The following is a 52,307-nucleotide window of genomic DNA, read 5'->3' on the forward strand; positions in this document are numbered from 1 at the left end:
CCACCCTCACCGGCCTCCACGTCTACGCAACCGCGCACGGCATCGCTCTCACGACAGAGACAAAACCACCGTGTTGATTCTTTACGAGCCCTTAGTGGCAGTCCTGCCCCGTTGTCAGGCGCTCTGGCCCGGCTCCGGTGCCGGTACGGATACGGACACGGGTACCAGCGGGGACGTCTGCGACGGGCGTCGCATCAGGTACGCCGCCCCCGCGCCCGCCCCGAACAGCGCCACCAGCGAGATGCCCGAGGCCAGCCACGTCGCGCCCAGCCACTGGCCGCCGAAGTAGCCGAGGGCCACGCTGTACGCGGCCCACGCGAGGCCCGCGAGGATCGACCACGGCAGGAACTCGCGTACGCGCCGGTGTGCGGCCCCCGCGCCCAGCGAGACCAGTGAGCGGCCCGCGGGGGCGAAGCGGGCGAGCACGACCAGCGTGCCGCCGCCGCGCGCGAGGGCCGCGCCGAGACGTTCCTGCGCCGCGCTCAGGCGCCGCGAGCGGGCGATGGCGCGGTCCAGTCGTGCGCCGCCGCGCCAGGCCAGCCGGTACGCCACCAGGTCGCCGAGGACCGACGCGGTCGCGGCGGAGAGAATCAGGGAGAGGATGTCCGGCACGTGCTGGACCGCCGCCCCGGTGCCCGCCGCGGCAGCCGTCGCCGCCGTGATGACCAGCACGCCGCTCGGCAGCACCGGCAGAAAGACGTCGAACAGGACCGACAGCGCCACCACGGCATAGATCCATTGGCTGTAGATCCAAGGGGTGCCGGACAGCGACCCCACACTCTCAAGCACCGAAACTCCCCTGTGTCTCCCCCGTAGGCCCGAACCGTGCCGTGTGCCGCGGTGTCGCGGGGGAGCGGCAGGAGCGGCCTGTGACAGCCATACAGCGTACGCCTCGGGTGGGGCAGGAGATCCACAGGGGGCTCGTGTGTTCGCCACACCATGTTCACCCGGCTGCCACACCCCCGGGGCGGACGGCCCGCACGTCCCGTACCAACGGAAAGGGGCCACCGAGCGACTGAGGAGCGGAACCGACGATGACGTCAGGCATAGAAACCGCAGTGGGTGCAGAGAGCGCAGAGAGAGCAGAGGGCATGGAAGGTGCCGCGGGTGCGGAGCGCGCGGACCGCATGGGTGGCGTCGCGGGCGCCGTCGTGCGGAAGGCCGTCGTGGTCCTCGCCGGAGCCCTCGCCTCCGTCGCGCTCGCCACCGGTACCTCGGACGCCACCGGTACCTCGGACGCCACCGGTACCTCGGACGCCACCGGTCCCGCAGACTCCGATTCCGCGCCCGGCTACCGGATGCGTACGGACGCCCGCTTCGCGCCGCCCGGCGCCTTCGTCCCGTCGGCGGCGGTCACGTACGACGGCACCGGACTCGTACCGCCCGCCGCGTGGATCGAGGTGAGCCAGCGCAGCGAGGAACGCGGGCCTACGACGGTGGCGTTGCGCGTCACGGGGCTGAAGGCGGGGCACGCGTACGGGGTTCATGTGCACCGGGAGCCGTGCGGCGCCGAGCCGGCCGCGGCGGGCGGGCACTATCAGCACCGGCCGTCCACGGACCCTGCCGCGGCCGACCCCGAGAACGAGGTCTGGCTCGACTTCACCGCGGACGACCGCGGCGAGGGCGGGGCGAGTGCGCGTCACGACTGGAACTTCCGGCGCGGCGAGGCCGCCTCCGTCGTGCTGCACGCCGAGCCGGGCGGTGCGGGCGCCCGGCTGGCGTGCTTCACCGTGCCCTTCGGGTGGGGCGGCTGACGTCATGCCCTGTGGGCAGGCCGAACCGACGTCGTGAAGGGCACGGTGAGGCCTGCGTGTCAGGCCGCGACGGGCTCCGAGGGACGGTTCTCCCCGGTCGTCGTGGACGAACGGCCGGGGAGCAGCCGGTCCAGGCCGAACGCGCCCGAGCCGGTGAAGACGAGCAGGAGCATCGACCAGCAGTACATGGCCGCGCCCTCACCGCTGTTCTCGATCGGCCACAGTGCCTCGGGCTGGTGGACCTTGAAGTACGCGTAGGCCATCGCGCCCGAGGCGATGAACGCGGCGATGCGGGTGCCGAGGCCGAGCAGGACCAGGGTGCCGCCGACGAGTTCGATGACGGCCGCGTACCAGTTGGGCCAGGCGCCGGTCTCGACGGTGGCGCCCTTGCCGTCCAGGCCGCCGAGCACGCCGAGCAGCGAGACCGCTCCGTGGCAGGCGAAGAGCAGGCCGACGACCATGCGGAACAGGCCGATCGCGTATGGCTGGGCGCTGTTGAGGCGTCCGGTCATGTGGGATGACTCCTTCGGTGTCTGTACGGCCCATGGAGGACCGGTGGGGGACGTAACCGAGTGAGTGCTCTACGTTAGGTCTGCCTATTCAATGCTTGCAAGTTCAACTTTGGGCCATGGTTTTTCCGTCGATACGGGTGTCGATTCGGGCTCTGTTTCCGCCCCCGTGCCCCGTCCGACCTCGGCGGCAGCCGTGCGCAGGACGGCCCGCGCCACCGCGTCGGCGTCCGACAGCGTGACCGAGTCCACCCCTGGACGGACCCCGGCCGCGGTCACCCAGTGCACCCCCTCCGTGGGCACCCCGAACGCGAACCGCCGCGCGTGCGGCCGACCTTGACGATCTATCAGGTGATACGGGCGCTGTGTCACGTCCAGCCCACCGGTCTCGTAGCCGTCCACCGTGTGCGGGCGGCACTGGCCCGTCTTCAGCAGCCGGGCGAGCAGCGCGTCGGCGGTGCGCCGCAGGTCGGGCTCCGGCAGCCGGGCCTCGACGAGCGTGGTCGCCGACAGGGTCGAGCCGGGTACGTCGGGGGAGTGCGCCACCCACGCCCCGTCCTCGGCCCGCACCTCCAGGCGCGGGCCGATCACCACCAGTACGCCCGCCTCGATGAGAGCCGCCATCTCCTCGATACGGCGCCGGGGCGGGCCGATGGACAGGAACGCGTTGAGCGGGGTGTACCAGCGGTCCAGGTGCTCCCGGCGCGAGGAACCCGCGAGGCCGCCGTGATCGACGATCTGCCGCAGCTCGTTGCGCAGGTCGCGCAGCACGTCCAGAGCCGCCTTGAGCGGGCCGTCGACATTGCCGAGCGCGGCCTGTTCGGCGTCCTCGCGCAGATGGGCCAGCAGCCAGCACCGGAAGTCGGCGGGGCCGGTGAAGACCCGTCCGCCGTGCGGGCGTGAGACGCGGTCCCAGGACCAGCGGTCGGCGGCGGCAACCCCGAACTCGTCGAGCACCAGAACCTCTTGAGGGTCCCGGTGCGGGACGGCGAGGAAGCGCTCACGGAAGCCGCGTACCGCCGGTGTCCCCGGGAGGTCGGCGGCGCCGCGGGCCAACAGGGTCTCGTAGTAGACCGTTTCGACCTCCTTCGCCACCAACGGCCATATCTCCGTGAGGAAGTCGGGCGCGTCGCCCGAGTCCGCGCGCTTGCGGAAGCCGGAGACGGCCTCCGGGGTGAGCACGAGCGGGAGATGACGGCCGTACGGGCCCTTCGCGTTGTCGCCGCGCGCCTGGTACGGGATGCCGCGGCGGGAGCCGGCCACCAGACGCGGCTCGCGGCCCGAGGGGAGATAGCGCGTACCGGCCGGGGTGCGCGCGAAACGGCCGCCGCGGCCCGTCGTCAACAGGGCCATGTGGTCGAAGAAGTTGAGGCCGAGGCCGCGCAGCAGGACGGTCTCGCCGGGGAGTACGGAGGAGAGGTCGAGGTCCGCCGGGTTGGCGGGCGGAACGTGGCGCAGCCCGTGCCGCTCGGCGTGCGCGGACAGCCGCTCCTGTGCCTGGTCCGCCACGGCCGGCAGATGGCCCTGGGCGAGCACCACGGCCGCCAGGCCCGTCAGGACACGGCCGTTGTCGAGCACGAGGGTCTGGAGGCCGCCGGCCGAGTTGTCGAGGCGGGTCGCGCGCGCCCGGTGCGTCTCGATCCGCAGCGCGGGCGGCGCCCCGCGGACCACCTCGCCGAAGACCCACTCCAGGTACTGGCCGTACTGGGCCCGCGTCGGATAGTCGTCCGGTCCCAGCGGGCCGACCGCCTGTCCGTCCGGCTGTCCTGCGGCCTGTCCGCCCGGTTGTCCTTCGGCCTGTCCGTCCGCCCAGGCGTGCAGGCCCGGTCCGGGGCGTATCGGGCCCGAGCAGTCCACGCTGTCGTCGGTGAAGAGGGTGACCTGGGAGGCCACGGTGTTCATCAGCAGCTCGGCGGGCTGCGCGGTGCGCCAGACGCGGCCGGGGCCCGGCGGGGAGGGATCGACGACGTGGACCGTCAGACGCGTACCGGGCGTGAGGAGTTCGGGCGCGGAGGCGCACAGGCGTTCCAGCACGCTGGTGCCGCGCGGTCCGGCGCCGACCAGGGCCACGGAGAGGCGGTCTGTTGGTTCCGACAAGGGGGTGACTCCCGGACAGGTGGGGCATGCGCGGCTCACCGCCCCGGCGGAAGCGGACGGTCCGCATCATCATGCCGTCGCACACCACGGGAACCGACCCCTGAAGCGGATCAACGGTGCTGGTTGTGGCATGCCTCACGGGACGCTCGGGACTCAAGCGCACCAAGCACCAACATCACGGGCAACACGTGCAATAGACGTACGAGACCTCGTCGGCGACAGCGTCCGGTCGGCGACAGCGTCCGGTCAGGGGCGGCGCCCGGCGAGAGGCGCGGGAAGGCGAGAGGCGCGGGGAGGCGAGGGGTGCGGGGAACTGCCCGCCCGGCCCCCCCCGCCGGGCCGGCAGCCGACCACCCGCCCCCAGGGGCACGCTCAGCTCAGGACGGACTCCGCGATCGTCCGCAACCGCGCCCCACCCCCGCGCTCCTCACGCGCGTGATCGAGTCGCAGCCGGGCCGAACGCCCGCTCAGGGTCAGCGTCATCAGCTGGTTGCCGAACCAGGGCCCGCCGGTCTTCCGCCAGTCCACCGGCGGAGCCGAAACCCTGCCGTGCCGGGTGAAACGACGGCCGAGCGCCCGCCCCACCCCGCTCCAGCCGAAGCGGAAGCCGACCCTTATGTACGGCGGGATGGAGTTGTGGACGGGTGAGCAGGTCAGCTGGACCACCCGGGCGTCGGGGCCCGCGAGGCCCTCCCGCCAGACCGGCTCGGCGACGTACGCGTGATGCACGTCCCCGGACAGCACGCAGACCGTCGCGGGCGCGTGCGGCCCCGAACCTGCCTCGGCGATCAGCTCCGCCAGCTGGTCGAAGGACGACGGGAACGCGGCCCAGTGCTCCAGGTCGGCCGCCCGCCGCAGTTTCTCCCCCCGCCGCGCCCAGCGCTCGCCCCGCTCGCCCCGGCACATCGCGGCGTTCCACGCCTCCGCGTCGTGCACGAGGTTCGGGAGCAGCCAGGGCAGGGAGGTGCCGATGAGGAGGTGGTCGTAGGCGCCGGCGCCGTCGGGGGCCTGCTCGTCGAGGACGCGGCCGTCCTGTATCTGCTCGCGCAGCCACTCCCATTCCGCCGGGTCGAGCATCGAGCGGTTCTGCTCGTCGAGGACGCGGGCGGCGCGGCTGTCGACCATCATCAGGCGGGTACGGCCGAAGTCGCGGCGGTAGCTCCAGCGGACCGAGGCCGGGTCGGCGTCGGCCCGGGCGGCGAACGCGCGCAGGGCGTCGGTGCCGTCGGGCGTGGCGCGGACCTCCTCATACAGGGGGTCCTCGGCGAGGCGGTCGGGGGAGAGGTTGCCGAGGTGCTGGTGGACCCAGTACGACATCAGGCCGCTGAGCACGCGCTCGCGCCACCAGGGGGTGTCCCGCATGTCGGAGACCCAGGCCTCGCTGGTGTTCCAGTCGTCGATGACGTCGTGGTCGTCGAAGATCATGCAGCTGGGCACGGTGGAGAGCAGCCAGCGGACCTCGGGGTCGAGCCACGATTCGTAGTAGAGGTGCGTGTACTCCTCGTAGTCCGCGACCTCGGCGCCGGGCGGCTGGTCCAGGCCGCGGCGGGCCTGCAGCCAGTGGCGGGTGGCCTTGGACACCTCGTCCGCGTACACCTGGTCGCCCAGCAGCAGGAGGACGTCCGGGCGCTCGCCCTGCGGGTCCGCGGCGATCCGGGCCGCGAGGGTGTCCAGCGCGTCCGGGCCGACCGGGTCCTTCTCGCCCTCGGGCGGTGAGGCCCATCGGCAGGAGCCGAAGGCGACGCGGACGGTCTCGTGGTCGTCCACGGGGGCGTGGATGGCCGAGGGCGGGAAGGGGGAGCCGGGGAGGGGCCAGACGCGCTCCCCGTCGAACAGCACCTCGTACGAGGTGGTCGTGCCCGGTGTCAGTCCGGTGACCGGGATCAGGGCGTAGTGGTGGCCCGACACCTGGAAGGTACGGGACTCACCGCCGGAGCCGTCCGCGCAGCGCACCTCGGCGGTGGCCGGACGGCCCGCCTCGACCCACACGGTCGCGGACGAGCCGTCGACATACCTCAGCAATGGACCCAGGCGCAGGCTCGCCACGTGATCACCCTCCTCCGTCGCCCCGTACGGTACGGAACGACGGAGGCCGGTGGGGAGGTTCCGGCGAGAGATCGCGTGAGATGGCGGGAGATCGCGAGCAGTCCGGGTCCGATCCGGGTCCGATACGGGTTACGGGCCGGGTCAGCAGCCGCTGAGGACCGAGGTGAGCTTGCTCTTCTCCGCGGAGTCGACGGAGAGGTCGTAGTAGTACTTCACCTGGACCCAGGCGCGTACGTACGTGCAGGCGTAGGCCGTGCGGGACGGCATCCACTCGGCCGGGTCCTGGTCGCTCTTCGACTGGTTCACGTTGTCCGTGACGGCGATGAGTTGGGGGCGGGTCAGGTCGTTGGCGAAGGCCTGGCGCCGCGCGGTGGTCCAGCTGTCGGCGCCGGAGTCCCAGGCCTCGGCCAGCGGCACGAGGTGGTCGATGTCGAGGTCGGAGGCGGCGGTCCAGGTGGCGCCGTCGTAGACGGAGTACCAGGAGCCGCTGGTGGCCGCGCAGGCGGAGCTGGTGACGACGTTCGTACCGTCACGCTTCAGCACGGTCTCGCGGGTGTTGCAGGTGCCGCTGATCGTGATCCAGTGCGGGAAGAGGTCGCGGTCGTACCCGGTACGGTCCTCGGTCGCCACGGTCAGCGAGGCGAGGTAGGTGCGGGCGGTGGCGGCGCTGACCGGGGTGGGCAGCGCGGCGGAGGCGGCCGGGCCGTTGAAAAGCCCGACCATGGCTATCAAACCGGCGAAGGCGGCCACTAGACTCAGCCGTCGACGCGCGTAGACCTTCGGCATGCGAACTCCCTAGGGGTGGGGGGAAGTTGACCTGCGAGCGACTGAATGCTCGCGGGGGCCGGTTTCCGGGAGATGTGCGTCAGGTGAGAAGTTAATGACGTGGGCATGACACGACAAGGTGTTCGGCGGGATTCCTGGAGCGGGCTGCCTGCTTTGTCATGTCCTCGTGCGGAATGGGAGGAGACCCCCGGGTAGCGGGATCACTCGTTTGTTTTGTACCGTGGAGAAACAAAGTGGTCCCCGCTCGCACTCCCTGACCGGCGGGCGGGGCCACCTTGTTCCCCCGGAGGTGTGCGGGGTCCTCCTCGCGCCCTGGTCCACGCTTCGACGCGCGTTCCGATCCACGCTTCGATCCCACGCCCTTTTCGATCCCACGCTTTTTGGAGCATGCCGATGACGGCCTCGACCGTGCTGACCGCCCGCGCCCTGCTGCTGGACATGGACGGCACCCTCGTCAACTCGGACGCCGTCGTCGAGCGCGTCTGGCGCCGCTGGGCCGACCGGCACGGGCTCGACGGGGACGAGGTCATGAAGGTCGTCCACGGGCGGCAGGGGTACGCGTCCATGGCCGTGCTGCTGCCGAACCGGCCCATGGAGCAGAACTACGCCGACAACGCGCGCATGCTCGCCGAGGAGACCGCCGACATGGACGGGGTCGTGGCGATCGAGGGGGCGGGGGAGTTCCTCGCGTCCCTGCGGGAGCTGGGGGTGCCGCACGCGCTCGTCACGTCGGCGGACGTCGGGCTGTCCGCCGCGCGGATGGGGGCGGCGGGGCTCGCGCTGCCCGACCTGCGGATCACCGCGGAGTCCGTGGGGGCGAGCAAGCCGGACCCCGAGGGGTTCTTGAAGGGGGCGGCGGAGTTGGGGGTCGCGCCCGAGGAGTGTGTGGTGTTCGAGGACTCGGGGGCGGGGATCTCGGCGGGGCGCTCCGCGGGGATGCGGGTGGTGGGGGTGGGGGCTCGGGCCGGGTTTCATCGGCCTGATGCGGTTGTCCGGGATCTTCGGGGGGTTCGGGTCGAGGGGTTGGAGGGTGGGGGAGTTCGGTTGCGGGTGGTGTGACGGGCCCTGTCGGGGTGGGGTGTCGTGGGGTGGAGGTTGGCTGGGGTTGTGGGTCGGGTGCGGGTCCGGTGGGGGCTGGTCGCGCAGTTCCCCGCGCCCCTAAAAGCCAAAGATTGCGCCGTTCCCCGCGCCCCTAAAAGCAACAAGACTGCGCCGTTCCCCGCGCCCCTGACCGGCGAAGGCTGCGTCGTTCCTCGCGCCCCTAAGGGTGGGGCGGGGTCAGGGTTCTGTTGTTTCTGATTCCAGGCGGGTGCGGGTTTCTTCGGTGTAGACGCCCTGTTCTTCGTCCAGGCCCCGGGTGAACTGGTAGTTGCGTACCGCGTTCTCCGTGCGGTTGTCGTAGTCGCCGTCCGCGTCGCCCACGTAGAGGGCCAACTGCTTGAGGCGCAGCTGCAGTTCGGTGACCTCGGGACCCTCGTCGCCGCGGCGCAGCACCGCCGGGCCCGCCTTGTCCGTCGGGGCGGCGGACGACGGCTCGGCGCTGACCGAGTTCTCGGGCGACGGCGCACGCGTCGTCGCGGTCGTCCTGGACGGGGTGGCCGACGCGCTCGGCGACTCCGAGGCCGACGGCGTCGGGCTCTCGCTCGCCGACGCGGACGCCGATTCCGACGCCGACTCCGACGGTGACCCGGAGTCCGACGGGGACGGCTCGTCCACCGCCGTGTCCGGCACGCTCGCGCGTATGTCGTCCGGGGCCGCGCCGTCGCGCGACGGCGACTCGTACGAGAACAGTCCGCTCGCGAACCCGGCCGCCGCGACCACGACCGCCGTGGCGCCTGCTCCCACGAGCACGAAACGACGCCGGCGGCCCGTGTTCCCGGGCGCGTCCGAGGAGTCCGCGGGGCCGTCGTAACCGTCGTCGGCGGCGGCGTGGGTGTGCGGGAAGTCGTCGGGCGGGGTGCGCTGGAGGGGGATCGCGACCGTCGCCCGGTCGTCCGGCCCGTGACCGGCCTCCGGCGCCGGAGACGCCTGCGGGCCGCTACCGGCGCCCGCCGCGGCGCCCTCCGCGTGTACTTCCAGGTCCACGTAGGGGCGGATGCGCAGCGGATCGAAGTCCTCCGCGGCCGCCGTCTCGGCGGACCGGGTCTCCAGGAGTTCGTCCGCCGCTCTGCGGGCGCAGCCGCATGTGGGGGAGCCCCCCGACTCCCTCGGTGCCCCGCATTCCGGGCATATATGACCGCTCCGGTCGCTCACGTCGTGCATCCTTCCCCGTACGAACTCCAGCGATTATGCAGACCCCCTCCACACAATCTCCCGGTTACCCCCGGAATCCCGAACTCCTGGCCGAATTCAACAGGCCATAACCGGTCACACCGACCAGGATGGAAGAGGAACGGGATTCTCGTGGCCGGGAGGTCTTCATGGCCGAGGATGCGCACGACAGCGGTGGCAGCAGGGGTGGCGGAAGGGGTGAGGGGGGCGTGCCCGACGCTCCCCCTGACGGTCTTCAGGCCCGTCATCCACGGGATCACTCGCGCGGCGCCACCGCCGTTCCTCCGCACATGCAGGGCGGGGTCCTCGTGTCGATCGGGGCGCTGCTCCTGGGGCTGCTGCTCGCCGCGCTCGACCAGACCATCGTGTCGACCGCACTGCCGACCATCGTCAGCGATCTCGGCGGGCTCGACCATCTGTCGTGGGTCGTCACGGCGTATCTGCTGGCCTCCACGGCCGCCACCCCGCTCTGGGGCAAGCTCGGCGACCAGTACGGCCGCAAGAAGCTGTTCCAGGTCGCCGTCGTGATCTTCCTGATCGGTTCGGCGCTGTGCGGCATGGCGCAGAACATGCCCCAGCTGATCGCCTTCCGCGCGCTCCAGGGCCTCGGCGGCGGCGGGCTCATCGTGCTGTCGATGGCGATCGTCGGCGACATCGTCCCGCCCCGGGAGAGGGGCAAGTACCAGGGGCTGTTCGGCGCGGTCTTCGGCGCGACCAGTGTCCTCGGGCCGCTGCTCGGAGGGCTGTTCACCGAGCATCTGAGCTGGCGCTGGGTCTTCTACATCAACCTCCCCGTCGGGATCGTCGCGCTCGCCGTCATCGCCACGGTCCTGCACATCCCGGTCCGCTCCCGGAAGCACACGATCGACTACCTCGGTACGTTCCTGATCGCGGCCGTCGCCACCTGCCTGGTCCTCGTCGCCTCGCTCGGCGGCAACACCTGGGGCTGGGGCTCGCCGCAGATCATCGGCCTCGCGGTCCTCGGCGTCGTCCTCGCCGTGGCGTTCGTGGCCGTCGAGCGCCGCGCCGCCGAGCCCGTGCTCCCGCTGAAACTGTTCGGCATCCGCACCTTCACCCTCGCCGCGGTGATCAGCTTCGTCGTCGGCTTCGCGATGTTCGGCGCGATGACGTACCTGCCGACGTTCCTGCAGGTCGTCCAGGGTGTGTCGCCCACCATGTCGGGTGTGCACATGCTGCCGATGGTGGCCGGGCTGCTGGTCTCCTCGACGGTCTCCGGCCAGATCGTCAGCCGTACGGGCCGCTGGAAGGTGTTCCCCATCGCGGGCACCGCCGTCACCGCCCTCGGGCTGCTGCTCCTGCACCGGCTCGACGTGGACAGCTCCACGGCCGAGATGAGCCTGTACTTCCTCGTCTTCGGCCTCGGACTGGGGCTGGTGATGCAGGTCCTCGTCCTGATCGTGCAGAACGCCGTCTCGTACGAGGATCTGGGCGTCGCGACCTCCGGCGCCACCTTCTTCCGGTCCATCGGTGCCTCGTTCGGCGTGGCCATCTTCGGCTCGGTCTTCACCAGCCGCCTGAGCAGCGAACTCGCCGACGTGCTCCGCGGGCAGACCCTCCCGCCCGGTGTGGGCGCCGACGCGCTCAAATCCGACCCGAAGATCATCGTCGAACTGCCGGCCGCGCTCCGGCCACCCGTCGTCGAGGCGTACGCCGTCTCCATCACGGACGTCTTCCTGTACGCGGCCCCGGTCGCCGCCGTCGGCTTCGTGCTCGCCTGGTTCCTGCGCGAGGACAGACTGCGGGGCTCGGTGACGGCGCCCGACGCCACCCAGACGCTCGCCAGCAACCCCGTGGAGCGCTCCTCGTACGACGAGGTGTGCCGTGCGCTGTCCGTGCTGGGCACCAGGGAGGGGCGGCGGCAGATCTACGAGAAGATCACCGCCCGCGCCGGGTACGACCTGCTGCCCGCCGCGAGCTGGCTGCTCCTGCGCATCAGACGCTACGGCTGGGCCGAGCCCGCCGCCCTCGCCGAACACAGCGGGGTGCCCCTGCAGATCGTCATCGCGGCCGCACGCCAGGTGGAGGAGCGGCGTCTGGGCGTACGGGAGGGACTGGACCTCGTTCTCACCGAACAGGGGCGGCAGGTGGCCGGGAGGCTGGCCGCGGCCCGGGAGGAGTCCCTCGCCGAACTCCTCGGCGACTGGTGGGGCCCGGACCGGCCCACCGACCTCGCCCAGCTCGTGACGGAACTCAACTCCGAGCTGTGCGGTTCTGACTCGGAACGGCCCTACGCGGACTCGGCGCCGAAGCCGGCCGGGCGGGCGTGGCTCGCCAAGTGAGGTGATCCAAAGCCCACTTGGGGTTCTCGTGACGTGGATCCGGCCAGGGGCCGTTTGGCAGCCGAAGTCCGGGCAACCAGACGGAAGAAGCGGCCCGCTGGGCCCAGAACCCGGAAGGCAATCCATGTCCACAGGCGTGATCATCGTTCTGATCGTGATCGTGGTGGCCGTCGTCGCCGCCGTGATCGCTCGGCTCGTGATGGCCCGCGGGGCGGGCGGAGGGCAGAGCCTGAAGCGGCGCTTCGGGCCCGAGTACGACCGGGCGCTCGCCCGGCACGACGGCGACTCGCAGGCCGCCGAGCGCGAGCTCGAGGAGCGCGTGCAGCGGCACGGTTCGCTGCAGCAGCAGCCGCTGGAGCCCGCGGCGCTCGACCGTTACACGGTCCGCTGGACCGCGATCCAGGAGCAGTTCGTCGACTCGCCGCGCGACGCCGTCGTCGAGGCGGACCGGCTGCTCGCCGAGGTGGCGGGCGCGCGAGGCTTCCCGGCGGGCGACCGCTACGAGGAGCAGCTCTCCGCGCTCTCCGTGCACCACGCGCACCACGTGAACGGCTACCGCCGTGTCCACCTGGCCGCGCACCCGAACGGCGCCGGCGCCGACCGGGCCGACACGGAGGAGCTGCGTGAGTCCCTGGTCGAGGCCCGTGCGCTCTTCGAGGCCCTGACCACCTCAGCGACCACCTCCGCGCGCGCCGACAGGGCGCAGCTGCGGAAGGCCGACGGGGACGGCGGCGAGGAAACGGCCGAGACCACTCGAACCGACAGCTCCCGCGGCCGATCGCACGCGCCGTGGGCGCTCAACAGGCGCCATGTGAAGGGGAGTTGAGACGCATGCCGGACAACAGCACGGCAGGACCTTTCAAGGATCGGCGGGACGAGCGCGATGAGCGGGGCGAGGTGACCAGGACGCCGGGTACGGGCGGCGCGGCGGGGCCCGAGGCCGGGACACGCGCCCCCGGGACGGGATCCGGCACGCGTGACGGCGCGCTGGGCGGCCGGGACACGGCGTCCCAGGAGCGCGTCCGGGACGGCCAGGACACCGTGGTCGGCGGGCGCGTTCCGGCCGGCCCGCGCACGCCGGAGCAGGACCGTTCGCCGGGGCGCGAGGGCGTCAAGGGGAAGGGTGCCGCCACTGCCGCCAGGACCACAGGTGCCACGGTCCCTGCCCCTGCCCCTGCCGCAGCCCCCGACACCGGGAGGGTCACGGGCGGCCGGAGCGGCGCGTCCCGCGAGGGCATTCTCGGCGCCGAGGCGCGGGTGAACGCGGGGACCAGGGCCGGGTCGGACTCCGGCGGGCGGCTCATGCCGCACGACGAGGGCGACAAGTGGTCGCAGCAACTCCACCACGCGGTCGCCGGGTTCGTCGACGGGCCCCGCGGCTCGGTCGAGGAGGCGGACCGGGTCCTCCAGGAGGTCGCCGAACGGTTCACCGAGGCCGTCACCCAGCGGCGCCGCGCCCTGAGCACGTCCTGGCAGAGCGGCGACGACAAGGCCGACACGGAGCAGTTGCGGCTGGCCCTGAAGGACTACCGCGAACTGACGGAACGGCTGCTGAGGATCTGACCCCGGCCGCCTGACCGCCCGGCCACCCGACCGCATCATCCGCGCAACCGGCTTGCGCGGTGGGCCGGTTGAGCCGAACCGAGTTGATTGAGCAGAGAGGCCCTGCCCGGGTGACGCACCGGGCGGGGCCTCACTCGTGGGCGCGTACGTGACACGGACCGTCGGCCCGGTCGGACGTGGTCGTCCTGAGGTCAGGCCGCGTGGCGTTCCTGCCACGCGCGGACGATCTCCTCCACGTCGTACGGCTTGAGGCCGAGCGGCGGGCCCGGTGGCGGCTTGAACATCATGTCGCGGATCTTCGCGTTGATCTCCGTGACGATCCGCCGCACCACCCGCTCCGACGGCGCCGCGGCGGCCTGCTCCAGCGCGTCCTCCGCCTCCTTGCGCAGCGCCAGCGTCGGAGGCAGCACGGACATGCCCTCGCGGGCCATCTTCTGCTTGATCCACCACAGTTCGTCGTACGAGGTGTCGGGGCCGCTCGGCAACGGCTTGCCCGCACCGACGAGTTCGGTGAACTCGCCGCGTGCCTCCGCCTCGCGGATCTGCCGGTCGACCCAGGACTCGAAGCCGACCCCGGGAGGTTTGCGCTCGGTCATACGTCCATTGTGCCGGAAGCCGTTCCGGAAGCCGTTCTGGAAGCGCTGCCGGAGGCCGCGCGGGACCGGCGAGCGGTATGCGGCCGTGCCGCACGGTATGGACTGTGCGGAGCGGTATGCGACTGTGCCGGACGTCGAACGCGTCGGCGCTCTATCATTCGGCGGCGATACGTCGCCGGGCGTCGAACACGTCCCGGCGCGGGACAATCGGAACGTCGGAACGCGGAACGTCGGAATGCGGAACGCGCGGGAACGAAGGAGCGCACGTGCTCGAACTCACCATGGCCTCGGTGTCCGGGACGGACGCCGGCGCGACGGCCGGAATGCAGATGGCCGACGCGCCGAGCGAGCCGGGCGCCGTGCTGCGGGTGGGGCGCGACCGGGGCGCGTGCCGCCTCGCGACGCCCGACGACTGGCTGTTCGTCTCGCGGGTCCACCTGGAGTTCCTGTGTGGGCCCGAGGGGACCTGGCAGGTGACCTGGCTGCGGGGCACGCACGACGACCCGTCGTCCGAGGTGCGGTTCTCGCTGGTCGGCGGAGGCGGCGGAGTCCTGCAGCCGCTGCCGTACGGCGGGACGGCCAAGCTGCCCATGGGCGGATCGGGCGAACTGGTCATCCACGACCGTACGGGCCCGCGCAGCGTGAACGTGGGCTTCTACCACGAGGTCTGAGGCCCACGGGGCTTGAGGCCCACGAGGTCCGACGCCCCCGGGGTACGGGAGAGCGCTGAGCGCGCCGCCTACGGCAGTACGCGTGCCAGCGCGAACCCGTCGTACCCCTTCACTCCCACCGTCTGGATCGCCGTGGCGGTCACCTTGGGGTGCGCGGCGAAGAGGTCGAGCGCCTCGCGGGTGCCGCGCACACTCGGGTCGTCGGTGGTGGCGTCGGTGACGGCGCCCTCGCGGACGACGTTGTCGAGGATGATCAGGCTGCCCGGCCGGGTGAGCTTCAGCGCCCACTCCACATAGCGCGGATTGTTCACCTTGTCGGCGTCGATGAAGACCACGTCGAAGGGTGCGGGGTCCTCGTCGGCCAGCGTCTGCAGGCCGATCAGGGCAGGTCCCACCCGAACCTCGGTGATCTTGTCCAGACCGGCCCGTGCGAGGTTGTGCCGGGCCACCTCGGCGTGCTGTTCGCTGTACTCCAGGGTGATCAGCCGGCCGTCCGCGGGGAGGGCGCGGGCCAGCCAGATCGTGCTGTAGCCGCCGAGCGTGCCGATCTCCAGGATGCGGGTCGCGCCCTGGATCACGGCGAGGAGATGCAGCAGTTTGCCCTGGTTGGGGGCGACGTTGATCTGGGGAAGTCCGGCGGCGTCGCTGTCGCGCAGTGCTTCGGTCAGGGTGGCGTCCGGCGGGGCGAGGAGCCCGGTGAAGTAGTCGTCCACCTCGCGCCAGAGCTGCGGCTCGGTCATGCGGTAAACCTTTCGTCTGTCTAGTTAGACGTGCTAACTAGTTCCGTAGCCGAATATAGCCGGTTCCCGGCGGCTTGGGTGGTTGTATTCCCGTCACGGCCGCGCGTGGCGGCGTGACGGCGGCTCTCTTCGGCCTTACAACACCTCCATCGGGACAAAAGAATGGAGGACGTCAGGTGAAGAGGGGGTTGCCCGCGTCTCACATCGGAGGTGGTGCGAGCCTCTTAGAGTTCGAACAGGAAACAGACGCACGGGACCCCCGGGACTCTTGGGGCCCATGGGGCGTAGAGGACGAACGGGGCGGGAGGGCCGACGGCACGTGGCAAATGTGGAGCACGGCGGACGACCAGGTGATCCCTTCGGGGCGACGGCGCCCGAGGCGGCCAGAGCACGACTGGGCATGGTCCGCGTGGGCCTGTGGCTCATCGCCGCGGTCCTGGCCGTACGACAGGTCGCCGTCGTCCTGAGTACGCCCCGGGGCGAGCGCCTGACGGACCTGGAGACCTGGGTCGGACCCGACGGCGTGCTGCATGTGAACGGTTCGCTGTACGACTCGACGCGCTTCACCGGCACACCCTTCGGCGGACTCGTCCTCAAGCCTCTCACCAAGGCGGCCGAACAGGCCCTCGGCTGGGGCTGGACCTTCGGCACCCTGCTGCTGGTGGTCGCCCTCGGCATGGTCGCCGCCCGCGCCCTCCCGCAGCCGGTGAGCCGCCGTACGGCGTTGCTGGCCGCCCCCGTCGCCATCAGCCTGCTGATGCTGTCCCTGCCCGTGCGCAACACCCTCTACCTCGGCCAGACCAGCATCATCCCGGTCCTGCTCGTGCTCCTCGGCTGCTTCGCCGTGCGCGGGGAGCGGGCGAGCGGGGTGCTGATCGGCCTCGCCGCGGCCCTGCAGCCCACCGTCCTGCTGTTCGCGCCGCTCCTGTGGTTCACCGGCCGCCGCCGGGCCGCCGTCTCCTCCGGACTCACCTTCGCCGCGCTCACCGCGCTCGCGTGGGCCGCGATGCCGCACGACTCGTACACGTACTGGGTGCATCACCTGGCCGGGGTCGGGCTCGGGCGGCCCGCCGACGATCTCGCCAACCAGTCGCTGCACGGGGCGCTGCTGCGGCTCGGCATGGAGGGGCCGCTGGAGATCGGGCTCTTCCTGGTGCTCGGCACCGCCGTCGCCGTGCTCGGTCTGCGCCGCGCGGTGCGCTACGCCCGCGACGGGCAGCTGCTGCTCGCGGTCGCGGTCACCGGCTGCGTCGCCGTCGCCGTCGCGCCGACCACCTGGCAGCACCAGCTGCTGTGGGTGCTGCTCGCGCTGGTCGGCCGCGTCGGCAAGAAGGCGGGCGACCGGTACGTGTGGCCGGTCGCCGTCATCCTGGTGATGACCCTGCCGGCCAAGATGATGCTGCCGAACATGGAGTCGCTGTACCCGCTGCGCGACAACGTCGTGCTGCTCGCCGCCCTCGCCGCCGCGACCGTGGTTCCGTTTCTGTCCCGTACGTCGGAGTACTACCGCTCGCCCGTCCCGACCGAGTACGCGCGGCCGGTGCCCACCCGGTTCAGGCACGTCCCGCTGCTGCCCTTCCTGCGCCGGGTCCTCACCCGGCCGAACCTCCTGCTCGAACTGCTGCTGATCCGCGTCGGCTACTCCGCGTACCAGCAGGTCAGGCTCGCGGCGACCGGCGGCACCAACACCGGGGGCCGCGCCACCGCCGAACAGCACGGCGAGCAGATCCACTCGATCGAGAAGTTCCTCTTCATCGACATCGAGCACTGGGTCAACCACGCGGTCGTGAAGGTCGGGTGGCTGGAGGACTTCTTCAACTTCTACTACACGTCGTTCCACTTCGTGGTCCCGCTGACCGTGCTCGGCGTCCTGTACGCCCGTCGGCCCGCCGAGTACCGCTGGGCCCGCGCGGCACTCGGTTTCGCCACGCTGTTCGCGCTCGTCGGGTTCTGGCTCTATCCGCTGGCCCCGCCGCGGCTGATGCCCGGCCTCGGCTTCATCGACACCGTGCACGGTGTGCAGGACTTCTCCCAGCCGGACTACGGGACGCTGACCGCGCTCACCAACCAGTACGCGGCGATGCCCTCGCTGCACTTCGGCTGGTCGCTGTGGTGCGGGCTCGTCATCGCGATCATCGCCCCGAAGTGGTGGATGAAGGCCCTCGGGCTGCTGCACCCGCTGTTCACGGTCTCCGCGATCGTGGCGACCGGCAACCACTGGGTGCTGGACGCGGTGGGCGGCGCGGCCGTCGTCGGCGCCGGCTTCGGACTGACCTACCTGCTCCAGGGGCCCAGGCCCCGCCCGCACGCGCTCACGAAGACGGCGGAAGGAGCCTCCGGGGAGGCCGCAGTCGCGGAGAAGGGCGGGGAAGCCGCGGACGCGGAGGCGGTCAGCACCGCGGGGCCGGGCCCGGCGAAGGGCCGTACCCCGAGCTGATCCGGTACTCGCCCGGCTCGGTCACCGTCAGCCGCGTGAACTCGCCCTCCTTTTCGAGGCAGCCCCCCTCGGCGTACAGCCAGGGCGAGAACGCGACCCGTACGGTCACCGGGCCGGGGCGCGGGACCCGCACCACGACCGCCGCGCTGTCGGCCCGGACGACCGAGGCGGGCGCCGACACCAGCGGTACCGCCCCGCGCACCCGGTACACCCGCCAGTTCGGGTCGCGCCACACCGGCTCCAGCCACGGCGTGCCACCCCTGACCAGGCGCGCCTCGTCCTCCGCGAAGCCGTCCGGCTTGCCCTCGGGCAGCACCACGAAGCCGACGGCCCACCGGTCGAGCCATTCCCGGTACGTCTTCTCCGAGAACGTCCCGTCGTAGAAGAGCCGGCCCCGCTCCATGTCCAGCTGCCGGTTCCAGCCCCGCGCCAGGTTCACGTGCGGGGCCAGCGCGGTGGCCTCGCGGTGGTTGCGGGCCGGGACCACCTCGACGCGCGTACGGTCCGCGCCGAGCCGGCCCAGGGCCTCCACGACGCTGGTGGTGTCGTGGGCCCAGGCGGGCACCACGGTCGACACCGCCAGATCGTCGACGGTCTTCTTGGCGACCCAGCCCACGGAGAACACCAGCGCCATGGTCAGCGCGACGCGCCGCCTCCGCTGGGCGGGCCCCGAGCTCGGCACCGCGAGCAGCGCGGCCAGCAGCGCCGCCGGGGCGAACAGCTCCGCCAGCCGCTCCACGTTCGTGCCGACCGGCGAGGGCACCAGGTAGGTGAGGACCGTCCCCGCCGCGTACACGACCGCGCCCCAGCGCAGGACCCGCCAGCCGCGCGGGGCCAGCGTCAGCACGACGAGACCGATCAGGACCGGCGGCCAGATCCGGGCGGCGGGCATCAGCTGCTCGCCGGCGAACGGGAAGAGCAGGGTCGTCGCGCCGACCACCACGACCGGCGGTGCGATCAGCGCGGCGGCCCGCGCCCGGTCCCGTACGAGGGCGTAGCCGGCGCCCGCGACGACGAGGAACAGGCCGGCGACCGGGCTGGCCATGGTCGCGAGCGCCGCGTACGCCCACGCCAGCGGCAGGCGCCGCTCCCGGGTCAGCAGGACGCAGGCGGCGAGTCCGAGCGCGACGCCGAGCGCGAACGTCGTACGCCCCGACGCGACGTTGCACCACAGGGCCAGCGACGCGAGCAGCGCGGGGCCCAGGGGGCGGCGGATTCCCGTACGGACGATGAGGGCCGCGGCCAGCCAGGCGGCCAGCAGCCCGGCCGCCACGGTGACCGTGCGCACACCGAAGGCGGCCATCAGATAGGGCGAGATCAGGCTGTAGTTGGCGGTGTGCATCCCGCCGTACCAGAACAGGCTGTACGCCGAGCCGCCGTGCCGGGACGCGAAGTCGGCCCAGGCCTCCTGCGCGGCCAGATCGCCGCCGCCGGTGGCCAGGAACAGCCACCACACCACGTACAGCGGGACGGTCGGCAGGGTGGCGAGGAGCGGCACGCGGTGCCGTGTCCACACCGGCTCCCAAACCGGTCGGAGGCCCCGCTTCCGGGCGGTCCACACGCCCTCCTGTCGGACGGGGGACAGTTCGGCTGGGACCACGGCTCGGCGTTTCCGTTCGAAGTCTTCGAAGGTGTGGGTTGGCTGTGCCACCTGTGAAGACGCTCGGCGGATCGAAATCGTTCACCGAGTCCCGAAATGTTCGCCGATCGGGGGAGGATCCGGTCGGCCCGGCGGGATTCTTCGGCCGGCACGGTTCAGTCGACGCCGACCTGCAGTTCCTTCACGCCGTTGATCCAGGCCGAGCGCAGCCGGCGCGGGTCGCCGACCAGACGGACGCCGGGCATCGCGTCGGCGATCGCGTTGAAGATGAGGTCGATCTCCAGGGTGGCGAGGGATTTGCCGAGGCAGAAGTGCGGGCCGCCGCCCCCGAAGCCGAGGTGCGGGTTCGGGTCGCGGTGGACGTCGAAGACCTCCGGTGTGTCGAAGACCTCCGGGTCGTTGTTGGCGGACGAGTAGAAGAGGCCGACGCGGTCGCCCTTCCTGATCTGCTTGCCGCCCAGTTCGGTGTCCTGGGTCGCGGTGCGCTGGAAGGCGACGATGGGGGTGGCCCAGCGGACGATCTCCTCCGCGGCGGTCGCCGGGCGCTCCCGCTTGTAGAGGTCCCACTGGTCGGGGTGGGTGAGGAAGGCGTGCATGCCGTGCGTGATGGCGTTACGGGTCGTCTCGTTGCCCGCGACGGCCAGCATCAGGACGAAGAAGCCGAACTCGTCGGAGGCGAGGTTGCCCTCGTCCTCGGCGGCCACCAGCGTGGTGACGATGTCCTTGGCGGGGCACTGCTTGCGGTCGGCCGACATGTTCATCGCGTAGGCGAGGATCTCGGTGGCGGCCTCCTGGCCGATCTCCTCGGTGATCGCGTACTCCGGGTCGTCGTACGCGATCATCTTGTTGGACCAGTCGAAGATCTTGGCGCGGTCGTCCTGCGGGATGCCGATGAGTTCCGCGATCGCCTGGAGGGGCAGCTCGCTGGCGACCTCGGTGACGAAGTCGAAGGAGCCGCCGGGGCCGGCGTTCGTGAGTGCGGTCGCGACGATCCGGCTCGCGCGGTCGTGCAGGTTCTGCTCCAGGGCGCGGATGGCGCGCGGGGTGAAGCCGCGCTGGACGATCTGGCGGACCCGGGTGTGCTCGGGCGGGTCCATGTTGAGCAGGATCAGCCGCTGGGCGTCGATCGCGTCCCGCTCCATGTGCGGGCCGAAGCGGATGATCGCGGTGTTGAGGGTGGAGGAGAACAACTCCGGGTGCGTGGAGACGTACTTGACGTCCGCGTGCCGGGTCACGGCCCAGTAGCCCTCGTCCTGGAAGCCGGCGACGTTGGCCGGCTGCGGGATCCAGCGGACCGGTTCGGCCTGGCGCAGCTCGGCGAACTCCGGGAGGGGCACGCGGTGGTGCAGCACATCGGGGTCGGTGAAATCGAACCCGTCGGGCAGCGCTGGACAGGGCATGGGCAACTCCAGGTCGTGAAGTCCAGGTCGTACGACGGTCGGGTTCTGACGGTCCATCAGGCACCGGGAATTGCCGTGAAGGTAGTAACGGGTTCTACAAGAGGCAAGAGGCGCGGCACCCCGAATCTCGATGCGTGCCTCCTTTCCGCCTGGGGTCCACTTCTGTGCAAGCTCCGTGCAGATCGCGACTTCGGGAGCTGCACGACCCTTGCGGTGGCGGACGCCGGGTCAGCAGACTGCACACAGAACTAGAACGCGTACTAGTTCAGCGTGGCGGGTGGGCCGGGACGCCCGCGCCGCGCGGGTGACCCGAGGAGAGGAACTCCCCATGGCCGCGGAACCCGTGATCGTCGAAGCCGTACGCACCCCCATCGGCAAGCGCGGTGGCGCGCTCGCCAATCTGCATCCCGCCTATCTGCTGGGCGAGACCTACCGTGAACTCCTCGGCCGTACCGGCATCCACGCGGACTGCGTCGAGCAGATCGTCGGCGGCACGGTGACGCACGCCGGTGAGCAGTCCATGAACCCCGCCCGCACGGCCTGGCTCACGATGGGACTGCCGTACGAGACGGCGGCGACCACGGTCGACTGCCAGTGCGGTTCCTCGCAGCAGGCCTCGCACATGGTCGCCAACATGGTCGCGGCCGGCGTCATCGACGTCGGGATCTCGTGCGGCGTCGAGGCCATGTCGCGGGTGCCGCTGGGCTCCGGGTCCAAGCACGGGCCGGGCAAGCCGTTCCCCGACGAGTCGAACGTGGACCTGCCGAACCAGTTCGAGGCGGCGGAGCGGATCGCCCGCCACCGCGGGCTGACGCGCGAGAACGTGGACTCGCTCGGGCTCATCTCCCAGGAGCGCGCGGCCGTCGCCTGGTCCGAGGAACGCTTCAAGCGCGAGACGTTCGCCGTGCAGGTACCCACGACCGAGGACGAGCAGCGCGCCGGGCAGGGCATGTGGCGGCTCGTCGACCGCGACGAGGGCCTGCGCGACACGTCCATGGAGGCCCTGGCGAAACTCAAGCCGGTCATGCCCACGGCCGTCCACACGGCCGGCAACTCCTCCCAGATCTCCGACGGCGCCTGCGCGATCATGTGGGCGTCGAAACGGATGGCACGGGCGCTGAAGCTGCGCCCGCGCGCCCGGATCGTGGCCCAGGCGCTGGTCGGCTCCGACCCGCACTTCCACCTCGACGGACCGATCGACGCGACGAAGGCCGTCCTGGGCAAGGCCGGGATGACGCTGAAGGACATCGACATCGTCGAGATCAACGAGGCTTTCGCGTCGGTGGTGTTGAGCTGGACCCAGGTCTTCGGGCAGGACCTGGCGAAGGTGAACGTGAACGGCGGCGCGATCGCGCTCGGGCACCCGGTGGGCGCCACCGGAGCACGCCTCATCACCACGGCACTCCACGAACTGGAGCGCAGGGACAAGGAGTTCGCGCTGATCGTGATGTGCGCGGGCGGGGCGCTGTCGACGGGGACGATCATTCAGCGGCTCTGAGCGCAGGGAGCGTCGGTCGCTGGGACTAGGCCCTGTCGTCAAATTCCCGCCTGCCGGGCGACGCCTGGCACGCTCCCCCAGCCTCCGGCCGGGGGGACCCCCACTCGCCGCACCGGGCGAAAGCCCAAGTACGTCCAGTACGCGGGCTTCCGCCCGGCACACCGAGAGCACGCACCAGACGCCGCCCGGCCCGCCCTCCGGGCGGACGTCGGGAATTTGACGACAGGCCCTAGGACTCGCGCCTCATGCGGGCCGCGGCCCTGCTGGCTAGGTTCGACGACCATGCGGATGATGGGAACGGAGCCTCGGCCCACGCCGGAGCGCAGACGCGACACGCTGGAACGGCTCGACGCGGAGCGGGACGTCTGGGTGTCGACGTCCCATCCGGAGCACGGGCCGCACCAGGTGCCTCTGTGGTTCCGGTGGGACGGACGCGCGCTCTGGATGTGCACCGGCGCGACCTCCGTGACCGTACGGAACGTCCGTGCGGAGCCGCGGGTGCGCCTGGCGCTGCCGGACACCTTCGACGTGGTGCTTCTCCAGGGCGAGGCGGAATGCTTCCCCGACGACCGGGTGCACCCGGACGCGGCGGAGGGGTTCGCCGGCAAGTTCGGCTGGGACCCGCGCGCCGAGGAGGGGTCCTTCGTATATGTGCGCGTGGTGCCGAGGACCGTGCGCGCCTGGCGTGGCGAGCCGGAACTGCGCGGCAGGGTCGTCATGCGCGACGGCACCTGGGTGGGTCACCCCCGCCCGGGCGAGGGTGACCCGCGGACCGGCGACCAGGTCTCGCCCGGCAGGCGGGAATGTGACGACAGGCCCTAGGCGCGTGGCAGTGAGGTGTTGGTGATCGGGAGCGACTCGCTTGCGCCGGACACGTACAGGTCCCGCGGGGCCGTTTGCGGGGTGAACGTGTCGTCGTAGTCGCGGACTCGTGCGAGCAGCATGAAGGTGCCGTCGGCCCTGGTGGTCGTCTTCATGCGGTACTGGCCCTCCGAGTAGGTCTGCAGGAAGACCTCGGTGTCACCGGGCCCGACCCCCTTGGGGAGGGTGACCCTGCCCTGGACGATGAGGATGTCGCCCGCCTTCAGTCTCTTCCTGTTGACGGTGTAGGCGACGGAACTGGACCTGGCGTCGGCGGTCACGGTGGTGTCGGCGAAGTAGCCGTCCTGCGGGGTGTTCAGGTCGCCGTCCTCGTCGTAGAAGGCCGTGATCTGCACCCCCTGCTGGACGTTGAGCAGACTGCTCGTGCCCACGTGGTCGATGGCGACGTCCGGGATCGTGAACCTGCCGTCGGCGTCGCTGACCGGCCTGCCCAGTTCGCGCGGCTCGTAGTACGTGGGGTCGATCGGGTCGCCCCACGGGTTCCAGGTGGTGAAGCGGACGACTTCCTCGACGGTGACGGGGATGTGGGGCGCCGGGGTGCCGTCCGCCTTCGTGACGGTACCGGTGACGTCGACGCGGCGGTTGTCGTGGTCGGTGGTGGCCGGATCGGTGCTCACGGTCAGGACGTAGGCGTCGCCGGGTGCGGCGTCCGCGGAGTTCGCGGAGGCGGCGGGCGCGGACAGGGCTCCGGTGGTGAGCAGGAGCGCGGCGAGGGCGGCGAGCCGCGTCGGCAGGGACTTCCTGGGCACAGGTCAACTCCGGGTTCGGTCGGGACTGCGGGATCGGTCGGGACTCCTGGATCGGGACTGGAGCAGTCGCGCCGGGCGGTACCGGTTCCGCCACGGCGCAGAAGTGCGACGCACCGGGTTCGACCGGCGGGGTGGAGCGCGAGTTGTAGCGGTGCGGGGCCCGTTACGCGGCTGTGGCAGGGGGGTGATTTGTGCCGGTTTCGGGTTCACCTGGATGACGGCCGTAGGACGCCGGGTGTGCCCCGGGTGCGCCCCGGGCGTGCTCGGGGTGCCGGGGACGAAATCCAACAGGCGTGTTCCTGCGAAAGCTCAGAGGCGGCGGCGAGGCATCTGGCTGACATGGGCATGACCCGCTGCCGACGGCCGCGACAGGGGTTACGGCAGGAGCCACGCAACCCACGGAGGAGCGATCATGCGGGATATTTTCGAGATCCTGGAGAGCCAGGTCACGGACAACGCCAAGAACGCCGTCGAGATGTACGCGAAGGAACTCCCCGAATACCACCGTGCGCACAACGACGCGAGACTCTACGACGCGATCATGGAATTCGCGGTCTCCATCCGCCGCCGCACCGTCTTCCTCGCCCGGGAGGGAGTCCCGCTCTCGGGCGAGGACCTGTCCTTCATCGCGTCGATCGGCCAGGACCGCGGGGCGAAGGGATTCTCCGAATCGTCCCAGCAGAACGCCCTCACGCTGCACACCAGCTCCATGCTGCGGGAGATCAGCGAGGCGCCCGCCACGCACGACATGGACGGCCTGCTGCGCATGGTCACCTGGTTCTCCGCACAGGCCGGAACGGCCCGCAGCGCCTACGTGCGCGGCTTCGAGAAGGGGCGCTCCCGTGCGCTGTCGGCGGTGGCGCGGGTCCAGACGTGCGCGAAGATGCTGCTGGCCGACGACCCCGCGGCCCCCGACGTCGTCCGGGACCTGGGCCTGCCTTGCCCCGGCCGCTACGCCGTCACCGTGCTGCGGTTCCCGGCGTCACGCCCCCTTCCGGACGGCGGGAGACGTGCCGCGCTGCTCGAACCGTTCGTCCTGAACCATCGGGTGCCCATGCTCTGGCTGCGGCCGGAGGAATTCGTCGCGCTGGTCCCGGCCGACGACCCGGACCCGGCCGCGGTGGACCGGCGCGTCCTCGCACTCGCCCGGGACTTCTCGGCGGCCGTCGGACTGCCGTGCGCCGTCGGCACGGCCACCGGAGCGGTCGCCGCGCTGGCCGAGACCGCCCGGACGGCCGCACTGGTCAGCAGGGCCGCGCCCGTCACCGGTTCCCCCGACCGCGCCTGCACGGCCGCCGACGTCTTCGTCGAGATGGGGCTCGTGCAACTGCCCCAGCTCGACGACTGGTTACGCGACCTCACCAGACGTCTGGCGGAGGGCCCCGATCTCGTGGCGACGCTGGACGCCTACTATCGCGCCGACATGAACCGGCTGCGGGCCTCCGCCGCGCTGCACGTCCATCCCCGCACCCTGGACTACCGGTTGCGCCGGGTACGGGCCCTGACCGGCGTGGACCCCGGCTCCACCAAGGGGGTCCGCCTTCTCAGTACCGCCGTCACCCGGGTGCGGGCCGGCGCCTGGGGTTGAGTGCCGCCGCGTGGCGCACGCCGCGCATGGCGAAGGCGGCGGCCCGGGGATCGGGGCCGCCGCCTTCGCGTACGGGGGTTTCGCCGGCCCCGCTGGGAGGTCGGTTCTTTGGCTGCGGGTGCGTCGTGGCTGGTCGCGCAGTTCCCCGCGCCCCTTACGGGCCGGGCCCTAGCGGGCCGGCCGCGCCTCTGACGGGCCTCGCCCTAGTGGGTCGGGCTCAGTACCAGCCGTTGGACTGCCAGAAGTTCCAGGCGCCGACCGGGCTGCCGTAGCGGTCGTTCATGTAGTCGAGGCCCCACTTGATCTGGGTCTTCGCGCTGGTCTTCCAGTCGGAGCCCGCGGAGGACATCTTCGACGCGGGCAGGGCCTGGACCAGGCCGTAGGCGCCGGAGGAGGAGTTCGTGGCGTCGACGTCCCAGCCGCTCTCGTGCTCGACGATCTTCGAGAACGCCTTGTACTGGGCGTCGTCGTGGATCATCTTCTGCGCGATCGTCTTGGCCGACGCGGAGGAGGCCACCGTGGGGGTCGCGGCCTGGGCGGGGCCCGCCGCGATGACCATGCCGGCGGTGGCGGCCGCCACGGCGGCGCCGGTGAGGGCCTTCTTCGGGGTGGCGATGAGACGGATGCGGGTGGAGAAGGACACGGAGAACCTTTTCTTCGGGGACGGGACGGTCGCTCGTACGCCCTGACGTCCAGCCCTGGCATGCGGCGGCGCCGAGGCCCTGAGGGGCACGTCGGCGCCTTGCGACTCCACCAATGAACCAGGCCGGAAGCCTGTCCGCAATGACCCCTTTTGCTAGTTGTGGTCGTACCCGTCGCGAAAGGTCCCTCTGTGGCGTGGCTCTCAATCCGCAGGTCAGAGGCGGTTGGGCCGTGGTCATGACAAGGGGTGCGGTCTACGGTCGCGGTTAGTGGAGGACCAAGGTCCTGTGGGCCGCCTCACGAGATGCGCACGGTACGCGTGACCCCACGTAGTTGCGGCTTCTACAGCGTGCGGCCGGGTGGTGTGACCGGCGCCGCACCACCGTGGCCGCCATCGTGGTCACCGTCGGGCTCGCCGTCGGGATCCCCGAACGTGACCGGCGTCTCGAAAGCCGCCCTGCGCGTGGCCCGGCGGAGCGCCTTGAGGACCGTCGCGCCGAGAGTGAGGGTCAGGACGACCGTCACCGTGGCCCGGCCCAGGTCCCAGCCGAGCGAGGTGGCCAGGCAGTACGCGACGAACCGGGCCAGATTCGTGTGCACGGCGTCGTGCGCGTCGAAGGCCACGTTCGACGACAGCGCGTCCATGAAGGGCCAGCCCGCCAGATTCATGAACGTGCCGTACGCGAAAGCCGCCACGAAGCCGTACGCGGCCAGCATCGCCAGCTCGCCCCGGCCCCGCAGCCGGTCCGGGCCCGGCAGCAGCCCCGCGCCCATCGTGAACCAGCCCATGGACAGCATCTGGAACGGCATCCACGGCCCGACCCCGCCCGTGAGCAGCGCGGACGCGAACATCGTGACCGACCCGAGCACGAAGCCGAACCCCGGCCCCAGCACCCGCCCGCTCAGCACCATCAGGAAGAACATCGGCTCGATGCCCGCCGTGCCGGCCCCGATGGGGCGCAGCGCGGCCCCGGTCGCGGCCAGCACCCCGAGCATGGCCACGGCCTTGGGGCCGAGACCCGACTCGGAGATCGTCGCCGCGACGACCCCGACCAGCAGCACGAGCAGCCCCGCGAACAGCCAGGGCGCGTCCTTCGAGTGGGCGCCCACCTGCGAGGTCGGCCCGCTGAAGAAGGGCCAGGTCAGCGCGGCGAGCCCGATGGCACCGACCAGGACGAGGGTGGCGACGGAACGCGGGCCGAGCCGGATGGGGCGGGCCTGGGGCTGAGTCCGTGGCGGGGGGTGGCTGTCCATCACTGCGCGCCCCCTGCCGGTGGCGCGGACGCGCCGAGTGCCTCGCGCACCTGGGAGACCGTGAGCCACTTCTGCGGGGCGAGGACCTTGGTGACCTGCGGGGCGAACGACGGGGAGGCGACGACGACCTCCGCCGTCGGGCCGTCGGCGACGGGTTCGCCGTCCGCGAGGATGACGACCCGGTGCGAGAGTTCGGCGGCCAGCTCCACGTCATGGGTGGCCAGGACGATGGCGTGCCCCTCGGCCGCGAGCGCCCGCAGCAGCGTGACCAGCCGGGACTTGGCCGCGTAGTCGAGGCCGCGGGTCGGCTCGTCGAGGAGGATCAGGGGCGGCCGGGCCGTCAGGACGACCGCCAGGGCCAGCGTGAGCCGCTGCCCCTCCGACAGGTCGCGCGGATGCGTGTCGTCCTCGATGCCCGGCAGCAGTTCGGACACCAGGGCCCGGCAGGTGCCCGCCCCGGCCCCCGCGTCCGAGTCCGCCGCCGCGCACTCCCCGGCGACCGTGTCCGCGTACAGCAGATCGCGGGGCTCCTGCGGTACGAGGCCGACGTGCCGGATGAGGTCACCGGGTGCCGTGCGACGGGGCTGGAGCCCGCCGACGCGGACCGAACCCGCCGAAGGGGGGACGAGGCCGACGAGGGCGGAGAGCAGGGTCGACTTGCCCGCGCCGTTGCGGCCCATCAGCGCGACGGTCTCGCCGGGGGCGACGGACAGGGTGACGTCGTGGAGCACTTCGGTGCGGCCACGGCGGACGGCGAGGCCGGTGACCACCGCCGGGTGGGCGGTGACGGACGGCACCTCGGGCGGGCGCCTGCGGAAGAGCCTGGGACGGCGCGAGGTGGCCGCGGCACCCTCCACCGGGAGTGGGAGAGCGGGTACGGGGCCCTGGGTGCCCGGTCCCTCGTACGGGAGTGTCTGGAGGCGGTTGCGCAGGGGTCCCGCTCTGCGGCGGGCGTCCCGGACCGTGAGGGGCAGGGGGGTCCATCCGTCGAGCCGGCCCAGGGCGACCACCGGTGGGTACACCGGCGACACGGCCATGACCTCGGCCGGTGTGCCCAGCAGCAAGGGGGTGCCGGGGGAGGGGAGGAGGGCGACCCGGTCGGCGTACTGCACGACGCGTTCCAGGCGGTGTTCGGCCATGAGGACCGTCGTCCCGAGGTCGTGGACGAGGCGCTGGAGGACCGCGAGGACCTCTTCCGCGGCGGCGGGGTCGAGGGCCGAGGTCGGTTCGTCGAGGACCAGGACCTCGGGGTGCGGGGTGAGGACCGAGCCGATCGCGACCCGCTGCTGCTGTCCGCCGGAGAGTGTGGAGATGGGCCGGTCGCGCAGGTCGGCGAGGCCCAGCAGGTCGAGGGTCTCCTCGACGCGGCGGCGCATCACGTCCGGCGCGAGGCCCAACGACTCCATTCCGTAGGCGAGTTCGTCCTCGACCGTGTCCGTGACGAAGTGCGAGAGCGGATCCTGGCCCACCGTGCCGACCACGTCGGCGAGTTCGCGGGGTTTGTGCGTGCGCGTGTCACGGCCCGCGACCGTCACGCGTCCGCGCAGGGTGCCGCCGGTGAAGTGCGGAACCAGTCCGCTCACCGCCCCGAGCAGCGTCGACTTGCCCACCCCGGAAGGGCCGACCAGCAGCACCAACTCGCCCTCGGGGACGGTGAGTTCGATGCCACGGACGGTGGGCTCCGGCGCCCCGTCGTACGTCACGGAGACATCCTCGAAGCGGATCATGAGGGCTCCTTGCCGGTGGTACGGCTGTCCGAGGGGGCGGGGACGGGGGCGACGAAGGCGGGGAGGAGGCCGAGGAGGATGGCCGCGGCGGGCCACAGGGGAAGGGCCGGCGCGGTGAGGGGGACGACACCGGGGTGCAGGGCCGCGTAGGCCCACGCGTCGGTCGAGGCGTACAGGACGAGGAGCGCGGCGACGGCGGCGCCGGACGCGGCGACCAGCCATGCGCGTACGCCCCAGGAGTCCGGCCGGTACCGGGTGCGCAGCGAGCGGCGACCGCCCAGCCACAGGCCGCCGAGGGCGGCGGCGAGTCCGGCGAGCAGCACGGGCAGACCGTAGGTGCCGCCCTCCGCGGTGAGCAGACCGTACGTGCCCGCGCAGACCCCGACCAGACCGCCGAGGGTGAGGGCGGCGGTGGTACGGCGTACGCCCGGGGGCACCTCGGCGGAACGGCCGTACCCGCGCGCGTCCATCGCCGCCGCGAGGGCCACCGAACGCTCCAACGCGCCCTCCAGGACCGGCAGTCCGACCTGCAGCAGCCCGCGCAGACCGTGGTCGGGACGGCCGCGCAGCCGCCGGGCCGCGCGCAGCCGCTGGACGTCCGCGATCAGGTTCGGGGCGAAGGTGAGGGCGACCACGACGGCGACTCCCGCCTCGTACAGGGCGCCCGGGAGCGATTTGAGGAGGCGGGCCGGGTTCGCGAGGGCGTTCGCGGCGCCCACGCAGATGAGGAGCGTGGCGAGTTTCAGACCGTCGTAGAGGGCGAAGACCAGGCCTTCTGCGGTGACCCGGCCACCCACGCGGATGCCCTGCGCCCAGTCGGGGAGGGGGAGTTCGGGGAGCGTGACGAGGGTGTGCGTGCCCGGGATGGGCGAGCCGAGGAGGACGGCGAAGGCCAGCCGGATGCCGAGCACGGCGAGCGCGAGCTTCACGAACGCGCCGTAGGACCGGGCCCAGGGGGCCTCCGTCCGGCGCGCCGCCACCACGTAACCGGCGACGCCGACGAGGAGAGCCAGGAGGAGGGGGTTCGTGGTGCGGGACGCGGCCGTCCCCAGGCCCAGGGCCCAGATCCACCAGGCGCCGGGGTGGAGGGCGTTGGTACGGGTTGCCCGGGGGGCGCGGAGGCGGGACCAGGGGGTGGCGGGGCGCGCCGCCGGGGTTTCGGCCCCGCGAGCGCGGGCTGCGGCGGGGCGGTCGTGGGTTTTGGGCCGCCCGGTGTTCCTGGGGTGCTTGTCGGTGCTGGGCATCGGTCGTGTCCCGTCAGCCGCGGCGACGGCGGGACTGCCAGAGCGCGCCCGCGGCCAGGACGGCCACGGCGGCGATGCCGGTCAGCAGGCCCACCGAGGGTCCGCCGTCTCCCTCTCCGCCCCCGTCCCCGTCGGCGGGTTCGCTCGCCGCGCGGGGCGGTGGGGAGGTCTTGGCGTGGCCGCCGGTCGCCGCGTCGTCCGACACGGCCTCGCCGCAGCCCGTACGGGGGTAGCCCGCGATGGCGCACAGCAGGGCGTTCGTGTCGTAGCGCAGGGGCTTGGCGACGGCGGCGAGGGCGTCCGCGGTCGTCGCGTCCTCGTCGACGCGCGCGCAGGCCGTGCGCGGGCTCGGATCCGGCGGTGCCGAACCGGCCGGCGCGTCCTCGGCCGTACCGAAGTCGAGGACCAGCGCGACCCGCTTGGCGCCCTCCCGCGCGGGCGTCTTCGCGCAGATCGCCGCGAAACCGCTCTCACCGCGGGGCTTCGCCGAGTGCTTCGAGTCCTCGCTCACCGAGAACCGGAAGCCCTGGACGTCTCCGTCGGACGGCCGCGCGGTCGACGGGCCCTGGGGCGCGTACACCCACGTACCGCCGGTGGAATCGTGGTCCCAGAAGGACCAGTAGCGGTAGCCGACCGCCTGGGCTTGCCCCGCCGTGCCGAGTACGGCGAGCAGGAGGCCCAGGACCAGCAGGGCGCGCAGGGCCGGGCGGTCGAGGGTCACGGCTGCCGCTGCTTCTTGGTCCGGGTACTGAGGAGGAAGCCGACGCCGATGCCGCCGACCAGGCCGACCCCGACGATCCACCACACGCTGACCCCGCCGTCGTCCTCGCTCTCGTCCTGGGCGGCCTGCTCGTCGTCCTTGCCGTCCTTGTCGTCCTTGGCGGCGGCTTGTGCCGCCGGGCCGGTCGCGCCGAGCTGCTTCACCAGGTCGGCGCCGCCGAAGTCGCGCGGATCCGTACCCGTGGCGTGTGCGGCGAAGATCAGCTGCGCGTACGCGGCCGGGCCGCTCTCCGCCGCCCAGGGGCCGGAGTTCTTCTCCAGCCAGGCCAGCGGCTTGCCGGCGTCGGCCGTCCTGCCCGCCGCAGCGAGCGCGACGACCGTGTCGGCGGTGTTGCCGTGGTCGGGCTGGTCCTCGGCGCCCGCGAGGGCGGACTCCAGGTGCCCGGTCTTGGCGACCGCGCCGACGAGGTACGCGGCGCCGTCGGCCGCCGCCTGCTCCGGGGTGGGGGAGTCGCCGCCCGCGCACTCGGCGGCCGTGCCGGTGCCCGAGGGCGTGGTGGACTGTCCGTCGTCCTCGGGGTCCGTCACCAGACCCTCGCCGAGCGAGCCGAGCACGCCCGCGGCCGTGGCGTCGGCGTTCGCCGCGAGCTTGCCCTTCTTGTCGGGCTGGAAGGCGAAGGCGCCGCCTCCCTTGCCGTCCTTGCCGCAGGGGAGGGCGAGGGCGAGCAGGGCGTCGTACGGTGTCCGGTCGTCCTTGGACCGCAGGTCCTCGGTGTCGGTGTCCGCGGCCTCCAGGGCCCCGATCACGACGGACGTCGAGTTGGTGTCGCTGGCGCCGCCGGGCAGGTACCCCCAGCCGCCGTCCTCGTTCTGCACGGACTTCAGCCACTTCACGGCCGCACCGGTCACGGCGTCGTCGGCGTCGAGCGCGGTCAGGGCCTGGAGTGCGGCGCCGGTGCTGTTCGTGTCGACCTGCGTCTTGGCGTCGCACTTCGTGGCGGGGTCCGCGCGGTAGGCCGCGAAGCCGCCGTCGGCGCACTGCTGTCCGGTGAGCCAGTCGACGGCCTTAGCCGCGGGCCGCACGTCCACGGTGTGCTGGGCGAGCAGCGCCAGCGACTGCCGCCAGACACCGTCGTACGTGGGGTCGGTGCTGCCGTACAGACCCGAGGGGAGCGCGGGGGACGGGGACGCGGAGGGTGACGCGTCGGCGAGGGCGGCCGGCGCGAACGCCGTGCCGATCACGGCGGTGGCGGCCAGTACCGCGGCGCTGCGGCGGACAAACATGATCGGCGGGTGCCTCTCTGTACTCAGCGGTTCGCCGACGGGGGTGCCCCTTCGGCTCTCCCGGTGCGGGAGGAGCCGGGCAGCCCGGAGCCCCGGGCGGCTCGGCCCCGTATGCCTCGACGGTGCCGGTCACCGGCGGTCCGGTGACGCGAGCCGATCACGTTCCGCACGGGGCAATCCGGCTTGCCGCCCGCTGGGAACGGGGCGGCACACGGCTGCGGGTCAGCGCCGGATTTGCACCGGCTTCCCCCCGTACGGCTGTGATGGCGACCTGCTCACTGTACCGGCCCGTAGGAATGCGGGTGCCTGCCGGCGGAGCCCTCCGGGGTGGTTCGGGGGGTGGCTCGGCTGCGGGCCGGAGGGGGCCGGTCGCGCAGTTCCCCGCGCCCCTGGGGGGCGGGGGCGGTGCGAAGGTCCCGTGCCCCGGGGGGTGGGGCGGGGGTCGGATGGATCGGGGCGTAGCCCCGGCTTTCAGGGGCGCGGGGAACTGCGCGGCCAGCCCCCACCGGCCCGTACCCGGGACACGCCCCCTCAGCACCCCAACTGCGCCGGCAAGGCGGACGCGTGGGTGGGTTGGCAGAGGATGAGGGCCAGGTCGTCCTTGGGGGGTTTTGTCGTGTGGGTGAGGAGGCTGGTGTACAGGGTGTTCAGGGCCTCGTCGGGGAGGGGGTCCCTCAGGGCGTGGGTCGCTTCCGTGAGAAAGGGGAAGAGCGTGCCGTCGGGGGCACGTGCCTCCGTCAGGCCGTCGGTGTAGAGGAGGAGACGGTCGCCCGGCTGGAGGCGTACGCGGTACTGGAGGGGGTCGGGGCGCAGCCCCAACGGCAGTGTGGCGACGGCCGGTTCGAGCAGTTCCACCCGCTGGCCGGAGCGCAGCGGCGCGGGATGGCCGCAGTTGACCAGCCGGACCTCGCCCGGTGCGAACTCCGCGAGGAGCGCGGTGACGAAGTCCTCCGGGCCCAGGTCCGGTGCGAGACGCTGGTCCAGGCTGGCGGCGAGGGACGGCAGGTCGGGGACGGTGTGGGCGAGTTCGCGGAAGGCGGCCACCGTCTCGGCGGTCAGCCGGATGGCCTCCAGGCCGTGTCCGCGCACGTCACCGACGAGGACCCGCAGGCCGAAGGACGTCACGGCGACGTCGTACAGGTCTCCGCCGAGCCCCGACTCGCGCACGGCGCAGTGGTAGCGCGTGGAGACGTGCGTGCCGGCGAGGTTCCGGGAGAGCGGCCGCACGATGGCCTCCTGGGTGATCCGCGCGACCTCGCGCACCTCGGCGAGCCGCGCGAGGAGCCGGTCCCGCTGCCGCACGGCGTGCACGGTGAACCCGCAGCCGAGCAGCAGCTGCGTGAGGGTGACGGCGGGCGGGACGTGGTCCAGCAGGAGCGCGGGGGCGGCGATGAGCACGCAGATCGCCGAAGGCGCGAGGAGCCGCCCCTCGGAGAGCTGGCGGAGGTCGCCGGACGTGCCGCACCGGAGAGGCCGGCCGGGGCCGCGTAAGCGTCGCCACCGGCCGCGTCGGGTCTCCTTGCTGTCGCGGGTCATCCGCTCGTTCCGCCCTCTCCCCGCCCCTCTGGGCGGCCTTCGCGACGGCCTTCGCGCGACGGTCTCCGAATATCCCCTTCCGCTCCCGCACCGACAGGGTGTTGATCGGATCTCGACGCAATGTGTCCGCAAGTGACGGCGTGGGACCGAGTTCTTCCGCGCCGCGGGGGAGCGGTTCGAAGTGGCCCGCCGGCCGCGTCACACTGGCCGGGTTGCGCGATCCCGCGGGGCTCGCTCGTATGCCGTGCAGGGAACCGTGCGGGGAGGGGCGTTGCCGTGCCGGAGAACACGACGACCGAGGGGCGGTCGGGGAACCTGCCGCCGGAGACCCGGAGCTTCGTCGGCCGACGACGCGAACTGGCCCGGCTCGACGCGCTGCTGGACCCGGCGCGCGCGGGGCAGGGACGTCTGGTGACGCTCGTCGGGACCGGCGGCGTAGGCAAGACCCGGCTGGCCCTGAACGCCGCCCGCCGCGCCTCGCACCGGTACCCGGACGGCGTCTGGTTCGTGGAACTCTCGCCGCTGCGCGCCCGGGGCCTGGTGGGCTTCGCCGTCGTGGAGGCGCTGCGGCTCGCCGACCAGTCGACGTCCCCGGTGACCGAGGTGCTCGCCGACTGGCTGGCGGACAAGGAGGCGCTGATCGTCCTCGACTCCTGCGAACACGTGCTCCCCGACTGCGCCGACCTGGTCCGCGCCCTGCTGCCCGCCGCGCCCGGTGTGCGGTTCCTGGCCACCAGCCGGGAGCACCTGGGCCATCCGTCCGAACTCCGCGTGGCGACCGACCCGCTGCCGGTGGGGGACGGAGAGGATCCCGGTGGCCGGGGAGGAGGACGGCCCGGTGACGCGCTCGACCTGTTCGCCCAGCGGGCCGCCGAGGCACGCGCCGGTTTCGTGCTCGACGAGGACTCGGCGGGCCCGGCCGCCGCCGTCTGCCGCCGGCTGGACGGCATCCCGCTGGCCATCGAACTGGCCGCCGCCCGCCTCGGTGAGGTCTCCCTCGGTGAACTCGACGAACGGCTCGGCGAGCGGCTGCCGTCCCCGCTCGACCTCCTCGCGGCGGGACTCGACGAGGGGCCGCTGCGGCACCGCACCCTGCGCACGGCCATCGGCTGGAGCCATGAACTGTGCGCGCCTGTCGAGAGGTTGCTGTGGGCGCGGCTCTCCGTGTTCACCGGCGGCTTCGACCTGGCCGCCGCCGAGGACGTCTGCTCCGGCGGCCCCCTGCCCGCCGGACGGATCGCGGCCGTCCTGGAACGGCTCGTCGAGCAGTCGATCGTGCTGCGCCACCGCACGGACGAACGGCGCTTCCAACTCCTCGACAGCGTCCGGGACTTCGGCGGCGACTGGCTGCGCGCCCTCGGCGAGGAACGGACCCTGCGGCTGCGTCACCTCGACCACTACCGCAGCCTCGCACGCGGCGGCTGCACGGAGTGGAACACCGGCCGCCAACCGGCCTGGTGCGAGCGGGTGATCGCCGAACACGACAATCTCCGTGCCGCCATGGACTGCGCGCTGTCCGAGCGCGACGGCCCCACCGCCCTGCGCACGGCGGCCGACATGGGTTTCCTGTGGCGCCACTGCGGCTATCTGCGGGACGCGCAGCACTGTCTCGACCAGGTGCTCACCGCCGATCCGGCGCCCGGCCCCGACCTCGTACGGGCCCTGTGGGCGAGGGCCGCCGTCGCCCTCCTCCAGGGCGACCTGGACAGCGCCGAACGCTGGGCGGCGGTGTGCACGGCGGCGGCCGTGGAACAGGGCGACGCGGTGGCCGTCGTCGGCGCCGCGTACGTCACCGGCGGGCATCTGCTCCTGCGCGGGCGGCTCGGCGAGGCGCTGGTCGTCCTGGCCGCGGCCGAACCGCTCCCGGTCCGCGACGACTGGCTGGGCTCCGCGCAGCTCCAGGTGCGGCTCGCGCTCTCGCTGACCCACCTGCTGCGCGGGGACCTGGCCGGCGCCAGGGCGGTCGCCGACGAGGTCCGCGCGGAGAGCGTGCGGCGCGGCGAGCGCTGGGCGGGCGCCTTCGCCGACTGCTTCCTCGCCCAGATCGACCTGGCCGAGGGCGACCTGCCCGCGGCGACGCGCAACGCCCGTACGGCCGTCGCGGCGCACTCCCTGCTGAACAGCACGCTCGGTGTCGCCCACACCCTCGACATCCTGGCCTCGGCGGTGGTGGCGACCGGTGACGGGTGGCGCGCGGCCCGGCTCCTCGCGATCGGCCAGCGCATCTGGGAACGCCTCGGCAACGCCCAGATGCAGTCACCGGACCTGATCTCCGCGCGCCGCTCCTGCGAGGACCTGGTCCACGAGGAGATCGGCACCGAGGCCTACACGCGGGCGTACGCGGAGGGGCTGGCCATGTCGTACGAGCGGGGCATCGCCTACGCGGTGGAGGACTTCCACGAAACCTGACGAGCCGTCAAACCACTCTGTACGTGACCGGATCGCTGCCCGGTACCGGCTCCGCGCGGCCCAGTTTCACCAGGCGGCGCAGATGGGCCTCCGCCTCCGAGACGGCGATGTTCCGTGAGCCGTACGGGATGTCGGCCCAGGGGCGGTTCCACTCCATCCGTCGGGCGACCTGCCACACGGTGAGCGGGGTGGCGAGAAGGGTGAGGAGGCCGGTGAGGCGTTCCTCGTGGTGGTCCAGCAACTCCCGTACGCGGGACGGGGCGTCGGTGAAGGCGTGCAGATGGGCCGGGAGCACCTCGGCCGGTTCGAGGCCGCCGATCCGCTCCAGGGAGTCGAGGTAGTCGCCGAGCGGATCGGGTTCGCTGTCGTCGTCCGGGTCCTCGTACAGCCCGATGTGCGGGGTGATCCTCGGCAGGAGATGGTCCCCGGAGAACAGCCGCCCGTTGCCCGGCAGTTGGGCGGGATGCCTCTCCTCCAGATGGAGGCAGACATGGCCGGGTGTGTGGCCCGGGGTCCAGACCGCGCGCAGCCGCCGGCCGGCGAGATCAAGGAGTTCGCCGGGGACGATCTCCCGGTCGGGGAGCGCGGGGGAGAGGCCGGGGAGCCGGGAGCGGGCGGTGCGCAGCGGTGCCACATGCTCCTCGGGGGCGCCCGCGGCGGTCAGCTTGTCCGCCATGTACGTGAACCAGCGGCCGGGCCTGGTCTCGCGGGTCCGCCGCACGATGGCGATGTCGGCGGCGTGCATGGCCACCCACGCGCCCGACGCCTCGCGCACCTTGGCCGACAGGCCGTGGTGGTCGGGGTGGTGATGGGTGATCACCACGCCGTGGATCTCCCCGACGGCCGTCCCGCAGGCCGTCAGACCCTCGGTGAGCGCGTCCCAGGAGGCCGGATCGTCCCAGCCCGTGTCGATCAGCACCGGTCCGCGGTCGGTGTCCACGACGTACACGAGCGTGTTCCCGAGCGGGTTGTCCGGGATGGGGACCGCGATGGACCGTACGCCCCCGCCGTGATCGGTCACCTGTGGCATGGGCTCCCCTGTCGCCGACTCCCGGCCACTATAACTAGAACCGGTTCCAATGGGAGTGCTGTGCGCTCCGTGGACTCCTCCAAGTGGAACTGGTATCAGTTTCAGTGTCTGATGCACCGTCAGGAGTTGTCCTCGTTGTCCTCGGAGAGGCAGTCGGTCATGACCGAACTCGTGGAACACGCACAGCTGTTCATCGGCGGCGAGCTGACCGCTCCCAGCGGCCGGGACGTCATCGAGGTGGTCTCCCCGCACACCGAGGAGGTCATCGGCCGGGTGCCGCACGCCGCGCGGGAGGACGTCGACCGGGCGGTCGCCGCGGCACGCACCGCCTTCGACGAGGGGCCCTGGCCGCGGATGACCCTCGACGAGCGCATCGAGGTGGTCACCCGGATCAAGGACGCCATCGCCGTACGGCACGAGGAGATCGCCCGGGTCATCTCCTCCGAGAACGGCTCCCCGTACTCCTGGAGCGTCCTCGCGCAGGCACTCGGCGCGATGATGGTGTGGGACGCGGCGATCACGGTCGCCCGCGGCTTCACGTACGAGGAGACGCGCGACGGAGTGCTCGGGAAGATCCTCGTACGCCGTGAGCCGGTCGGGGTCGTGGCGGCCGTCGTCCCGTGGAACGTGCCGCAGTTCGTGGCCGCGGCCAAGCTCGCGCCCGCCCTGCTGACCGGCTGCACGGTCGTGCTCAAGCCGTCGCCCGAGTCGCCGCTGGACGCGTACATACTCGGCGAGATCACCAAGGAGGCCGGGCTGCCGGACGGCGTCCTGTCGATCCTGCCGGCGGACCGCGAGGTCAGCGAGTACCTCGTCGGGCACCCCGGGATCGACAAGGTCTCCTTCACCGGGTCGGTCGGGGCGGGCCGGCGCGTCATGGAGGTCGCCTCGCGCAACCTCACCCGCGTGACGCTGGAACTGGGCGGGAAGTCGGCGGCCGTGGTCCTGCCGGACGCGGACATCGGGACCGCGGTGCCGGGCATCGTCTCGGCGGCCTGGATGAACAACGGCCAGGCGTGTGTCGCCCAGACCCGCATCCTGCTGCCGCGCTCGCGCTACGACGAGTTCGCGGAGGCGTTCGCGGCGGCGGCGAACGCGCTGGTGGTCGGCGACCCGCTGGATCCCGCGACCCAGGTCGGCCCGCTGGTCGCGCGGCGGCAGCAGCAGCGCAACCTCGACTACATCCGCATCGGCCAGGAGGAGGGCGCCAAGATCCTCACCGGCGGTGGGCGGCCCGCCGGACTCGACCGCGGCTGGTACGTCGAGCCGACGCTCTTCGGCGACGTCGACAACTCCATGCGGATCGCCCGCGAGGAGATCTTCGGGCCGGTGATCTGCCTGCTCCCGTACGGCGACGAGGCGGAGGCCGTGAAGATCGCCAACGACTCCGACTACGGGCTGAGCGGGAGCGTGTGGACGGGGGATGTCGCGCGGGGCATCGACGTGGCGCGGCAGGTGCGGACCGGGACGTACTCCGTGAACACCTTCAGCCTCGACATGCTCGGTCCGTTCGGCGGCTACAAGAACTCCGGGCTGGGGCGGGAGTTCGGGCCCGAGGGGTACGGGGAGTACCTGGAGCACAAGATGATCCATCTGCCGGCCGGGTGGGAGGCCTGAGGATGGGGGACCGCTGGCGTGTGGAGGTCGACCGGTCGCTGTGCATCGGGTCGGCGCAGTGCACGCATGTCGCCCCTGCGGCCTTTCGTCTCGACTCCGCGATGCAGTCGCATCCCGCGGAGTCCGAGACGGACGCGAACGAGGAGATTCTGGAGGCGGCGGAGGGGTGTCCTGTGGAGGCGATCATGATTGCCCTGCTGGGCAGCGGGGAGACGGTGTTTCCTCCGGAGGAATGAGGGCGCCTGCGGCGGGCGGTGCGTGTGCGGCTGCGCCGGTGGGGGTGGACCCGAAAGATTGCGCAGTTCCCCGCGCCCCTTTGTGGTGCGGTGGTGCGAGGTGCGTCGTCGGGTGCGGGCCGGTGGGAACTGCGCAATCTTTCGGGCCCGCCGGCCCGCACCCGGGAACGCGCCATGGGGGCGGCCCCGCAGCGTCAGTCCCGGGGGGATGTCAGGTCGATGAGGCGGCAGACCGTTTCTATGTCGATCTTCACCTGGGCGATCGACGCGCGGCCGGAGAGCCAGGTGATCAGGGCCGAGTGCCAGGTGTGCTCGATCACGCGGACCGCGGAGAGCTGGGCCGGGGTCGGGTCGTCCAGGCCCATCGCGTCGAGGATGATCACCGTCGTCTGGCGGGAGACCTGGTCGACCTCCGGACTGACGCTGCGGTCCGCGAACGTGAGCGCGCGGACCATCGCGTCCGCGAGATGCGGCTCGCGCTGCAGCGCGCGGAACGCCCGCATCAGCGTCTCCGCCACCCGCTCCGCCGCCGTGTCCCCCGTCGGCGGCTTCTTGCGGAGCGTGCCGTGCATATGAGCCAGCTGGTCCTGCATGGTCGCGACCAGCAGATGCACCTTCGACGGGAAGTAGCGGTACAGCGTGCCCAGGGCCACCTGGGACGACTCCGCGACCTCCCGCATCTGTACCGCGTCGAAGCCGCCCCGGCTCGCCAACTGCGCGCTCGCGTGCAGGATCCGCCGCCGGCGCGCCTCCTGGCGCTCGGTGAGCGGGGGAGTGACCGGCTGCGCGGCCCGTACGGGCGGCTGCGCGGCCTTCGCCGCAGTCTTGGCTTCCGCAGACATGGATCCCGTTCCGTGACGTTCGTACAACAGAGGGCGGTGGGGCGGGCGGGGGCGGGTCGGGTGACAGCAGAGTAGAGGTCCCGCCGTGGCGTGAATCACCCGATCCACCGCTCACAGGAGGGCTACCTGCCGGTAGATTCAGTGCTCCCTGAACGATCAAGTCTGAAACTTGTTCTAGATTACCGTCCCGAAGTAATCTCGCGGGAACGTGCTGGAAGAAGGGGGCCGAGAGTGACCCATGAGGCCATGGAGGCAGGCCTCCACGCGGGCTCGGCCGCCGACGCCGACCGACCGCTGCGCATCGCGCTCCTCACCTATAAAGGGAACCCGTTCTGCGGCGGCCAGGGCGTCTACGTACGTCATCTCTCGCGCGAGCTCGCCCGGCTGGGCCACCACGTCGAGGTGATCGGCTCGCAGCCCTACCCGGTGCTCGACGAGGGCGAGGACCTGGACGGGCTCTCCCTCACCGAGCTGCCCAGTCTCGACCTGTACCGCTCGCCCGACCCCTTTCGTACGCCCGGGCGCGACGAGTTCCGCGACTGGATCGACGCGGTCGAGGTCGGCACGATGTGGACCGGGGGCTTCCCCGAGCCGCTGACGTTCTCGCTGCGCGCCCGCCGCCATCTGCGCGCCCGCCGCGGCGACTTCGACGTCGTGCACGACAACCAGACCCTGGGGTACGGGCTGCTGGGTGACGTGGGCGCGCCGCTGGTCACCACCATCCACCACCCCATCACCGTGGACCGGCAGTTGGAGCTGGACGCCGCCGGCAGCCGCCGCAAGCGGGCGTCCGTCCGCCGTTGGTACGCGTTCACGCGGATGCAGAAGCGTGTCGCGCGCCGCCTGGCGTCCGTGCTCACCGTCTCCGGCACGTCCCGCCAGGAGATCGTCGATCACCTCGGCGTACGCGACGAGCGGATCCACGTCGTGCACATCGGGGCCGACGCCGACCTCTTCTCGCCCGATCCGTCCGTGCCGAAGGTGCCGGGCCGGATCGTCACGACCTCCAGCGCCGACGTCCCCCTCAAGGGGCTCGTCTTCCTCGTCGAGGCGCTCGCCAAGGTCCGTACCGAGCATCCCGCCGCCCACCTCGTGGTCGTCGGCAGGCGCGCCGAGGACGGGCCGGTCGCCCAGCTCATCGAGCGGTACGGGCTCGAAGACGCCGTCGAGTTCGTGAAGGGCATCTCGGACGCGGAACTCGTCGACCTCGTACGGTCCGCCGAGGTCGCCTGCGTGCCTTCCCTGTACGAGGGTTTCTCGCTGCCCGCCGCCGAGGCGATGGCCACCGGTACGCCCCTGGTGGCCACCACCGGCGGAGCCATCCCCGAGGTCGCGGGACCCGACGGCGAGACCTGCCTGGCCGTGCCGCCCGGCGACGCGGGGGCACTGGCCGTCGCGCTGAGCAGGGTGTTGGGCGACCCCGGTCTGCGTGCGCGGCTCGGCTCGGCCGGGCGGGCACGCGTACTGGAGAAGTTCACCTGGGCCCGCGCCGCGGAGGGCACGGTGGCCCGCTACCGCGAGGCGATCGCCGAGGCCCATCGCTCCGCGACGGGGGCACACAGCCGCTCCGCGGCCCGGACCCCCGGCCGCTCCGCGGCCCAGCAGGAGGGGGAGCAGGCCCCCGCCGCCACCCCCGTGGACACCCCTCACCGTGAAAGCAGGACCACGTGCTGACCGTCGACTTCTCCCGGTTTCCGCTTGCCCCGGGGGACCGTGTGCTGGATCTCGGGTGCGGGGCCGGACGCCACGCCTTCGAGTGCTACCGGCGCGGCGCCCAGGTCGTCGCGCTGGACCAGAACGGCGAGGAGATCCGCGAGGTCGCCAAGTGGTTCGCCGCGATGAAGGAGGCGGGCGAGGCACCGGAGGGCGCCACCGCGACCGCGATGGAGGGCGACGCGCTGCGGCTGCCCTTCCCCGACGAGTCGTTCGACGTCGTCATCATCTCCGAGGTGATGGAGCACATCCCGGACGACAAGGGCGTGCTCGCCGAGATGGTCCGCGTGCTCAGGCCCGGCGGGCGCATAGCGATCACCGTGCCGCGCTACGGGCCCGAGAAGGTCTGCTGGTCGCTGTCGGACGCGTACCACGAGGTCGAGGGCGGCCACATCCGCATCTACAAGGCGGACGAACTGCTCGGCAAGATCCGCGAGGCGGGCCTGCGGCCGTACGGCACGCACCACGCCCACGCGCTGCACAGCCCCTACTGGTGGCTCAAGTGCGCGTTCGGCGTCGACAACGACAAGGCGCTGCCGGTACGGGCGTACCACAAGCTCCTCGTCTGGGACATCATGAAGAAGCCCCTCGCGACCCGGGTCGCCGAACAGGCGCTCAACCCGCTGATCGGCAAGAGCTTCGTGGCGTACGCGACCAAGCCCCACCTGCCCGCGGCCACCCTCACGGACGCTTCGTGACGACTCCGCGCACCGAACACCTCGTCCTGACGGGGGTGCTCACCGCGGAAGAGGCCGCGCAGACCGTCCGGGGCATCCTGGCCGTACAGCGCACGGACGGCGCCATCCCGTGGTTCCGCGGCCATCACCTCGACCCGTGGGACCACACCGAGGCCGCCATGGCCCTGGACGCGGCAGGCGAGCACGAGGCCGCCGCCCGCGCCTACGAGTGGCTGGCCCGGCACCAGAACGAGGACGGCTCCTGGTACGCGGCCTACGCCGACGGGGACGCCGCCGAGGTCACCGACCGCGGACGCGAGACCAACTTCTGCGCGTACATCGCCGTCGGCGTGTGGCACCACTACCTGGCGACCGGCGACGACACCTTCCTCGACCGGATGTGGCCCGTGGTGTTCGCCGCGGTCGAGTTCGTGCTGGCGCTCCAGCGGCCCGGCGGGCAGATCGGCTGGAAGCGCGAGGACGACGGCCGGGCCGTCGAGGACGCGCTGCTGACCGGGAGTTCGTCCGTCCACCACGCGCTGCGCTGCGCGCTCGCCATTGCCGAGGAACGCGAAGAGCCGCAGCCCGACTGGGAGTTGGCGGTGGGCGCGCTGCGCCACGCGATCCGCCGGCACCCCGAGCGGTTCCTCGACAAGGACCGCTACTCGATGGACTGGTACTACCCGGTGCTGGGCGGCGCGCTCACCGGCGCCGCGGCGAAGGAGCGCATCGAGCGGGACTGGGACCGGTTCGTGGTCCCGGATCTCGGCGTGCGCTGCGTGGTGCCCAACCCGTGGGTGACGGGCGGCGAATCGGCCGAACTCGCCCTGGCCCTGTGGGTCGTGGGCGAGTCCGACCGCGCGCTGGAGATACTGCAGTCGATCCAGCATCTGCGCGACCCGGCGACGGGCCTGTACTGGACCGGCTACGTCTTCGACTCACGGGCGATCTGGCCGGAGGAGCTCACCTCGTGGACGGCGGGCTCCCTGCTCCTCGCCGTGGCCGCACTGGGCGGTGACGAGGCGACCTGCGCGGTCTTCGGCGGCGACCGCCTGCCGTTCGGACTGGACCCCGACTGCTGCCGGTAGGGGGTCGGTCGCGTACGCGGCCAGGAGGGGATCAGCTGCGTACGCGATTGGCGATCGCGTGACCGATGAAGAGGTAGACGACGGCTGCGAGGCCGTAGCCCGCAACGACCCGTGCCCACTGCTCGTCGAACGTGAACAGGTCGTGCGACCAGCCGGCGAGCCAGCGTGCGGAGTCATGGATGAACTGGACGAACGAATTGCCCTGGTTGGCGTCCAGTAGGTACATGAGGATCCAGAGGCCCAGGATGAAGGCCATGATGTCGGCAACGATGGCTATGACGCGGCCGGCCGAGTGGGAACCGTTGCGATATCGAGAGGACATGTCATGCGGGTAGCCCTTGAATCCCGTATGAAACCTCGGGCTCTCCTCATGATGGTTCGTCAGCCCTTACTCTGGATCTCAACTGCCGTTCGCCGTGAGGTGGTTCGGCGGTAAGCACGGTCACCGACGATCCTGCCCCACAGTAGGGGGAGACGCCGGTGCCCGCGAACAGAGCCGAGAGACCCGCAGGACCCGCCGCACGATCCGCGAGATCCGAGAGACCCGCCCGGTCCGATCCACCCGCCCCGTCCGCACCCTCCGTCCCCTCTGATCCGTCCGATCCGTCCGTTGGGCCGGTGCGACCGGTGGGTCCCGCTGAGGAACCCCGGCTCGCGGTCGGCGGACCCGTCCGCAGCCGGCTGCGCCGCACGCTGACCCTCGCACTGCCCGTCCCCGTCATCGGCCTCGTCCTGCTCCTGGCCTCCGGCCATCTGACGCTGCCGCTCGACCGGATCGTCACCATCGAGGCGAAGATGGCCTCCAAACGGGACTTCTTCGAGAACCCCGAGGTCCGGCGCATCCTCATGAAACACGGCTTCCGGGTGCACATCACCCGCATGGGCTCCCGGGACATCGCCACACAGGACGTCGCCGGGTACGACGTCGTCTTCCCCTCCGGACAGCCCGCCGCGGACCTGATCACCCGCGAACGCGCCGAGGCCGGCCACCCCGCCCTCACCTACCGGCCCTTCGTCAGCCCCATCGTCCTCGCCACGTACCGGGAGTACGCCCGGACGCTGGACGACGCGGACATCGCCAGGCCCCAGCCGGCCGGCACCTCCGGCGGCTCCGCCGAGCCGCTGTACTACACGCTCGACATGGGCAAGTTCCTGCAGCAGACGAAGCAGGGCAGGCGATGGGACGACCTGGACATCGAGAAGCACGGCGTCCACAACGGCAACAAGATCCTCGCCCAGACCTCGGACGTCTGCGACTCCAACTCCGGCGGCACCTACCTCGGCCTCGTCTCCTTCGTATGGCACGGCAACGACGCCCCCGGCAACGGCAAGGACGCCGACAGATACGCCAAGGACATCAAGGAACTGCTCATCGAACAGGGCCTGCCGGGCTCCGAGCGCGCCGAGACCTACCTGTCCGTGGACGGCAAGAGCATTGCCCCCATCTCGGTGATCTACGAGCACCAGTTCCTGGCCCACCAGATCCGGTACGAGGCCGAGCACGGCAGACCGGACAGCGGGCGCGTCCTGCTCTACCCCTCGACCCGGTTCGTCACCGAACCCCAGCTCGTCGCCCTCACCGGGGACGGCGAACGGCTCGGCGAACTGGTCACCGAGGACCCCGAACTCCAGCACAAGGCGATGGAGTTGGGCTTCCGGGTACGGGACGCCACCAGCGACTCGACCAGCGACCAGCTGGCTGCCTTCCTGGCGGACCGCGGTATCCAGGTGCCGGTCACCTCGGCCGACGACACCAAGGCGGTCCTCCCGCGCCTGCCCCTGCTGGAGCGCATGATCCAGACGGTCGGCGAGTGCCCGCCCGCGCAGTCGGCCCGGCGGGACACCAAATGAGGCGCCGCCGGCTGGGCATCCTGACGCTGTGCCTCGCCCTCGCCATGACCGCCGCCTGCTCCGCCGACACCGACGACCCGACCACCCTGCGGGTCCTCGCCGGACCCGATCTCGCCGTACTGGAGCCGCTGCTCGACGAGTTGAGGTCCGACACCGGGGTCGAGCTGCAGATGGACTACCGGGCCGACGCCGACACCGGCGAGGCGCTGGCCGCCACCGGAGCCTCCACCGCGAAGGACGGCGGCGGTCACGAGGTCGCCTGGCTCTCCACCGACCGCTCCTTCCAACTGCGCCACAAGGCCACCGCCCGGGGCCTGCTGCGCACCCCGACCATGCTCTCGCCGGTCGTGGTCGGCCTGCGCCCGGCCGCGGCACGCGCACTCCACGCCAAATCGCCTGACACCGAACTCAGTTGGGCCGACCTCGCCGACGCCGCCGCCACCGGGACCGTACGCTTCGGCATGGCCGACCCGCGGCGGACGGGAACCGGCCTCGCCGCACTCGTCGGCGTCGCCACCGCCGCGGCCGGCACCGGCGGCGCCCTGCGCGAGGCCGACGTCTCCTGCGACCGGCTGCGCGGCTTCCGCTCCGGACAGCGGATCACCGCCGCCTCCACCCGCGACCTGCTCGACGACTTCGTCGACCACCCCGGCACGGCGAACGCGCTCATCACCTACGAGTCCGACCTCCTCGCCCTCAACTCCGGCCGCCGGCTGAAGGAGAAACTGGAGATCGTGCGCCCCAAGGACGGCACGGTCCTCGCCGACTTCCCGCTGCTCCTCCTCGACCCGGGCCGACGGGCCGCCTACGACAAGGTGGTGGAGTGGCTGCGGCAGGACTCCGTACAGCGGAAGATCATGCGGACGGCACTGCGGCGCCCGGTGAACCCGTCGGTCGCCAGGGAGGGAGAGCTGCGGGCGCAGGTCGGCAACGCGCTCTACTTCCCCGACCGGCCGGACGTCCTGGAACGCCTCCTCGACGACTACGGCGATCCCGCCCACCGCATCGCCGACCAGGTCGTCTTCCTCCTCGACTTCTCCGGCTCGATGCGCGGGAAACGCATGACGGAACTGCGCGAGGCGTTCGCCGACCTCAGCGGCGCGGACGCCTCGGCGACGGGCGCCTTCGCCCGCTTCTACCAGGGCGAGCGGCTCACCGTCGTACGGTTCGGCGGGCAGGTCCTGGAGGAGCGGACCGTCACCGTCCGGGGGCGGCAGGACCTCCGCACCCTCGCCGACGTCGTCGCGCACGGCGGCTACGGCGACGCGACCGCCGTCTGGACCGCGCTCGACCACGGCTACCGCACGGCCTCCGCCGCGCTGGCCGACGAACCCGCACGGTCCGTGTCCATCGTGCTGATGACGGACGGCGAGAACAACGCGGGCATCGCGTACGAGGAGTTCGTACGCCGTTACGAGGCGCGGTCCGCCGAGACCCGTGCCGCGGTCCACACCTACCCCGTGCACTTCGGGGAGGCGGACGCCGTGGCCCTCCGGCGCGCCGCCGGGAGGACGGGCGGACGCATGGTGGACGCGGACGCGTGGGGATCGTCCCTTTCCGAGGCGTTCAAGGAGATCCGTGGCTGTCGTTGACGCGCAGTGGTGGGGTGTGTGGTGGCCGTGGATGACGGTGTGGCTCGTCACCGCGGCCGGCCTGGTGGCACTCGGGGCGGTGCTGGTGCGGCACGTGCGGGAACGCGGGCGCGGACGCGGGCGCCTCGGCGGGCGGGGCGTGGGGCAGCGGTCCGCGTACAGCGTCTGCTTCTACCTGGACGAGAAGGCGGTGATGGACCTCTACCGGATCGGCAACTACAGCGCGGCGCTGGAACAGGCCGTCGAGCACCGCACCAACGTCAACACCAGCGTGGGGCTGTGGGGGCGGCTGCTGCCGTGGACGGTCAAGGCGAACCGGGATGTCACACAGGAGAAGTTCAGCAGCTACGTGGCCAAGAGTGAGCCGATCTCCGTGATCGGAATGCTGCTGGACGCGTTCGAACAGGCCGATGTCATCGTCCACGCGGACCTGCGCACCGGGGACGTCACTCCGAACCGCGCCCTCGCCGAGGCGCTCGGGGCCGGGGCCGGTGGTGTCGCGCTCAGCGACGTCGAGGAGTTCGTCTCGCTCCGGGGGCGCTTCCTGGTGGAGCCGCAGTCGGAATCCGGGACGGCGCAGGGGATCGTACTGCGGGCGCCGTACGGGGATCCGGGGCAGCCCGCGCATGTCAGGGTCACCTGTGCGGCGGGGGGACTCCGCAACGAACGGCTCAACGACGGCACGTTCCAGGCGCGTTGCCTCGGCAAGATGACGGGCTGGCGAGAGGACACCCGAGAGGTCACGCTGGAAGCGATAGCGATATTCCGCTGACGCGATCGCAGTGACCTGCGGGAGCGTGGTGACCGACCGCGCACTGAAGCCTGCGGGTCCGCTGTGGCTGGCCGCGCAGTTCCCCGCGCCCCTTGGGGGGCGGGCGTGCACTGTCGTGTGCGGCTGCGTGGTGGCTGGCCGCGCCGTTCCCCGCGCCCCTAAAGGGGCCCGCCAGAGGCCGCCGATCTTTAGGGGCGCGGGGAACTGCGCAGTCTTTTGGCTTTTAGGGGCGCGGGGAACGGCGCGAGCAACCACGACGTACCCGCAGGTGACAGCGTGCCGGGCCCGCGGCTTTTAGGGGCGCGGGGAACTGCGCCGTCTGCCCCCGCTCGGCTGCAGGTGGCGAAGCGGGCCAGCCCGCGGAGCGGCTAGTTCAGGTCCGCCAGGACTCGTAGTGTGTGGGGGTCCGGGGACAGGAGCAGGAGGTCCGTTATCGGGCCCTTGCGCCACAGGTCCAGGCGTTCAGCGATCCGCGCGCGCGGCCCGATCAAAGAGATCTCGTCCGCGAACGCGTCCGGCACGGCCCGCACCGCCTCCTCCCGCCGCCCCGCCAGAAACAACTCCTGCACCCGCCGAGCCTCCTCCTCGAACCCCATCCGCCCCATCAGATCCGCATGGAAGTTCCGGGCCGCATGCCCCATCCCCCCGATGTAGAAGCCGAGCATCGCCTTCACCGGCAGCAACCCCTCGGCGACGTCGTCGCACACCTTCGCGCGGGCCATCGGAGCGACGAGGAACCCCTCGGGCGCCGCGCCCAGCGAGGCCTCGTACACCGCTGTCCGCATCGGCGACCAGTACAGCGGCAGCCAGCCGTCCGCGATCCGCGCCGTCTGGGCGATGTTCTTCGGCCCCTCGGCGCCCAGCAGGACGGGCAGGTCGGATCGGAGCGGGTGCGTGATGGGCTTGAGGGCCTTGCCGAGGCCCGTGCCGTCACCGCCCCGGTACGGGTGGGAGTGGAAGCGGCCGTCCAGTTCGACGGGCCCCTCGCGCCGCAGGACCTGGCGTACGACGTCGACGTACTCCCGGGTCGCTGTCAGCGGTGACTTCGGGAACGGCCGCCCGTACCAGCCCTCGACGACCTGTGGTCCGGACAGCCCGAGGCCGAGCATCATGCGCCCGCCCGACAGGTGGTCGAGCGTGAGCGCGTGCATCGCGGTCGTGGTGGGGGAGCGGGCCGCCATCTGGGCAACCGCCGTACCCAGCTTGATCCTTGAGGTCTGCGCGGCGATCCAGGTGAGCGGGGTGAAGGCGTCCGAGCCCCAGGACTCGGCGGTCCACACCGATTCGTAGCCGAGCCGTTCCGCCTCCAGGGCGAGGGGCACATGGTCGGCCGAGGGGCCGCGGCCCCAGTATCCGAGGGCGAGTCCGAGCCGCATACACACTCCTGACGGTCCGTCAGATGTCATCCGGGCCGGGCCGACTGTACGGGAACGGCCCCCCGCCCGGAAGGGCTCCGAGGAGCACCCTGGGCGGAGGGCCGTGACGGACCGGCGGTGACGGGGTCAGCCGCGCTGGATCCCGGACGTGTCCTGAAGCACACCGCGGCGGCCGTCCTGCGTCTGGGCCACCAGGCTCGGACCGCGCTGCTCGACGGCCAAGTACCACGTACCCGGCGCCAGTTCGGCGATCGGCGTGGGCGAACCGTCCTCCGCGAACAGCGGACGGGCCACCGGCACCGCGAACCAGAACGGGGCGAAGTCCCCGGCGGGCTGCTGCGCCTGCGGGGCCTGCGCCTGGTGGGGCTGCTGCGGCTGGGGCTGACCGGGCTGGGTGCCGAACGGCTGACCCTGCTGCGGCTGGCCGGGCTGGCCGCCGAAGGACGGGCCGGGCTGCTGGGTGCCCGGGTAGCCGTAACCACCCTGCGGCTGACCGCCGTAGGGCTGCGGGGCGGCCGGCTTCGGGGGCGGCAGGAGCGCGCCCTTGAGGGCCGGGACCAGCGGGGTGGCGATCGCGGCACCGGCGAGCACCAGGGTCGCGATGAAGCTGAGGATGAGGCCCGTGCCGCTGCCGATGGCGTCACTGCCACCGTTGTTGTCGAAGCCGCCGGCCGGGTCGAAGATGTTCCCGAGGGCGCTCCAGGCGGCGAACACCGCGAAGGCGACACCGAACGGGCCGAGGTCGAGACCGGCGACCTTCGGCGCCTGCGGCAGACCGCGGGCGACGACGATCAGCGCTGCGCCGATGATGCCGGCCAGGGTGACGCTCAGGAGAACCGGGCCGCTGCCCCAGGCGTTCGGGATGTCGGCGCTGTCGGGGGCCCCATCGATCGAGTAGATGTCGAGGAACGACGCGATCAACAGCAGAACCGCTGCTCCGATCACCACGCCGTCGCCCCTAGTGAGGGAGCGGATATTCACTTCAGGTCCTTCGTCAGTCGTCTCGTCATCGGTAGAGGCGTCGCTCCCACCACGTCGCCGTCAGGTCGTGGTGTGCAGCGCAGGGGTGGCCCCTTATCGTAGGGAGGACACTATCGCCCGCCCTACACGGGTGTCCGCCCGGATGTCCCCTCTGATCGCTACCCGCGCAGGAAACTCACGATTCCCTCAGAGATTCCCTCCGCCGCCTTCTGCCGCCACGCGCCGCTGGTCAGCTGCGCGGAGTCCTTGGTGTCGCGCATGTTGCCGCACTCGATGAACACCTTCGGAACCGTTGACAGATTGAGACCGCCGAGGTCTTTGCGCACATCGAGGCCGGTGCCGTCGCCGATGTAGTTGGAGGGCGGTCCGCCGGTGGTGCGCAGGAAACCGCCGGCGATGCGTTCGCCCAGCGCGCGGGACGAGGCCACGATGGGGCGGGTGTCGGCGGCGCCGGAGTGCACCGAGCCCGGCAGGATCACATGGAAGCCGCGGTTGCCGGCCGCCGAGCCGTCCGCGTGGATCGACACGACGGCGTCCGCCCCGGCCTTGTTGCCGATCTCGGCCCGCTCGTCGACGCACGGGCCCCAGGCGCGGTCGCCGTCCTGGGTGAACTTCACCGTGGCGCCCTCCTTCTTGAGGATCGTGCGCAGCCGGTGCGAGACGTCGAGGGTGAACTCGGCCTCGGTGTAACCGGCGTTGGTCGACGTACCCGTCGTGTCGCACTCCTTCCAGTTCGTCCCGATGTTCACCTTGCGGTTGATGTCGGACGGGTGCCGGAAGTTGCCGGGGTTGTGACCGGGGTCGATGACGACGACCTTGCCCTTGAGGGGGCCGGAGCCGGCGGAGGAGCCGGACTCCTCACCGCCGCCCGACTGGCCGGTGCCGCCGCCGGTCCGGTCCTTGCCGTCCTCGGAGGGGCCCGGCAGCTCGGACGAACGTGCGGATGCGGACGCGCTCGCTGCGGCCGACGTCTGCGCGGACGCAGATCCGTCCCCGTCGTCGGAGCCGCCGACCGCCTGCCACACCAGCCAGCCCACCAGGGCTCCCGGTACGAGCGCGGCGACCGCGACGGTCAGGGGTCCGCGCAGGGGGTGACGCGGGGGGCGTGGGGGTTCGAAGTCCGGGCCTACGTATGACACGGCCAACACCTTACGGGTCCGCCGGGCGGTCGGAGTGGAGGGAGGGGGCCGGGGTGGCGCTTCCTCAGATCCCCTTGCCCGTGCGGCGCAGCACCCGCAGGGAGTCCGTCACCGAGACCTCAGTGAACGCGCCCGACTCCAGCGCCCGCAGATACACGCGGTACGGCGCCTGGCCCGTGAACTCGTCCACCGGGTCCGGGAACACGTCGTGGATGAGCAGCAGCCCGCCCTCGGCGACGTGGGGCGCCCAGCCCTCGTAGTCGCCGCTCGCGTGCTCGTCGGTGTGGCCGCCGTCGATGAAGACGAGACCGAGGGGGGAGTTCCAGAAGGCGGCGATCTGCGGGGAACGGCCGACGACCGCGACCACGTGGTCCTCCAGGCCAGCCCGGTGGAGCGTACGGCGGAAGGTCGGCAGGGTGTCCATGAGGGACAGCTCCGGGTCGACCGTGGAGGGGTCGTGGTACTCCCAGCCGGGCTGCTGTTCCTCGCTGCCGCGGTGGTGGTCCACGGTGATCGCCGTGACACCGGCCTCGCGGGCGGCGTCGGCGAGCAGGATCGTGGACCGGCCGCAGTACGTCCCGACCTCCAACAGAGGCAGCCCGAGCCGCCCCGCCTCGACGCCGGCCCCATACAGAGCGAGCCCTTCCTCCACGGGCATGAACCCCTTGGCCCCCTCGAACGCGGCGAGCACTGAGGGGGTGGGGGCCGGGGGCATGGGGTTCCTCCAGGTCTTGTACGTACGGGGGTGTGCGTGCGTGGCCATGGTGCCCCACGCGACCGCCACCGCCCCGAGAGGGGCGCCCGGGGCGCCCCCTAGGGGCGCGAGGAACGGCGCGACCAGCCACGACGGGCCCGCACTCGAAGGCCACCCCGCCGGGCCCCACCCCCTAGGGGCGCGGGGAACTGCGCGGCCAGCCACGATGGGCCTGCAGCCGGCGATCCGGGCCCCGGGGCTGCTGGGATTCGTCTGCGGGTCCGCTGTGGCTGGCCGCGCAGTTCCCCGCGCCCCTTAGGGCTCGTAAAGAATCAACACGTTGCTTCACGGTCTCTGCGTCGTTGGTGTGGTATGCGCATACCGAGCGAGGTCCGC

The 52,307-nt window shown here is 72.0% G+C and carries 44 protein-coding genes and 1 riboswitch; of the genes, 19 read left to right on the forward strand and 25 right to left on the reverse strand.

Features of this window, described 5'->3' with window-relative positions; all coding sequences use genetic code 11:
- Positions 1-114: 114 nt before the first annotated feature.
- Positions 115-789 (reverse strand): DedA family protein, encoded by a 675-nt coding sequence (locus tag ACZ60E_RS43475; RefSeq protein ID WP_384807493.1) that lies wholly within the window; start codon positions 787-789, stop codon positions 115-117.
- A gap of 338 nt (positions 790-1,127) precedes the next feature.
- Between ACZ60E_RS43475 and ACZ60E_RS43480 the strand changes: the two genes are divergently transcribed.
- Positions 1,128-1,754: a superoxide dismutase family protein gene (locus ACZ60E_RS43480; protein ID WP_469447943.1), complete on the forward strand. Its 627-nt coding sequence runs from the start codon at positions 1,128-1,130 to the stop codon at positions 1,752-1,754.
- A 59-nt stretch (positions 1,755-1,813) separates the two neighbouring features.
- Here ACZ60E_RS43480 and ACZ60E_RS43485 read toward each other — a convergent pair whose 3' ends face one another.
- From ACZ60E_RS43485 to ACZ60E_RS43500, 4 genes are all read right to left on the reverse strand, one after another.
- Positions 1,814-2,266: a DoxX family protein gene (locus tag ACZ60E_RS43485; RefSeq protein ID WP_384807495.1), complete on the reverse strand. Its 453-nt coding sequence runs from the start codon at positions 2,264-2,266 to the stop codon at positions 1,814-1,816.
- An 84-nt stretch (positions 2,267-2,350) separates the two neighbouring features.
- Positions 2,351-4,360, reverse strand: coding sequence for an FAD/NAD(P)-binding protein (locus tag ACZ60E_RS43490; protein WP_469447883.1), 2,010 nt, complete (start codon positions 4,358-4,360; stop codon positions 2,351-2,353).
- A gap of 372 nt (positions 4,361-4,732) precedes the next feature.
- On the reverse strand, positions 4,733-6,406 hold the full coding sequence (locus ACZ60E_RS43495) for an alkaline phosphatase D family protein (RefSeq protein WP_469447885.1): 1,674 nt from the start codon (positions 6,404-6,406) through the stop codon (positions 4,733-4,735).
- 141 nt (positions 6,407-6,547) lie between these two features.
- Positions 6,548-7,192: an HNH endonuclease family protein gene (locus tag ACZ60E_RS43500; protein ID WP_384807500.1), complete on the reverse strand. Its 645-nt coding sequence runs from the start codon at positions 7,190-7,192 to the stop codon at positions 6,548-6,550.
- Between the two features lie 387 nt (positions 7,193-7,579).
- Between ACZ60E_RS43500 and ACZ60E_RS43505 the strand changes: the two genes are divergently transcribed.
- Complete coding sequence (locus ACZ60E_RS43505; protein ID WP_384807502.1) at positions 7,580-8,251, forward strand: HAD family hydrolase; 672 nt, start codon at positions 7,580-7,582, stop codon at positions 8,249-8,251.
- Between the two features lie 219 nt (positions 8,252-8,470).
- Here the strand turns inward: ACZ60E_RS43505 and ACZ60E_RS43510 are convergent, their stop codons facing one another.
- Entirely contained in the window at positions 8,471-9,445 is a 975-nt protein-coding gene (locus ACZ60E_RS43510) for a peptidoglycan-binding domain-containing protein (RefSeq protein ID WP_469447888.1), read from the reverse strand.
- Positions 9,446-9,753: 308 nt separating this feature from the next.
- Between ACZ60E_RS43510 and ACZ60E_RS43515 the strand changes: the two genes are divergently transcribed.
- The 3 genes from ACZ60E_RS43515 to ACZ60E_RS43525 all read left to right on the forward strand — a co-directional run bounded on the left by ACZ60E_RS43515 (position 9,754) and on the right by ACZ60E_RS43525 (position 13,326).
- Positions 9,754-11,763, forward strand: a complete 2,010-nt coding sequence (locus ACZ60E_RS43515) for an MDR family MFS transporter (protein ID WP_469447945.1) — start codon at positions 9,754-9,756, stop codon at positions 11,761-11,763.
- 124 nt (positions 11,764-11,887) lie between these two features.
- On the forward strand, positions 11,888-12,589 hold the full coding sequence (locus ACZ60E_RS43520) for a hypothetical protein (RefSeq protein ID WP_384807508.1): 702 nt from the start codon (positions 11,888-11,890) through the stop codon (positions 12,587-12,589).
- A 5-nt stretch (positions 12,590-12,594) separates the two neighbouring features.
- Positions 12,595-13,326, forward strand: coding sequence for a hypothetical protein (locus ACZ60E_RS43525; protein WP_469447891.1), 732 nt, complete (start codon positions 12,595-12,597; stop codon positions 13,324-13,326).
- Between the two features lie 191 nt (positions 13,327-13,517).
- On the opposite strand, the gene ACZ60E_RS43530 is transcribed toward ACZ60E_RS43525, so the two are convergent.
- Positions 13,518-13,922, reverse strand: coding sequence for a DnaJ family domain-containing protein (locus ACZ60E_RS43530; RefSeq protein ID WP_469447893.1), 405 nt, complete (start codon positions 13,920-13,922; stop codon positions 13,518-13,520).
- 266 nt (positions 13,923-14,188) lie between these two features.
- Between ACZ60E_RS43530 and ACZ60E_RS43535 the strand changes: the two genes are divergently transcribed.
- Positions 14,189-14,593, forward strand: a complete 405-nt coding sequence (locus tag ACZ60E_RS43535) for a hypothetical protein (protein WP_384807514.1) — start codon at positions 14,189-14,191, stop codon at positions 14,591-14,593.
- Between the two features lie 68 nt (positions 14,594-14,661).
- Here ACZ60E_RS43535 and ACZ60E_RS43540 read toward each other — a convergent pair whose 3' ends face one another.
- Entirely contained in the window at positions 14,662-15,333 is a 672-nt protein-coding gene (locus ACZ60E_RS43540) for an O-methyltransferase (RefSeq protein WP_469447895.1), read from the reverse strand.
- 319 nt (positions 15,334-15,652) lie between these two features.
- Here ACZ60E_RS43540 and ACZ60E_RS43545 point away from each other — a divergent pair, with 319 nt between their 5' ends.
- On the forward strand, positions 15,653-17,770 hold the full coding sequence (locus ACZ60E_RS43545) for a bifunctional glycosyltransferase 87/phosphatase PAP2 family protein (RefSeq protein WP_469447897.1): 2,118 nt from the start codon (positions 15,653-15,655) through the stop codon (positions 17,768-17,770).
- Here ACZ60E_RS43545 and ACZ60E_RS43550 read toward each other — a convergent pair.
- Both ACZ60E_RS43550 and ACZ60E_RS43555 read right to left on the reverse strand, forming a co-directional pair.
- Positions 17,724-19,331 carry a hypothetical protein gene (locus tag ACZ60E_RS43550; RefSeq protein ID WP_469447899.1) on the reverse strand — a complete coding sequence of 536 codons (1,608 nt, stop codon included), beginning with the start codon at positions 19,329-19,331 and terminating at the stop codon, positions 17,724-17,726. The two genes, ACZ60E_RS43545 and ACZ60E_RS43550, sit on opposite strands and share 47 nt — an antisense overlap.
- A gap of 194 nt (positions 19,332-19,525) precedes the next feature.
- A complete protein-coding gene (locus tag ACZ60E_RS43555) occupies positions 19,526-20,770 on the reverse strand; it encodes a cytochrome P450 (RefSeq protein WP_469447900.1) in 1,245 nt (414 codons plus the stop codon).
- Between the two features lie 328 nt (positions 20,771-21,098).
- On the opposite strand from ACZ60E_RS43555, the gene ACZ60E_RS43560 reads away from it, so the two are divergent.
- Both ACZ60E_RS43560 and ACZ60E_RS43565 read left to right on the forward strand, forming a co-directional pair.
- On the forward strand, positions 21,099-22,268 hold the full coding sequence (locus ACZ60E_RS43560) for a steroid 3-ketoacyl-CoA thiolase (RefSeq protein ID WP_384807522.1): 1,170 nt from the start codon (positions 21,099-21,101) through the stop codon (positions 22,266-22,268).
- Between the two features lie 282 nt (positions 22,269-22,550).
- Positions 22,551-23,090, forward strand: a complete 540-nt coding sequence (locus ACZ60E_RS43565; protein ID WP_469447902.1) for a pyridoxamine 5'-phosphate oxidase family protein — start codon at positions 22,551-22,553, stop codon at positions 23,088-23,090.
- Here ACZ60E_RS43565 and ACZ60E_RS43570 read toward each other — a convergent pair.
- Positions 23,087-23,899: an acyl carrier protein gene (locus ACZ60E_RS43570; RefSeq protein ID WP_469447904.1), complete on the reverse strand. Its 813-nt coding sequence runs from the start codon at positions 23,897-23,899 to the stop codon at positions 23,087-23,089. The two genes, ACZ60E_RS43565 and ACZ60E_RS43570, sit on opposite strands and share 4 nt — an antisense overlap.
- A 412-nt stretch (positions 23,900-24,311) precedes the next feature.
- On the opposite strand from ACZ60E_RS43570, the gene ACZ60E_RS43575 reads away from it, so the two are divergent.
- Positions 24,312-25,487 carry a PucR family transcriptional regulator gene (locus ACZ60E_RS43575; protein WP_469447906.1) on the forward strand — a complete coding sequence of 392 codons (1,176 nt, stop codon included), beginning with the start codon at positions 24,312-24,314 and terminating at the stop codon, positions 25,485-25,487.
- Positions 25,488-25,704: 217 nt separating this feature from the next.
- On the opposite strand, the gene ACZ60E_RS43580 is transcribed toward ACZ60E_RS43575, so the two are convergent.
- The 7 genes from ACZ60E_RS43580 to ACZ60E_RS43610 all read right to left on the reverse strand — a co-directional run bounded on the left by ACZ60E_RS43580 (position 25,705) and on the right by ACZ60E_RS43610 (position 33,894).
- The gene (locus ACZ60E_RS43580) at positions 25,705-26,130 is read right to left on the reverse strand and encodes an aggregation-promoting factor C-terminal-like domain-containing protein (protein WP_384807530.1); all 426 of its coding nucleotides are present in this window, start codon (positions 26,128-26,130) and stop codon (positions 25,705-25,707) included.
- Positions 26,131-26,471: 341 nt separating this feature from the next.
- A complete protein-coding gene (locus ACZ60E_RS43585; protein ID WP_469447909.1) occupies positions 26,472-27,383 on the reverse strand; it encodes an ECF transporter S component in 912 nt (303 codons plus the stop codon).
- Positions 27,383-29,110: an ABC transporter ATP-binding protein gene (locus ACZ60E_RS43590; RefSeq protein WP_469447911.1), complete on the reverse strand. Its 1,728-nt coding sequence runs from the start codon at positions 29,108-29,110 to the stop codon at positions 27,383-27,385. Before ACZ60E_RS43590 ends, ACZ60E_RS43585 begins: the two co-directional genes overlap by 1 nt.
- Entirely contained in the window at positions 29,107-30,354 is a 1,248-nt protein-coding gene (locus tag ACZ60E_RS43595; RefSeq protein ID WP_384807534.1) for an energy-coupling factor transporter transmembrane component T, read from the reverse strand. Before ACZ60E_RS43595 ends, ACZ60E_RS43590 begins: the two co-directional genes overlap by 4 nt.
- A gap of 13 nt (positions 30,355-30,367) precedes the next feature.
- Positions 30,368-31,075 carry an SCO2322 family protein gene (locus tag ACZ60E_RS43600; protein ID WP_469447913.1) on the reverse strand — a complete coding sequence of 236 codons (708 nt, stop codon included), beginning with the start codon at positions 31,073-31,075 and terminating at the stop codon, positions 30,368-30,370.
- A complete protein-coding gene (locus ACZ60E_RS43605; RefSeq protein WP_469447915.1) occupies positions 31,072-32,358 on the reverse strand; it encodes a prenyltransferase/squalene oxidase repeat-containing protein in 1,287 nt (428 codons plus the stop codon). Before ACZ60E_RS43605 ends, ACZ60E_RS43600 begins: the two co-directional genes overlap by 4 nt.
- Positions 32,359-32,529: 171 nt before the next feature.
- Positions 32,530-32,608: riboswitch (cobalamin riboswitch) on the reverse strand.
- Positions 32,609-32,889: 281 nt separating this feature from the next.
- Positions 32,890-33,894 carry a PP2C family protein-serine/threonine phosphatase gene (locus tag ACZ60E_RS43610; protein WP_469447917.1) on the reverse strand — a complete coding sequence of 335 codons (1,005 nt, stop codon included), beginning with the start codon at positions 33,892-33,894 and terminating at the stop codon, positions 32,890-32,892.
- 276 nt (positions 33,895-34,170) lie between these two features.
- On the opposite strand from ACZ60E_RS43610, the gene ACZ60E_RS43615 reads away from it, so the two are divergent.
- Positions 34,171-36,303 (forward strand): ATP-binding protein, encoded by a 2,133-nt coding sequence (locus ACZ60E_RS43615; RefSeq protein ID WP_469447919.1) that lies wholly within the window; start codon positions 34,171-34,173, stop codon positions 36,301-36,303.
- A 7-nt stretch (positions 36,304-36,310) separates the two neighbouring features.
- Here the strand turns inward: ACZ60E_RS43615 and ACZ60E_RS43620 are convergent, their stop codons facing one another.
- Positions 36,311-37,333, reverse strand: coding sequence for an MBL fold metallo-hydrolase (locus ACZ60E_RS43620; RefSeq protein ID WP_469447921.1), 1,023 nt, complete (start codon positions 37,331-37,333; stop codon positions 36,311-36,313).
- 159 nt (positions 37,334-37,492) lie between these two features.
- On the opposite strand from ACZ60E_RS43620, the gene ACZ60E_RS43625 reads away from it, so the two are divergent.
- Together ACZ60E_RS43625 and ACZ60E_RS43630 are read left to right on the forward strand one after the other, a co-directional pair.
- On the forward strand, positions 37,493-38,950 hold the full coding sequence (locus tag ACZ60E_RS43625) for an aldehyde dehydrogenase (RefSeq protein ID WP_469447923.1): 1,458 nt from the start codon (positions 37,493-37,495) through the stop codon (positions 38,948-38,950).
- A gap of 2 nt (positions 38,951-38,952) precedes the next feature.
- A complete protein-coding gene (locus ACZ60E_RS43630; protein WP_384807548.1) occupies positions 38,953-39,186 on the forward strand; it encodes a ferredoxin in 234 nt (77 codons plus the stop codon).
- Between the two features lie 194 nt (positions 39,187-39,380).
- Here the strand turns inward: ACZ60E_RS43630 and ACZ60E_RS43635 are convergent, their stop codons facing one another.
- Positions 39,381-40,028, reverse strand: a complete 648-nt coding sequence (locus ACZ60E_RS43635; RefSeq protein ID WP_469447926.1) for a TetR family transcriptional regulator — start codon at positions 40,026-40,028, stop codon at positions 39,381-39,383.
- Positions 40,029-40,259: 231 nt separating this feature from the next.
- Here ACZ60E_RS43635 and ACZ60E_RS43640 point away from each other — a divergent pair, with 231 nt between their 5' ends.
- From ACZ60E_RS43640 to ACZ60E_RS43650, 3 genes are read left to right on the forward strand one after another with little or no spacing between them, the layout of a single operon-like run.
- On the forward strand, positions 40,260-41,702 hold the full coding sequence (locus ACZ60E_RS43640; protein ID WP_469447928.1) for a glycosyltransferase family 4 protein: 1,443 nt from the start codon (positions 40,260-40,262) through the stop codon (positions 41,700-41,702).
- On the forward strand, positions 41,696-42,439 hold the full coding sequence (locus ACZ60E_RS43645; protein WP_107018434.1) for a class I SAM-dependent methyltransferase: 744 nt from the start codon (positions 41,696-41,698) through the stop codon (positions 42,437-42,439). Before ACZ60E_RS43640 ends, ACZ60E_RS43645 begins: the two co-directional genes overlap by 7 nt.
- Entirely contained in the window at positions 42,436-43,506 is a 1,071-nt protein-coding gene (locus ACZ60E_RS43650) for a prenyltransferase (protein ID WP_469447930.1), read from the forward strand. Before ACZ60E_RS43645 ends, ACZ60E_RS43650 begins: the two co-directional genes overlap by 4 nt.
- A 31-nt stretch (positions 43,507-43,537) precedes the next feature.
- On the opposite strand, the gene ACZ60E_RS43655 is transcribed toward ACZ60E_RS43650, so the two are convergent.
- Positions 43,538-43,828: a hypothetical protein gene (locus ACZ60E_RS43655; protein ID WP_384807553.1), complete on the reverse strand. Its 291-nt coding sequence runs from the start codon at positions 43,826-43,828 to the stop codon at positions 43,538-43,540.
- A gap of 305 nt (positions 43,829-44,133) precedes the next feature.
- On the opposite strand from ACZ60E_RS43655, the gene ACZ60E_RS43660 reads away from it, so the two are divergent.
- Genes ACZ60E_RS43660 through ACZ60E_RS43670 form a run of 3 tightly spaced genes read left to right on the forward strand, consistent with a single transcriptional unit; the run spans position 44,134 to position 47,721 of the window.
- A complete protein-coding gene (locus ACZ60E_RS43660; RefSeq protein ID WP_469447932.1) occupies positions 44,134-45,357 on the forward strand; it encodes a hypothetical protein in 1,224 nt (407 codons plus the stop codon).
- Positions 45,354-46,949: a substrate-binding domain-containing protein gene (locus tag ACZ60E_RS43665; protein ID WP_469447934.1), complete on the forward strand. Its 1,596-nt coding sequence runs from the start codon at positions 45,354-45,356 to the stop codon at positions 46,947-46,949. Before ACZ60E_RS43660 ends, ACZ60E_RS43665 begins: the two co-directional genes overlap by 4 nt.
- On the forward strand, positions 46,936-47,721 hold the full coding sequence (locus tag ACZ60E_RS43670; protein ID WP_469447936.1) for a hypothetical protein: 786 nt from the start codon (positions 46,936-46,938) through the stop codon (positions 47,719-47,721). The genes ACZ60E_RS43665 and ACZ60E_RS43670 overlap by 14 nt, the downstream gene beginning before the upstream one ends.
- Positions 47,722-48,089: 368 nt before the next feature.
- On the opposite strand, the gene ACZ60E_RS43675 is transcribed toward ACZ60E_RS43670, so the two are convergent.
- From ACZ60E_RS43675 to ACZ60E_RS43690, 4 genes are all read right to left on the reverse strand, one after another.
- Positions 48,090-49,097, reverse strand: a complete 1,008-nt coding sequence (locus ACZ60E_RS43675; protein ID WP_469447938.1) for an LLM class F420-dependent oxidoreductase — start codon at positions 49,095-49,097, stop codon at positions 48,090-48,092.
- A 126-nt stretch (positions 49,098-49,223) separates the two neighbouring features.
- Positions 49,224-50,078 (reverse strand): hypothetical protein, encoded by an 855-nt coding sequence (locus tag ACZ60E_RS43680; protein WP_469447940.1) that lies wholly within the window; start codon positions 50,076-50,078, stop codon positions 49,224-49,226.
- Between the two features lie 158 nt (positions 50,079-50,236).
- The gene (locus ACZ60E_RS43685) at positions 50,237-51,217 is read right to left on the reverse strand and encodes an N-acetylmuramoyl-L-alanine amidase (RefSeq protein WP_469447941.1); all 981 of its coding nucleotides are present in this window, start codon (positions 51,215-51,217) and stop codon (positions 50,237-50,239) included.
- Between the two features lie 64 nt (positions 51,218-51,281).
- Entirely contained in the window at positions 51,282-51,932 is a 651-nt protein-coding gene (locus ACZ60E_RS43690; protein ID WP_469447948.1) for a class I SAM-dependent methyltransferase, read from the reverse strand.
- Positions 51,933-52,307 lie beyond the last annotated feature (375 nt).

The organism is Streptomyces sp. NPDC102514, from assembly GCF_055584525.1.

Coding starts and splice junctions, on each gene's coding strand:
- ACZ60E_RS43520 (WP_384807508.1), top strand. CDS start 11,888: ATGTCCACAGGCGTGATCATCGTTCTGATCGTGATCGTGGTGGCCGTC.
- ACZ60E_RS43625 (WP_469447923.1), top strand. CDS start 37,493: ATGACCGAACTCGTGGAACACGCACAGCTGTTCATCGGCGGCGAGCTG.
- ACZ60E_RS43555 (WP_469447900.1), bottom strand. CDS start 20,770: ATGCCCTGTCCAGCGCTGCCCGACGGGTTCGATTTCACCGACCCCGAT.
- ACZ60E_RS43635 (WP_469447926.1), bottom strand. CDS start 40,028: ATGTCTGCGGAAGCCAAGACTGCGGCGAAGGCCGCGCAGCCGCCCGTA.
- ACZ60E_RS43540 (WP_469447895.1), bottom strand. CDS start 15,333: ATGACCGAGCCGCAGCTCTGGCGCGAGGTGGACGACTACTTCACCGGG.
- ACZ60E_RS43530 (WP_469447893.1), bottom strand. CDS start 13,922: ATGACCGAGCGCAAACCTCCCGGGGTCGGCTTCGAGTCCTGGGTCGAC.
- ACZ60E_RS43590 (WP_469447911.1), bottom strand. CDS start 29,110: ATGATCCGCTTCGAGGATGTCTCCGTGACGTACGACGGGGCGCCGGAG.
- ACZ60E_RS43585 (WP_469447909.1), bottom strand. CDS start 27,383: ATGGACAGCCACCCCCCGCCACGGACTCAGCCCCAGGCCCGCCCCATC.
- ACZ60E_RS43505 (WP_384807502.1), top strand. CDS start 7,580: ATGCCGATGACGGCCTCGACCGTGCTGACCGCCCGCGCCCTGCTGCTG.
- ACZ60E_RS43655 (WP_384807553.1), bottom strand. CDS start 43,828: ATGTCCTCTCGATATCGCAACGGTTCCCACTCGGCCGGCCGCGTCATA.
- ACZ60E_RS43575 (WP_469447906.1), top strand. CDS start 24,312: ATGCGGGATATTTTCGAGATCCTGGAGAGCCAGGTCACGGACAACGCC.
- ACZ60E_RS43500 (WP_384807500.1), bottom strand. CDS start 7,192: ATGCCGAAGGTCTACGCGCGTCGACGGCTGAGTCTAGTGGCCGCCTTC.
- ACZ60E_RS43610 (WP_469447917.1), bottom strand. CDS start 33,894: ATGACCCGCGACAGCAAGGAGACCCGACGCGGCCGGTGGCGACGCTTA.
- ACZ60E_RS43595 (WP_384807534.1), bottom strand. CDS start 30,354: ATGCCCAGCACCGACAAGCACCCCAGGAACACCGGGCGGCCCAAAACC.
- ACZ60E_RS43515 (WP_469447945.1), top strand. CDS start 9,754: ATGCAGGGCGGGGTCCTCGTGTCGATCGGGGCGCTGCTCCTGGGGCTG.
- ACZ60E_RS43630 (WP_384807548.1), top strand. CDS start 38,953: ATGGGGGACCGCTGGCGTGTGGAGGTCGACCGGTCGCTGTGCATCGGG.
- ACZ60E_RS43565 (WP_469447902.1), top strand. CDS start 22,551: ATGCGGATGATGGGAACGGAGCCTCGGCCCACGCCGGAGCGCAGACGC.
- ACZ60E_RS43525 (WP_469447891.1), top strand. CDS start 12,595: ATGCCGGACAACAGCACGGCAGGACCTTTCAAGGATCGGCGGGACGAG.
- ACZ60E_RS43690 (WP_469447948.1), bottom strand. CDS start 51,932: ATGCCCCCGGCCCCCACCCCCTCAGTGCTCGCCGCGTTCGAGGGGGCC.
- ACZ60E_RS43620 (WP_469447921.1), bottom strand. CDS start 37,333: ATGCCACAGGTGACCGATCACGGCGGGGGCGTACGGTCCATCGCGGTC.
- ACZ60E_RS43605 (WP_469447915.1), bottom strand. CDS start 32,358: ATGTTTGTCCGCCGCAGCGCCGCGGTACTGGCCGCCACCGCCGTGATC.
- ACZ60E_RS43675 (WP_469447938.1), bottom strand. CDS start 49,097: ATGCGGCTCGGACTCGCCCTCGGATACTGGGGCCGCGGCCCCTCGGCC.
- ACZ60E_RS43485 (WP_384807495.1), bottom strand. CDS start 2,266: ATGACCGGACGCCTCAACAGCGCCCAGCCATACGCGATCGGCCTGTTC.
- ACZ60E_RS43480 (WP_469447943.1), top strand. CDS start 1,128: ATGGGTGGCGTCGCGGGCGCCGTCGTGCGGAAGGCCGTCGTGGTCCTC.
- ACZ60E_RS43665 (WP_469447934.1), top strand. CDS start 45,354: ATGAGGCGCCGCCGGCTGGGCATCCTGACGCTGTGCCTCGCCCTCGCC.
- ACZ60E_RS43560 (WP_384807522.1), top strand. CDS start 21,099: ATGGCCGCGGAACCCGTGATCGTCGAAGCCGTACGCACCCCCATCGGC.